Source organism: Halomonas sp. LMYGS-3, from assembly GCF_059509875.1.
In genome coordinates this window covers 1-55338 of sequence record NZ_JCAKFQ010000023.1, presented here as the reverse complement: position 1 = coordinate 55338, position 55338 = coordinate 1, and the positions used below count along the sequence as shown (strand labels likewise).

51 protein-coding genes and 7 tRNA genes (1 of these 58 only partly in view) are annotated in these 55338 nt (G+C 66.3%); 23 read left to right on the top strand and 35 right to left on the bottom strand.

All coding sequences use genetic code 11. The features are described from left to right. Nucleotides 1-2590, top strand: partial view of an efflux RND transporter permease subunit gene (locus AC5W54_RS17690; RefSeq protein ID WP_495963411.1) — the 3' portion only. Its footprint begins 524 nt before the window's first position; the window shows 2590 of its 3114 coding nt (coding positions 525-3114); its start codon lies off the left edge, out of view; the stop codon is at nucleotides 2588-2590. Nucleotides 2591-2687: 97 nt separating this feature from the next. Then, complete coding sequence (locus tag AC5W54_RS17685) at nucleotides 2688-3155, top strand: group I truncated hemoglobin (protein ID WP_495963410.1); 468 nt, start codon at nucleotides 2688-2690, stop codon at nucleotides 3153-3155. A 73-nt stretch (nucleotides 3156-3228) separates the two neighbouring features. Here AC5W54_RS17685 and AC5W54_RS17680 read toward each other — a convergent pair whose 3' ends face one another. The 4 genes from AC5W54_RS17680 to AC5W54_RS17665 all read right to left on the bottom strand — a co-directional run bounded on the left by AC5W54_RS17680 (nucleotide 3229) and on the right by AC5W54_RS17665 (nucleotide 5886). Continuing rightward, a complete protein-coding gene (locus AC5W54_RS17680; protein WP_495963409.1) occupies nucleotides 3229-3654 on the bottom strand; it encodes a DUF3617 domain-containing protein in 426 nt (141 codons plus the stop codon). Nucleotides 3655-3767: 113 nt separating this feature from the next. Further along, the gene (locus tag AC5W54_RS17675; RefSeq protein WP_495963408.1) at nucleotides 3768-4493 is read right to left on the bottom strand and encodes a hypothetical protein; all 726 of its coding nucleotides are present in this window, start codon (nucleotides 4491-4493) and stop codon (nucleotides 3768-3770) included. A gap of 162 nt (nucleotides 4494-4655) precedes the next feature. Further along, a complete protein-coding gene (locus tag AC5W54_RS17670; protein WP_495963407.1) occupies nucleotides 4656-5405 on the bottom strand; it encodes a YiiX/YebB-like N1pC/P60 family cysteine hydrolase in 750 nt (249 codons plus the stop codon). A gap of 67 nt (nucleotides 5406-5472) precedes the next feature. Beyond that, nucleotides 5473-5886: a hypothetical protein gene (locus tag AC5W54_RS17665; protein ID WP_495963406.1), complete on the bottom strand. Its 414-nt coding sequence runs from the start codon at nucleotides 5884-5886 to the stop codon at nucleotides 5473-5475. Between the two features lie 459 nt (nucleotides 5887-6345). Between AC5W54_RS17665 and AC5W54_RS17660 the strand changes: the two genes are divergently transcribed. The 3 genes from AC5W54_RS17660 to AC5W54_RS17650 all read left to right on the top strand — a co-directional run bounded on the left by AC5W54_RS17660 (nucleotide 6346) and on the right by AC5W54_RS17650 (nucleotide 7557). After that, nucleotides 6346-6957 (top strand): sigma-70 family RNA polymerase sigma factor, encoded by a 612-nt coding sequence (locus AC5W54_RS17660; RefSeq protein WP_495963405.1) that lies wholly within the window; start codon nucleotides 6346-6348, stop codon nucleotides 6955-6957. Beyond that, on the top strand, nucleotides 6933-7214 hold the full coding sequence (locus AC5W54_RS17655) for a zf-HC2 domain-containing protein (RefSeq protein WP_495963404.1): 282 nt from the start codon (nucleotides 6933-6935) through the stop codon (nucleotides 7212-7214). Before AC5W54_RS17660 ends, AC5W54_RS17655 begins: the two co-directional genes overlap by 25 nt. Before the next feature lie 112 nt (nucleotides 7215-7326). Further along, complete coding sequence (locus AC5W54_RS17650; protein WP_495963403.1) at nucleotides 7327-7557, top strand: zf-HC2 domain-containing protein; 231 nt, start codon at nucleotides 7327-7329, stop codon at nucleotides 7555-7557. 91 nt (nucleotides 7558-7648) lie between these two features. Here AC5W54_RS17650 and AC5W54_RS17645 read toward each other — a convergent pair whose 3' ends face one another. The 7 genes from AC5W54_RS17645 to AC5W54_RS17615 form a co-directional block, all read right to left on the bottom strand. After that, entirely contained in the window at nucleotides 7649-8980 is a 1332-nt protein-coding gene (locus tag AC5W54_RS17645) for a DcaP family trimeric outer membrane transporter (RefSeq protein WP_495963402.1), read from the bottom strand. 447 nt (nucleotides 8981-9427) lie between these two features. Beyond that, a complete protein-coding gene (locus AC5W54_RS17640) occupies nucleotides 9428-9916 on the bottom strand; it encodes a DUF302 domain-containing protein (RefSeq protein ID WP_495963401.1) in 489 nt (162 codons plus the stop codon). Further along, the gene (locus tag AC5W54_RS17635) at nucleotides 9913-10470 is read right to left on the bottom strand and encodes a DinB family protein (protein WP_495963400.1); all 558 of its coding nucleotides are present in this window, start codon (nucleotides 10468-10470) and stop codon (nucleotides 9913-9915) included. The genes AC5W54_RS17640 and AC5W54_RS17635 overlap by 4 nt, the downstream gene beginning before the upstream one ends. A 104-nt stretch (nucleotides 10471-10574) precedes the next feature. Next, nucleotides 10575-10886, bottom strand: a complete 312-nt coding sequence (locus AC5W54_RS17630) for a hypothetical protein (RefSeq protein ID WP_495963399.1) — start codon at nucleotides 10884-10886, stop codon at nucleotides 10575-10577. Between the two features lie 132 nt (nucleotides 10887-11018). Then, entirely contained in the window at nucleotides 11019-13412 is a 2394-nt protein-coding gene (locus AC5W54_RS17625; protein WP_495963398.1) for a PqqD family peptide modification chaperone, read from the bottom strand. A 76-nt stretch (nucleotides 13413-13488) separates the two neighbouring features. After that, on the bottom strand, nucleotides 13489-13893 hold the full coding sequence (locus AC5W54_RS17620) for a hypothetical protein (RefSeq protein ID WP_495963397.1): 405 nt from the start codon (nucleotides 13891-13893) through the stop codon (nucleotides 13489-13491). A 131-nt stretch (nucleotides 13894-14024) separates the two neighbouring features. Further along, nucleotides 14025-15071, bottom strand: coding sequence for a DUF3179 domain-containing protein (locus tag AC5W54_RS17615; protein WP_495963396.1), 1047 nt, complete (start codon nucleotides 15069-15071; stop codon nucleotides 14025-14027). 165 nt (nucleotides 15072-15236) lie between these two features. Here AC5W54_RS17615 and AC5W54_RS17610 point away from each other — a divergent pair, with 165 nt between their 5' ends. Together AC5W54_RS17610 and AC5W54_RS17605 are read left to right on the top strand one after the other, a co-directional pair. After that, a complete protein-coding gene (locus AC5W54_RS17610) occupies nucleotides 15237-15935 on the top strand; it encodes a MerR family transcriptional regulator (RefSeq protein WP_495963395.1) in 699 nt (232 codons plus the stop codon). Nucleotides 15936-15957: 22 nt separating this feature from the next. Continuing rightward, entirely contained in the window at nucleotides 15958-18429 is a 2472-nt protein-coding gene (locus AC5W54_RS17605) for a heavy metal translocating P-type ATPase (protein WP_495963394.1), read from the top strand. A gap of 104 nt (nucleotides 18430-18533) precedes the next feature. On the opposite strand, the gene AC5W54_RS17600 is transcribed toward AC5W54_RS17605, so the two are convergent. The 3 genes from AC5W54_RS17600 to merR all read right to left on the bottom strand — a co-directional run bounded on the left by AC5W54_RS17600 (nucleotide 18534) and on the right by merR (nucleotide 20266). Beyond that, nucleotides 18534-19103 (bottom strand): carboxymuconolactone decarboxylase family protein, encoded by a 570-nt coding sequence (locus AC5W54_RS17600; RefSeq protein WP_495963393.1) that lies wholly within the window; start codon nucleotides 19101-19103, stop codon nucleotides 18534-18536. A gap of 103 nt (nucleotides 19104-19206) precedes the next feature. Continuing rightward, nucleotides 19207-19740, bottom strand: a complete 534-nt coding sequence (locus tag AC5W54_RS17595; protein ID WP_495963392.1) for a TetR/AcrR family transcriptional regulator — start codon at nucleotides 19738-19740, stop codon at nucleotides 19207-19209. 97 nt (nucleotides 19741-19837) lie between these two features. Then, nucleotides 19838-20266, bottom strand: a complete 429-nt coding sequence (gene merR, locus AC5W54_RS17590) for a mercury resistance transcriptional regulator MerR (protein WP_495963391.1) — start codon at nucleotides 20264-20266, stop codon at nucleotides 19838-19840. Between the two features lie 127 nt (nucleotides 20267-20393). On the opposite strand from merR, the gene merF reads away from it, so the two are divergent. The 6 genes from merF (at nucleotide 20394) to istB (ending at nucleotide 26875) form a co-directional block, all read left to right on the top strand. Continuing rightward, nucleotides 20394-20633, top strand: a complete 240-nt coding sequence (gene merF / locus AC5W54_RS17585) for a mercury resistance system transport protein MerF (protein ID WP_495963390.1) — start codon at nucleotides 20394-20396, stop codon at nucleotides 20631-20633. Between the two features lie 5 nt (nucleotides 20634-20638). Continuing rightward, nucleotides 20639-22045 (top strand): mercury(II) reductase, encoded by a 1407-nt coding sequence (merA, locus tag AC5W54_RS17580; RefSeq protein WP_495963389.1) that lies wholly within the window; start codon nucleotides 20639-20641, stop codon nucleotides 22043-22045. Nucleotides 22046-22313: 268 nt separating this feature from the next. Further along, nucleotides 22314-22589, top strand: a complete 276-nt coding sequence (locus AC5W54_RS17575) for a metal-sensing transcriptional repressor (protein WP_495963388.1) — start codon at nucleotides 22314-22316, stop codon at nucleotides 22587-22589. Nucleotides 22590-22625: 36 nt separating this feature from the next. After that, nucleotides 22626-23996 carry an MFS transporter gene (locus AC5W54_RS17570; RefSeq protein WP_495963387.1) on the top strand — a complete coding sequence of 457 codons (1371 nt, stop codon included), beginning with the start codon at nucleotides 22626-22628 and terminating at the stop codon, nucleotides 23994-23996. A 568-nt stretch (nucleotides 23997-24564) separates the two neighbouring features. Beyond that, entirely contained in the window at nucleotides 24565-26103 is a 1539-nt protein-coding gene (gene istA / locus AC5W54_RS17565; RefSeq protein ID WP_495963386.1) for an IS21 family transposase, read from the top strand. A gap of 16 nt (nucleotides 26104-26119) precedes the next feature. Next, nucleotides 26120-26875, top strand: a complete 756-nt coding sequence (gene istB, locus AC5W54_RS17560) for an IS21-like element helper ATPase IstB (RefSeq protein ID WP_495963385.1) — start codon at nucleotides 26120-26122, stop codon at nucleotides 26873-26875. Between the two features lie 158 nt (nucleotides 26876-27033). Here istB and AC5W54_RS17555 read toward each other — a convergent pair. The 7 genes from AC5W54_RS17555 to AC5W54_RS17525 all read right to left on the bottom strand — a co-directional run bounded on the left by AC5W54_RS17555 (nucleotide 27034) and on the right by AC5W54_RS17525 (nucleotide 31484). After that, nucleotides 27034-27121 (bottom strand) — tRNA-Ser (locus AC5W54_RS17555). Nucleotides 27122-27250: 129 nt separating this feature from the next. After that, on the bottom strand, nucleotides 27251-27754 hold the full coding sequence (locus tag AC5W54_RS17550) for a YiiD C-terminal domain-containing protein (protein ID WP_495963384.1): 504 nt from the start codon (nucleotides 27752-27754) through the stop codon (nucleotides 27251-27253). Between the two features lie 14 nt (nucleotides 27755-27768). Further along, the gene (locus tag AC5W54_RS17545) at nucleotides 27769-28329 is read right to left on the bottom strand and encodes a nitroreductase family protein (RefSeq protein WP_495963383.1); all 561 of its coding nucleotides are present in this window, start codon (nucleotides 28327-28329) and stop codon (nucleotides 27769-27771) included. A gap of 73 nt (nucleotides 28330-28402) precedes the next feature. Continuing rightward, the gene (queF, locus tag AC5W54_RS17540) at nucleotides 28403-29239 is read right to left on the bottom strand and encodes an NADPH-dependent 7-cyano-7-deazaguanine reductase QueF (protein ID WP_495963382.1); all 837 of its coding nucleotides are present in this window, start codon (nucleotides 29237-29239) and stop codon (nucleotides 28403-28405) included. 13 nt (nucleotides 29240-29252) lie between these two features. Beyond that, nucleotides 29253-30026 (bottom strand): ABC transporter permease, encoded by a 774-nt coding sequence (locus AC5W54_RS17535; protein WP_495963381.1) that lies wholly within the window; start codon nucleotides 30024-30026, stop codon nucleotides 29253-29255. Beyond that, entirely contained in the window at nucleotides 30023-30985 is a 963-nt protein-coding gene (locus tag AC5W54_RS17530) for an ABC transporter ATP-binding protein (protein WP_495963380.1), read from the bottom strand. Before AC5W54_RS17530 ends, AC5W54_RS17535 begins: the two co-directional genes overlap by 4 nt. A 67-nt stretch (nucleotides 30986-31052) precedes the next feature. Continuing rightward, on the bottom strand, nucleotides 31053-31484 hold the full coding sequence (locus tag AC5W54_RS17525) for a MarR family winged helix-turn-helix transcriptional regulator (RefSeq protein WP_495963379.1): 432 nt from the start codon (nucleotides 31482-31484) through the stop codon (nucleotides 31053-31055). A gap of 90 nt (nucleotides 31485-31574) precedes the next feature. On the opposite strand from AC5W54_RS17525, the gene AC5W54_RS17520 reads away from it, so the two are divergent. Then, complete coding sequence (locus AC5W54_RS17520; RefSeq protein ID WP_495963378.1) at nucleotides 31575-32141, top strand: YIP1 family protein; 567 nt, start codon at nucleotides 31575-31577, stop codon at nucleotides 32139-32141. A gap of 184 nt (nucleotides 32142-32325) precedes the next feature. Here AC5W54_RS17520 and AC5W54_RS17515 read toward each other — a convergent pair. The 6 genes from AC5W54_RS17515 to AC5W54_RS17490 form a co-directional block, all read right to left on the bottom strand. Next, nucleotides 32326-32400 (bottom strand) — tRNA-Gly (locus AC5W54_RS17515). Nucleotides 32401-32427: 27 nt separating this feature from the next. Beyond that, nucleotides 32428-32503, bottom strand: a tRNA-Glu gene (locus AC5W54_RS17510). A gap of 4 nt (nucleotides 32504-32507) precedes the next feature. Next, nucleotides 32508-32582: transfer RNA gene (locus AC5W54_RS17505), tRNA-Gly, on the bottom strand. Between the two features lie 40 nt (nucleotides 32583-32622). After that, a tRNA-Glu gene (locus tag AC5W54_RS17500) sits at nucleotides 32623-32698 on the bottom strand. Nucleotides 32699-32791: 93 nt separating this feature from the next. Next, nucleotides 32792-32866 (bottom strand) — tRNA-Gly (locus AC5W54_RS17495). 23 nt (nucleotides 32867-32889) lie between these two features. Then, a tRNA-Glu gene (locus tag AC5W54_RS17490) sits at nucleotides 32890-32965 on the bottom strand. A 201-nt stretch (nucleotides 32966-33166) separates the two neighbouring features. On the opposite strand from AC5W54_RS17490, the gene msrB reads away from it, so the two are divergent. The 6 genes from msrB (at nucleotide 33167) to AC5W54_RS17460 (ending at nucleotide 39804) form a co-directional block, all read left to right on the top strand. Next, entirely contained in the window at nucleotides 33167-33568 is a 402-nt protein-coding gene (gene msrB / locus AC5W54_RS17485) for a peptide-methionine (R)-S-oxide reductase MsrB (protein WP_495963377.1), read from the top strand. An 81-nt stretch (nucleotides 33569-33649) separates the two neighbouring features. Next, on the top strand, nucleotides 33650-34615 hold the full coding sequence (ylqF, locus tag AC5W54_RS17480) for a ribosome biogenesis GTPase YlqF (RefSeq protein WP_495963376.1): 966 nt from the start codon (nucleotides 33650-33652) through the stop codon (nucleotides 34613-34615). Between the two features lie 44 nt (nucleotides 34616-34659). Then, nucleotides 34660-35889: a pyridoxal phosphate-dependent aminotransferase gene (locus AC5W54_RS17475; protein ID WP_495963375.1), complete on the top strand. Its 1230-nt coding sequence runs from the start codon at nucleotides 34660-34662 to the stop codon at nucleotides 35887-35889. A gap of 117 nt (nucleotides 35890-36006) precedes the next feature. After that, entirely contained in the window at nucleotides 36007-36909 is a 903-nt protein-coding gene (gene htpX, locus AC5W54_RS17470; protein WP_495963374.1) for a protease HtpX, read from the top strand. A 141-nt stretch (nucleotides 36910-37050) separates the two neighbouring features. Beyond that, nucleotides 37051-37554 carry a putative pterin-binding protein gene (locus tag AC5W54_RS17465; protein ID WP_495963373.1) on the top strand — a complete coding sequence of 168 codons (504 nt, stop codon included), beginning with the start codon at nucleotides 37051-37053 and terminating at the stop codon, nucleotides 37552-37554. A gap of 3 nt (nucleotides 37555-37557) precedes the next feature. Further along, nucleotides 37558-39804, top strand: a complete 2247-nt coding sequence (locus tag AC5W54_RS17460) for an ATP-binding protein (RefSeq protein ID WP_495963372.1) — start codon at nucleotides 37558-37560, stop codon at nucleotides 39802-39804. 21 nt (nucleotides 39805-39825) lie between these two features. On the opposite strand, the gene pdxB is transcribed toward AC5W54_RS17460, so the two are convergent. Continuing rightward, nucleotides 39826-40989, bottom strand: a complete 1164-nt coding sequence (gene pdxB, locus AC5W54_RS17455) for a 4-phosphoerythronate dehydrogenase PdxB (protein ID WP_495963371.1) — start codon at nucleotides 40987-40989, stop codon at nucleotides 39826-39828. A 127-nt stretch (nucleotides 40990-41116) separates the two neighbouring features. On the opposite strand from pdxB, the gene AC5W54_RS17450 reads away from it, so the two are divergent. Beyond that, the gene (locus tag AC5W54_RS17450; RefSeq protein ID WP_495963370.1) at nucleotides 41117-41398 is read left to right on the top strand and encodes a hypothetical protein; all 282 of its coding nucleotides are present in this window, start codon (nucleotides 41117-41119) and stop codon (nucleotides 41396-41398) included. 203 nt (nucleotides 41399-41601) lie between these two features. Here AC5W54_RS17450 and AC5W54_RS17445 read toward each other — a convergent pair whose 3' ends face one another. After that, the gene (locus AC5W54_RS17445; RefSeq protein WP_495963369.1) at nucleotides 41602-41946 is read right to left on the bottom strand and encodes a glutaredoxin family protein; all 345 of its coding nucleotides are present in this window, start codon (nucleotides 41944-41946) and stop codon (nucleotides 41602-41604) included. Then, the gene (gene rlmKL, locus AC5W54_RS17440; RefSeq protein ID WP_495963368.1) at nucleotides 41943-44138 is read right to left on the bottom strand and encodes a bifunctional 23S rRNA (guanine(2069)-N(7))-methyltransferase RlmK/23S rRNA (guanine(2445)-N(2))-methyltransferase RlmL; all 2196 of its coding nucleotides are present in this window, start codon (nucleotides 44136-44138) and stop codon (nucleotides 41943-41945) included. The genes AC5W54_RS17445 and rlmKL overlap by 4 nt, the downstream gene beginning before the upstream one ends. A gap of 278 nt (nucleotides 44139-44416) precedes the next feature. Here rlmKL and rmf point away from each other — a divergent pair, with 278 nt between their 5' ends. Next, nucleotides 44417-44623, top strand: a complete 207-nt coding sequence (gene rmf / locus AC5W54_RS17435; protein WP_110283657.1) for a ribosome modulation factor — start codon at nucleotides 44417-44419, stop codon at nucleotides 44621-44623. Between the two features lie 102 nt (nucleotides 44624-44725). Here the strand turns inward: rmf and AC5W54_RS17430 are convergent, their stop codons facing one another. From AC5W54_RS17430 to AC5W54_RS17410, 5 genes are all read right to left on the bottom strand, one after another. Continuing rightward, on the bottom strand, nucleotides 44726-45745 hold the full coding sequence (locus tag AC5W54_RS17430) for a quinone-dependent dihydroorotate dehydrogenase (RefSeq protein ID WP_495963367.1): 1020 nt from the start codon (nucleotides 45743-45745) through the stop codon (nucleotides 44726-44728). A gap of 112 nt (nucleotides 45746-45857) precedes the next feature. Next, complete coding sequence (locus AC5W54_RS17425) at nucleotides 45858-50699, bottom strand: NAD-glutamate dehydrogenase (protein WP_495963366.1); 4842 nt, start codon at nucleotides 50697-50699, stop codon at nucleotides 45858-45860. A gap of 179 nt (nucleotides 50700-50878) precedes the next feature. Beyond that, the gene (gene trmA, locus AC5W54_RS17420; protein ID WP_495963365.1) at nucleotides 50879-51985 is read right to left on the bottom strand and encodes a tRNA (uridine(54)-C5)-methyltransferase TrmA; all 1107 of its coding nucleotides are present in this window, start codon (nucleotides 51983-51985) and stop codon (nucleotides 50879-50881) included. A 71-nt stretch (nucleotides 51986-52056) separates the two neighbouring features. Then, entirely contained in the window at nucleotides 52057-52833 is a 777-nt protein-coding gene (murI, locus tag AC5W54_RS17415; RefSeq protein ID WP_495963364.1) for a glutamate racemase, read from the bottom strand. Between the two features lie 212 nt (nucleotides 52834-53045). Then, on the bottom strand, nucleotides 53046-53591 hold the full coding sequence (locus tag AC5W54_RS17410) for a hemerythrin domain-containing protein (protein WP_495963426.1): 546 nt from the start codon (nucleotides 53589-53591) through the stop codon (nucleotides 53046-53048). A 218-nt stretch (nucleotides 53592-53809) separates the two neighbouring features. On the opposite strand from AC5W54_RS17410, the gene AC5W54_RS17405 reads away from it, so the two are divergent. Next, nucleotides 53810-55159: a replication-associated recombination protein A gene (locus AC5W54_RS17405; RefSeq protein WP_495963363.1), complete on the top strand. Its 1350-nt coding sequence runs from the start codon at nucleotides 53810-53812 to the stop codon at nucleotides 55157-55159. The last annotated feature ends 179 nt before the right edge of the window (nucleotides 55160-55338 follow it).

The window sequence follows — 55338 nt, the reverse complement described above, 5'->3', positions numbered from 1 at the left end:
GGTGGGGGGCGGCAGCGACTACGCCATGCGCGTGTGGCTCGACCGCAACGCCCTGGCGGCGCGCAACCTCACCGTGAGCGACGTGGAGAACGCCCTGCGCGCCGAGAACGTCGAGCTGCCTGGCGGCGCCATCGAATCCCGCGACCGCCAGTTCATCGTGCGCCTCCCGCGCGGCTTCAACGAGCCCGACGACTTCGCGCGCCTGGCGCTGGCCCGGGGCGGCGACGGCTACCTGGTGCGCCTCGGCGACGTCGCCCGGGTCGAGATCGGCTCGGTGGAGGACCGCACCGTGTTCCGCGCCAACGGCACGCCGCTGGTCGGGCTCGGCATGATGAAGCAGTCCACCGCCAACGTGCTGGAACTCTCCCGGGGCGTGCAGGCCGAGATGGAGCGCCTGCAGGACACCCTGCCCGACGGCATGGCGCTGAGCATGAACTTCGACGCCTCGGTGTTCGTCTCCGGTGCCATCCGGCAGGTCGTGATCACGCTGTTCATCGCCATGGGCCTGGTGGTGGTGGTGATCTTCATGTTCCTCGGCAACGTGCGCACCACCCTGGTGCCGGCGGTGACGGTGCCGATCGCGGTGATCGGTGCCTTCATCCCCCTGGCTGCCCTGGGCTTCTCGATCAACCTGCTGACCCTGCTGGCGCTGGTGCTCGCCATCGGCCTGATCGTCGACGATGCCATCGTGGTGCTGGAGAACATCAACCGCCGCATGCACGACTACGGCGAGACGCCACTGGTCGCCGCCTTCCGCGGCACCCGCCAGATCGCCTTCGCGGTGATCGCCACCACCCTGGTGCTGATCGCCGTGTTCGTGCCGCTGAGTTTCCTGCAGGGCAACGTGGGCCGGCTGTTCTCGGAGTTCGCCCTGACCATGGCTGCCGCCGTGGCCATCTCCAGCCTGCTGGCGCTGACGCTGACCCCGATGATGGCGTCGAAGATCCTCAAGCCGGCGATCTACGACAGCGTCGTCGCCCGCGCCGTGCAGTGGCTGCTCGTGCTCTCCCAGCGCCTCTATCGCGCCCTGCTGGGCTGGGTGCTCAAGGCGCGCCTGGTGGTACTGGCGGCGTTCGTGGCGCTGATCGCCGCCACCGTCTGGATGGCCGACCTGCTCCCCAACGAGTACACGCCCCAGGAGGACCGCGGCAACTTCTTCATCCTGGTCAACGGCCCGGAGGGCGCCACCTTCGACTACATGATGGACTACATGGACGAGATCGAGACACGGCTGATGCCGCTGGTCGAGTCCGGCGACGCCGAGCGCGTGGTGGTGCGCGCGCCGCGGGGCTTCGGCAACATCGAGACCTTCAACGGCGGCTTCGTCATCGTGGGCCTGACCGACTGGGGCAGCCGCCGCAGCGCCTGGGAGATCATGGCCGACGTGCGCGGCCGCCTCGCCGACCTGCCCGGCGTACAGGCCTTCCCGGTGATGCGCTCGGGCTTCGGCCAGCGCACCGTGAAGCCGGTGCAGTTCGTGCTCGGCGGCGGCACCTACGAGCAGCTCGCCGACTGGCGCGACCAGATGTTCGCGCATATCCGCGAGCACAACCCGCGGCTGATCGGCCTGGAGAGTGACTACCGCGAGACCCAGCCGCAGTTGCGGGTCGACATCGACCACGAGCGCGCCGCGGACCTGGGGGTCACGGTGACCGAGATCGGCCGCACCCTGGAGGTGCTGCTCGGCGGGCGCAACGTGACCCGCTACGTGGACAACGGCGAGGAGTACGACGTCATCGTCGAGGGCGACCGCGCCAGCCAGAACAGCCCACGCGCGCTGGACAACATCCAGGTGCGCTCGGCGCGCTCGGGCGAGCTGATCCCCCTGGCCAGCCTGGTACGGCTCACCGACTTCGCCGGCCCCGGCACGCTGAACCGCTTCAACCGTATCCGCGCCATCACCCTGGAGGCCAATCTGGCCGACGGTTACCCGCTGGGCGAGGCGCTGGCGTACCTGGAGCAGACCGCCGCCGAGATCCTGCCGCCGGAGGCCTACACCGACGTGGCCGGCCCCTCGCGGGACTACCGCGAGGCCAGCGGCGCCACCACCTTCCTGCTGGTGCTCGGCGCCCTGGTGGTGTTCCTGGTGCTGGCCGCCCAGTTCGAGAGCTTCGTGCACCCCTTCGTGATCATGCTCACCGTGCCGCTGGCCATGAGCGGCGCCCTGCTCGGGCTGCTGGTCACCGGCCAGTCGCTCAACATCTACAGCCAGGTGGGGCTGGTGATGCTGATCGGCCTGGCGACCAAGAACGGCATCCTGATCGTGGAGTTCGCCAACCAGTTGCGCGACCAGGGCATGGAATTCCGCGACGCCCTGGTCGATGCCGCGGTGACCCGCCTGCGGCCGATCCTGATGACCGCGGTGACCACCATGGCCGGCGCCGTACCGCTGATCGTCTCCGGCGGCGCCGGTTCCGAGGCGCGCATGGTGATCGGCACCGTGATCATCGCCGGGGTGGCCGCCGCCACCTTCTTCACCCTCTTCGTGGTGCCGGTGGCCTACGACCTGCTGGCACGGCACACCGGCTCGCCCGGCGACGTCAGGCGCCGGCTGGAGGTGGAACTCGAGGAGCCGCCCACCTTTCGCTGAGGCTGCTTGCGGCGATCCGGCGTCCGGCCCCACGCCGGACGCCCGGGGCGAGTCTATCCTGAAAGGTGGGTTCACCACCGCAGGGAGGAGGCTCCCGATGACAACGACGACACCCCGCTGCCCGCTGCTGGGCGGCACCCTGGCCTTGCTGCTGCTCGCCACCCCCGGCACCGTTGCTGCCGACGATACCCTCTACGAACGCCTGGGCGGCCTGCCCGCCATCTCGCTGGCCGTCAGCCAATTCGTCGACGACTTCGTCCAGGATCCCATGATCATGGCCAACCCCGCCGTGGCCGAGCGCAAGTCGCCCGAAGCCGCCCCCTACATCAAGTTCCAGGTCACCAGCCTGGTCTGCGAGATGAGCGGCGGCCCCTGCCAGTACACCGGCCTCGGCATGCAGGAAGCCCATGAGGGGCTCGAGGTCACCGCCCAGGAGTGGGACCGCATGGCCGAGATCTTCGTGGCCACCCTCGAGCGGCTGGAGGTCCCCGAAGCCGAGCAGAACGAACTGCTCGAGATGCTGGGCGGCACCCGGGACGACATCGTGGTGGCCGGCACGCCCTGACCACCCTCCTGAGCCGTCCAACGCACAGCGCCCACCGGCAGGCCGGTGGGCGCTGTCACGAGGGAAAGCCGATTCAGCAGTCGCCGAGGCGCTCGCCGTCGATGGCGGTATGCATCTCCAGCTCACCCATGGGCGACTCGGTCAGGATGTCCACGCCGCCCTCGACCCGCTCGCCGAGGAACGCCATGTGGCCGTCGATGTTGGCCTCGCCACCCTCGGCGCGGCACACCATGCGGTAGTCGACACCGTCGGCGGAGACGTTGTGCTCGAGCAGCTCGCAGCCCTCCTCTTCCTCGATGAGGTGGAACTCGGCGTCATCCAGGTCACCCTGGACGATGCACTCCTGGTGGGTCTCGGTCTGGTCGGGAATCGGCATGTCGCCCTTCACCGAGGTGGTGCTGGTGAACTGCCACTGGCCCGGCACGATATTGGGGGTATCGGCCATGGCGGCCAGCGGCAGGGCCAGCACGGCGGCGGCCAGCAGGGAACGAAACGGCATGGGGGAGTCTCCCGATCGGTGAATGGTATGCCTCTCCTTCGGCATGCCGGACAGCTTACCCCAATCGGTGATTCACCCCAATTGCCGACGTAGCACCGTCACTCAGCCTACGCCTAGAGATCGTGCGGTTGACCGGCAAAGCGCCGCTGCACCTCGACCATGTAGGCGGACAGCGACATCAGCGGCTCCTCTCCCCACTCCAGCGGGTCTGCCTCCATCGGCGTGATCATGCAGACCTGGACCATCTCGTCGGCATGTACCTGGGGCATGCCGTAGATATCGCTGGCCATGGCCACCTCATGGGGATAGGGCTGCTCGAAGGTCGCCAGATATCCCTGGTCATTGCCATCGCTGCCATGACAGCTCGCGCAGGAGAGCCCGTTGGTGCTCAGCGAGGTGTCGTAATAGAGCTCCTCCCCCCGCTCCAGCAGCTCTGCCGGGTTGCTGCCCGTTTCGCTGTAGCCAGGCTCATACCCCTCGGGACGCGTCACGAGATCCGGGGACCCTGCCTCGGCCTCCGCTTCGCCTTCGGCTTCTCCCTCCGCTTCGCCTTCGGCCTCTCCCTCTGCCTCGCCTTCGGCCTCTCCCTCTGCTTCGCCTTCGGCTTCTGCCTCTGCCTCTGCTTCACCTTCGGCTTCGGCACTGCCCTCGGCCTGCGCGCTGGCAAGCAGTAACGTCTGCTCGGATAGCTCGGCGAGTCCAGGGTCCGGCGCGGCTCCCCCCGCCGAGACCTGCAAGGCAGCGCCTCCGGCGACCAGCGCCAGCACGGGGGCCGTGTAGGCCACTCCCCGGCTCAGGCGGCTCAGTAGCCGATGACGGCTTTCGTCAATCTGAGACATGATGCTTCCCTCCGTGATGATGACTCGAGCCGACGCAGTCGTCTCTTCTTGTATCGATTCACTGAGTCATGGTGCCGCTGACGGCACCGTCCTCCCGTACCGCGACGTGTCGCAGTCAGGTTCTGTCGGAGAAGCACCCACCGCCTTACAGAGGTCGCCCCATCACGCCATGGTGAGCGAGGGAGCCTGCCAACGCAGTGCATGGGGATCGAAGCCACGCACCAGCTTCGGCTTGACGATGGCGAAGTAGGGCGAGATATCGAAATCCCTCGGCATGAACACCGAGTAGTGACGCTTGCGCCAGAGGGTACCGGTCGACGTCTTCGCCGCAGCCAGGGGAAGAATGGGATAGCCCACCGACTGGAACGCCTGAGCGATCAGGGTCGAACAGATGGCCCGCGTGGGATCACCGCTGCCGAGGGTGAGCATGTGCCGACGCCATGCCGCCGGCAGGGGCGGCAAAGGCAGCAGGTAACGCGCCAGGTCGAAGAGGTTGCGTAGATCGTAACGATGGCCGACCCGCTGACAGACATGATCGATCAGCCGTTCGAGTTCGTCAGGATCGAGTCCCACGGGACGGCAGATGCGTACCGGCTCATTGGCGTACTCCTCGATACCCACGATCCTGACCCCCTCGGCGAGGTCCGCCTCGACGAAGCACTCCCTGCCGGTGGCGCCGAGCCGCTCACGACAGGCGCGCTCTCCCACATAGAGGGCCGCATGGGACCACGTGGATTGAGTGAGATACTTGATCACCGTGCTGATCCGCGAGGACCCCTCCACCAGCAGCACGTCACCCGGTTGCAGGCAGCCCCGGATATCGCTCGTTTCCGGTGGCATGACGCGATGCCACGGCCTCGGACAGGAGAGCCAGCAACTCAACAGGTAACCGCAACCCCTCAAGACGTTCATGACACCTCCTCCCGGGGCCCATGAGGCCCACCCCCAATGAGTGGATCCGCTAGCTCGCCGTAACGGCTCAGCGTTCCCAGTGCGGCCTGAGTCGATAGCGACCAGGGGATTCGGGACGCCCGAGCTGCCGTCCGCTCACCACCAGGAGGTAGCGGCCAGGTTCAAGACGACTCTCCAGATGGAAGAGACCACCCCGGGACTTGCTCTCCGCCACCGTCTTGCCCGACTCATCGACAAGAGATGCTCTCAGTGCAATGGAATTCGGGCTGGTCCCGGCCCAGACCTGAGGTCGAACGATCAGGCGAGTCGGTTCGTCGACCTCGACGGCGAAACGCTCGACATCTTGCACGCGAAGATAGGAGGACGCTCCGGCCTCCAGAGGCCTGATGCTCGTTCCCTCCATCGCCATGGTAGGCAAGACGGTCCCACCCATGAGTACAGCCAATGCCAGGCGAGATATGATGCGACCATTGATGTTCATGATAGCCACCCTCTCGAAGCTGAATGACAGGGCATCGCCGATGTCCCTACCATTTTGTCCACTCCCCCAGCCTTCCCCTTACGCAATCCGCCAGCAATCTTTTCCATCAAGATGTGTAAGGTTTTTCCAACTGGCGCGACACAACGGAACACTCAGCAAGATCGATTGGCAACCGATAGGCAACAGACCACCGGCTTTTCACTCCGCCTCGAGATCAAAACATCACGAAGCAATGATTCCCATCTTCTTTCTCCTCTCATTGCCTTTGACAGCATGACCACAGATTGCGAATCCTTTCTCATTGGTAGAGAAGAGCCTGTATTTTCTTACATAACCTTTATTTATTACGATATATTTCAAGCTAGATTTTCAAAATAAATCTTATTTATCCTGTAAGAACATCATGACCATGACGACAAACAAGAGTGGCTGCTTCATCGCCTCTCAGGAGACGACAGCATGACCTACGACGCAACCTTGGAGACAGGCGATACCCCCGATCCAGCGACACGCATGGATCGCTTGGCCGCCATCAGGCCTCGCCTCCTGTCCTTTGCCAGATTGCACCTTCGAGACAATGCAATGGCGGAGGACGCCGTACAGGAGGCGCAGATGGCAGCCATCGAAAAGGACGCCAATTTTGCCGGTCGTTCGAGTTATGAAACCTGGGTATTCGGCATCTTGAAGTACAAGATCCTGGATGCCCTGAGAGAGCAGAAGCGTCGTGGTATCTGGCAGCCACTGGTAGACGAAGGCGATGACGACGCCGTCGACAGGATGTTTCAACAGAATGGACGCTGGCAGGATGAGAGCCGACCGGCTGCCTGGGGAGAACCGGATGCCATACTCGAGAATGAAGTCTTCTGGCAGGTATTCGATGCCTGCATGATCACCCTGCCGGACAATGCCGCGCGCGTCTTCTCGATGCGAGAGCTGATGGGCCTGTCGACGGAAAAGATCTGTGATGTAGTCGGCATCAAGGAAAACAACTGCTGGGTCATCCTGCATCGCGCCCGGCTCCGTCTGCGCTCCTGTCTGGAGAAAGGATGGCTGAAGGAGAATCGCTCATGATGATGTGCCGGGAAGCTACCCGCTTGATGTCGCTGAAACAGGATCGTCGCCTCACCTTCCAGGAGAGATTGTCACTGCGTCTTCACTTGATGATGTGTGATGCCTGTCGCCGGTGCGACCAGCAATTCACACTGATGCATCGGTTTGGCAAGCGATTCGAAGCGGACCTTGACCGCGCGCGTCCGTCTGCTCATGGCAACGATGAAGGCAGTGACACATCTAATCATTCGCAATCCGATCACCGACATCACGATTGAAGGTGCCAATAGGTAAGGTCTTCCCCCCTGGCCTCGACAGAATGGGAAGACCGTATCGTTCGTCGCTACTGTCTTCGGCTCCACTGTCTTCAGCTCTTCAGAAAGGATCGACATGCTCAAACGCCTAAGCTGCAGAGAAGCCAGCCGCTTGATCTCTCTGCAGTACGACAGGGAATTGACCTTTCATGAGGCAATCTCCCTCAGCCTGCATCTAACGGTGTGCCGCGACTGCTCGAAGTGCCATCAACAGTTTGCCATTCTTGGCCAGTACCGCCGGAGATTCGAGGCAAAGAAGGGGTCAAGCGAGTCATACACAAGAAATCGCGGGCCCCGAAAACCCTAGGCGGTTCTCGAGACAACAGGGCAAAAAAAGCCCACCGATATTTCCAGTGGGCTACAATGGACGCCAGCCTCAACCACACCATCGCCCGGCTTCAGAAATTATATTGAGCCGATAATTGCAAGCGGGTGTTGTCGGCATCCTCACCATTCTGTCGTTCCTTTCTTGCATGCGACACTTCAAACCCGAGAGTCACGGGCTCGGACACTTGATAAAAATGACTGAAGTGTATGCTCTCGAGCTTGCGGGTCGACTCGGGGAAGAGGTCGCCGGGGCGGTCACCCCTCACTTGCCCGTAAGAGAGCCCCGATGTGAACTTATCGGTCCAGTCGTGAGAAACCGCCGCATTGAAACCATAGGCCTCGATGGTTTCAAGGGTTCCATTGTCGACAAAAGCCTCTCCAATCCCCTCATCACCTGCACTTGAGCCACTGGCCGTATAGAGATAACGGCCTAAGCCATCACCGTAGATAGCGCCGGCCATCAGCGTCGTCGACGGCCCCACCCCGATGTTGCCGGCCAGCATCAGGCCGTATCCCGTAGCGGAATCATTGGTGTCGCCATCGTCCACTTTCAGGCGTCTGACCAGGCCAGCGGCCTCCAAGCCAGCCGAATCGCCCGTCCATTGGTAACGCGCCGTGAAATCGGGTGCCGTATCACGTGAACCCTCGAAGCCGGTGGCTTCCGGATTCTCGGCAGAGAACGACAACGCTGCGTCGTCCCCCAGCGGCAGGGTATAACGCAGCTGAGCCTGCCGGATGAAGCTGACACCCACTGGCCCGTCGAAATCGACGGTGCTCGGGTAGGCGGTGAAGTGCATGAAGTTGCTCCAGGTCTGGCCTGCCAGAATACCGTTCCACTCCCCGTAGGCATGGCGCAGCCGGAAGCCACGCGAGTTGGAGAACACTTCATTTCCCCCGCCGCCGAAGAAATCCCCTTCCAGGTGCGTGGTGGCAGGCCCCATGGCGGTAGGCGTAGAGGTCTTGACGAACAGGCGAGACTGCCGCGCATGCGCACGGAAAGAGGCCTTGCTCGACTGTTCCCCGGTGTCGAGTCCCTCCACGAACAGACTGTCGCCCAGGTCTTGATCCAGGTCGTAAATGGCATCGAGCTTTATATAGCCACCTATCTGAACCGACGTATCACTTCCGGGCAGCTTGAAGCTGCCCTGCGTATCCCCTGCCGTCACCACACTGGCAGCAAGTGACTCTCTGGCCTCGGCGGCTTGCTGTCGCTCTTCGGCCTGTTGGCTCTCGAGCCGCTCGATCTGGCGCTGCATCTCCTGCATCTGGGCACGTAACTGCTCAATGGAAGCCTCTTGAGCCATGACAGGCCCCCCACTATAGAGTGCCATCATGGCACCGCCCCCCGCCAACGCCAGCACGACACGCGAGCGCTTTGCATGCTTAGCATTTTTCATGATCATTCCCCTCTCTTGGCGACTTCGTTATTTTCATCCCCTCGTCAAACTCACTAACATGGGGACACCACTGAGTCGGGAAAATGACATGAACGCTTACACTTACGAACGAAGAGACCTTATCGTATTTTCACACATAATAATGACATAACAAGCTGTATGGCACTGTAAGGTTTCTCCTTACAGGACGACGCAACGGCGCATGACCAGTTCCCAGCAACACCCCGGTAACCAGAGACGGGACAGGCAAAATGCGTCGTCAAGTGGATTTCCTTACCGTGAATCTTTCCGAACCAGTCGATCAATGAAACAACAGGTCCCCATGGCTCCAGACCAGGGTACCGATCACAATGGCCAGGAGCCTGTCGGATTTGACCGATCGTCGCGAGAGACACGGATTTCGAGACAAGTTCATCGATCTGATGAGGCGAATAGCGGGCGAAGGAAAGCCCCCTATTCAGACGCCACCACCGCCCGCCGGGCAATGGCGGCAAAGATGTCGTCCAGCTCCCGAGCCAGCTCGACGATGGCCTCGTCTCCCTGCTCGGCATAGGGTGTCAGGAGGTGGCTGGGCGTTTTCCAGGAGAGGGTGGCGCTGCCATCATCGTTCGCGGTGACATAGAAGCGCATGGGCGCCTCGATCATGGCCGGTACGCTCAGTCGCAGCAGACGCACGGCATAGTCGTTGCGAAAGACCCCGACCACCCGATTGCCGGGAATCGTCACCCCTCGTCGAGCAGCCGCTTCCGTCGGCCCGGCCTCGGTAACGATGAACATGCCCTCGGCCTCTATGGCCTCGCCGAGGGAAGCCAACAAGGTGTCATAAGCCAGGGGGGTCGATCTGACCTCCCAGCCCTCGTCCGGCCAGCGGGTATCCGCTGATAGAGAGTGCGTCAGCAACAGCGAAAGACACAGCGCCATCACACCGTATTTCCAGTTCATGCGGATTCCCTCCGGCGAGTCTCTTGCTCCCAATGGCGAAGTGTCGAGGGGTGGACACCGAAGGTCCGGGGGAGTCCCACCCCCATCGACTCGGCCAGCAGCCCCAGAAGCGCCATGTGATGGATGGTATGGCTGGTCAGGAAGGCGAGCTCACGGGCCTGGCTGGTCGTCAGCCGCAACGGTGAGGCACCATTCAGCGGATAGTCGAGTGTCAGCTCGTCTCGTATCGATGCCTCACCGAGGCGACTCATGACCGCCTCGATGTCCCTCAGATGAGACGCCGCTTCGGCCGGCCAGAGCTCCAGTCGTGTGTCGCGGCGGCGGTGCTCATAGTCGATCTCGCCGCCCTCCAGACCGGCCAGCAGTGCGTCGTAGTGGTCGATGATATGACGCACGTGCCGCCCCAGGCTGTGCCGGCCATCGTTCCCGAACGACTGGCGATAGGCCGCCGGTGTCAGGCCATCGACGAAGTCGTGAAGCTGCGACAGCGCCTGGAGATTCTCCTCGATCAGCCGCGCCGGGGCGGCGGCAGGAACCTCGATGTCATGCATCATGATGGATATACCCTGTGATAGTCGGATGACGGCGGTACGCTTAGTGGTGGCGACGAGACCGGTGCCGGCACGCACCGGCCCCGGCTCGCCGTCTTGCCGGGCCGCTAGCCTTCCGATTCTGCTTCGGCTTCGCCTTCCGCTTCGCCCTCGGCCTCACCTTCGGCTTCTCCTTCGGCCTCGCCTTCCGCTTCCGCTTCCGCTTCCGCCTCGGCCTCGGCGTCACCTTCGGCATGGGCCTCGGCGAGCATCAGGGGGGCTTCCTGGCCGCTGGTATAGGCCGGCTCGCCGGTTGCCTCGCCGGCCACGGCCTGGACCGCCGCACCACTGGCCACCAGCAACAGCGCCGGTGCCGTGTAGCCCAGCTGCCGACTGAGTCGATGCAGCAGGCTGTGCCGCTTCTCGTCTTGTCGTGTCATGGTTCTCTCCTTCTGGTGAACATGGATGGCATGCCTCGCATGCCGGGTTGTCGTCATACCAACCCGAGGGTTGGCGACTATCAGGACGGATCGCCGGTGCGACCCGTCCGCTGCACGGTGCCTGCCCCGACCTCACTCCCTGGCCAGGGCGGGGGTGGTCGCAGCCGTGTCGTGCGCGTCGGCCGGCGATGCCAACCAGCCGGCCAGGCGCTCGGGAGAGGGTGCCCTCTCCCCCACCGCCACGCGATGGCACGGGACGCCGGCCAACCAGGCGGCGAGTTCCTGCACCTTCGCCCCACCCGGCGGCCTGCCATCGGCGGTGACGACGCGGGGCAACAGGGCCGCCAGGGCATCCAGGCCCGACAGCGTGGTCAGGGGCTCGCCATCGGGCGCATCGCTTGCCACCAGAACGCCCCGGACCTCCACGCCGGCGGGCCAGGCGGCCCCGGCTGGGATAGACACCCCCGGCATCGGCAACGCCAGTGTCTCGACCCGCCCCGGGAGCGTGGCGGGCAGGCGAACGCCACGGCCGGCCACGCCCTTCGCGACCGCCTGCAGCCCGTCCAGCCATTCCCGCCCGGCCCGATCGTCGGGAAGCAGGCAGAGCACTCCCTCGCCTTCCCCGGTGAGCAGTACACCGGCGTCGAGCACCGGCCGCTCCGGCGCGGCGGCCTGGCGCAGCAGATGGGTGGCCAAGGCCGGGACCAGCTGGGTCAGCGTCAGCCGCGAGGCCACCAGGGTCGCGTCGGCGGCCAGGGCATAGCCCCCCTGCGGCTCGCACAGCACCGCCAGGCGCGGCAACGGGCTCGGCCCGGTGTCGTCGAGCGGCGCCAACCGTTCGCCGAAGGCCGCCGAGAGCCGCGTCAAGGCAGGCATGCTGCCCACTTCCAGGGCCCAGTGCCGCCCATCGACCTCGAGCCTCATGACAGGGGGCGGCGGCCTTGACGCGTCACTCGAAGGCGCCGCCTCCTCGGCGGAGGCCGCTGAGGCCGGCTCCCCCACCTGGCAGAGCAGGCCGGCACGACACCACTCACCCACCGTTTCCCATACCTCCCGTCGCAGCGCTTCACCGTCGAGGGCGGCGTCTCCCTTGGCGGCCTGCGCCAGGGCGTCGGCGATGGCATCCGGGTCGAGGCCGTCGGTGGCCAGCAGCCAGATCAGCGCCGCCGTGTCGTTGGGTCGGTAGTAGGCGCCCGTCTCGGTGGCATAGAGGGCCAGGTGTTCCCCCTCCAGCAGCTCCGCCACCTGGCGCCGCTGCAGCCGCGGACGGGCGAGGTCACCCGCCGCCATGGCTTCGGCCAACTGCTGGTCGGCGGGGGTCGGCAGGGAAAAGAAGGGCAGGTAGCGCTCCGGCTGCGTCGAGGGCAGCAGGGGCTGGAAGCCACCGGCCCGGGAGCGCTCCGCCTGGGCCTCGTCCAGCAGTCGAGTCGAAGTGCTCCCAGCGTCGCGAGCCTGCTCGGGCGTGCCCCGCTCACCGGCGATATCGAGCAGCGTCACCAGGTCGCGGACCAGGCCGCCCTTGACGGCCTCCTCGATCCGGCCACCGCTTTCCGGACCGGCGCAGATCCCCAGGGACGGGCTGAGATTGCATTCCAGGATCCAGGGCTTGAGGGTGTCGTCCACCAGACAGTCGAGCCCCAGCAGCTCATAGCAGCCGCGGGGATCGGCCCCAGCCTCGGCGGTGCGCCGGCGCATGGCATCCACGGCGGAGATCGCGGTCAGCGCCACCAGGTCCTCGATGCGGGCGAAGAGCGCCGCCTCGTCGTGGCCCTGGTCGCGCAACCAGGTCCGGTAGCGGTCCAGGTCGATGAACTCCACCGGTACCTCGGCCCGCTCGTTGAGGGCGTTGATGTCGGGGTTGGTGAGCTGGCTGTAGGGGTTGTCGGCATCCTCGGGATCCCAGCGCTCCGATGCCAGCTTGGCGAACCCCTGGCGGTAGAGGTAGACACGCAGCGGCTCGAGGGAGCTGATCAAGACGTAGAGCCTCAGCACGTACTTGTGGCCCCGGATGGTATGGGGATTGGCCAGGTACTCCTGGACCAGCCAGTCCCGCGCCAGCGGCGCCTCGGCTACGTCCCGCAGCACCCTCACCCCCTTGCCCTTCGAGGCATTGGTGGGCTTGAGGATCCAGCGCCGCTCGGGGTTGGCCAGCGCCGTCTCCTGCAGCAGGTGGTAGTCACGGGGCATCAGGTAGGCGCGGGGGAAGAAGTCCAGCCGCGCCGCCGCCTCGCTGTCGGCACCATGCCCCGCGTGAATGCGTTCACGCAGGGCCGCAAGGCTGTCATGCAGCCGGCTCTTGACGGTGAGGGCCGCATTGCCCGGAAAGTGGTTCAGCTTGCACTGGGGCGAGACCTTGCGAAACTGCGCTGCGTCGGGCATTCCGGTCACCCAGCCGGCGTCCCAGTGGTGCTCGTCGCCCTGCTCCCAGCCCAGTGGCTCGAGGGCCTCGCGGAAGAAACGGTCCTGTTCGGCGGCGCGCTTGCCTCCGAGCCAGAAGCGCCGGATCGAAGAAGTCTGCTGCGTCATCCTGGCAATCCATTTGTGGAAGTTGTCGTTGTCAGATACAGCGCGTACCGGTTCAGTCGACCGATGCCGCGCTTCCTTACACACGTCGCGTGCTTGCCTGCCCCCACAGCCCCAGCAGCAGCAACCCCATGGCGGCAGGCACCAGCACCGGTGCGACCCCGGCGACGGCCCCGGCAATCGGCAGCCCCAGCCAGATCAGCACCAGCGGGGCGCAGCAGGCGCCACCGGCGAGCAGGGCCGGAATCGCCGCGAAGAGGCCGACGTTCGCCCCGCGCCGCCGGCAAACGCGCGGTGCCCGCCAGGCCAGCCAAGCGGCCGCCAGGTTCAGGCCCACCAGGATCCCCATGCTCAGTGCCAGGAGGAGATTGATCGGGCTGAAGGTCCACACCAGCGGCCCCATGGCGATCAGGCCGACCGGTTCGAACTGGAACGGTGCGCGCCACTCGAACACGCGCTCCCAGGCCGGAAAACCGGCATGCACGCCACCGCCGCCCCCGGCGATATCGCCGGTCAGTCACAGATACAGCAGTGCATAGCCGGCCGCGGCCAGGCCGACGACGGCCCGCGAGCCAGGGCGCCGCAGCAGGCTGGTCGACAGCGCCAGCATGGCCTTCATGGTGCCTCCCGCCCCTCGTATACCCGGGTCTCCGGATAGAAGGCCGCCCAGGCGAACCACATGGCCTCGAAGGCGTTGACGGCGTCGAGAGTCTCGAGCCCGGCACCGCTGACGCCCTCGGCATCGAAGGTCAGGTTCGCTGCCTCGATGTCGATGGCGTCGGGGTTGTGGAACACCCAGCCGGTATCCAGGTCCGGGTCGTGCACCACGGTGTACCGGCTGCCATTCAGGGACACGTCGACCACGGCCTCCTCGCGCAGGGCATCCTTGTCGATGGCGATCGCCCCTTCCGCGGTCCGTACCCCCAGGACCATCGCCTTGGGCGGATAGCGCTCGTCGTCGCTCATGACCGGAAACAGGCGGCGGCTGTCGGGGCGGTAATAGCCACCCAGCGGGCGGTAACTGCCGTAGGGGTCGCGCCGATAATTGCGCACATAGCCGGTCTGGTCGGTGAGCACCTGGGTATCGGGATGACGCGCCTTCCACTGCCCCCAAGTGGTCCAGAACACACGGAATTCCTGGAGCCCTTGTCCGCGCAGGGGACCGTCGATGGCCACCCCAAGGATCTGCGGCCACTCGCTGTCGGTGGCGCGGTCGTACATCACCAGGTTGCTGTTGACCAGCTTGCCCGACACCCCCAGTTCGGTGTCGCCACGCGCGAAGCCCAGCGCCGTGCCGGTCAACGGGCAATAGGTGATGCTGACCGGCTCGCCGCCGAACTCGTCGTTGACGATCTCGTGCCAGACCAGGATGCGCTGCGGATAGGCACGCGCCTCGCCATGGCGATGGACGCCGATCACGATATCCTCGTCATCGAGGAAACCCTCGGCCTGGGCGGCGGACTGGAAGCGCGGACTGTCGATGGAGGGAATCCCGTCCTTGCCGGGGCCCCCGGAGCGCACCGCCGAGCGGAATTCCTCCAGGGAATACGCCACGGGCACCGCGGGCGGGTCGACGACTGGCGGGCCGGCCAGTGCCGCGGACAGGGGCAGCAGCGATACCGCCAGGGGCAAGGAAAGCTTGAAAACATTCAGGGGCAGCATAAAGCACCTCCCGACTCACCTTCGGCCACCTTCCTTCATTCGTCGCCTGGCCGTTGCTCTCCTTACACACCGCAAGGGTCGCGGCCGCTGCCCGCCGGCCCGCTTGACTCCGTACTACGGTACGGCCCCTACCTTGATCAGAGCAGGCATCGGGAGGCGACGTCCATGAACACCACGACCATCAGCAAGGCCGCCAAGGCCGCCGGTGTCGGGGTCGAGACCATCCGCTTCTATGAACGCAAGGGGTTGATCGAGCAACCGCCCAAGCCTCCCGACGGTGGCTACCGGGTCTATCCCGACGACACGGTGCGGCGGGTGCGTTTCATTCGCCGTGCCCAGGAGCTCGGCTTCTCGCTGCGCGAAGTCGCCGACTTGCTGTCGCTGCGCCTGGCATCGCACGCCGATGCCAGCGACGTGCAGCGCCGCGCCCTGGCCAAGCTGCGGGATGTGGAGGCGAAGATCGCGCACCTGCAGCGTATCCGTGGGGGGCTGGCCGAATTGCTCGCGCACTGCCCCGGCGAGGGGGAGCTGCGGTGCTGCTCCATCCTCGGTGCGCTGGAGCGGGAGGATATCCCGCTGCAGCCTGCCTCATCCCACGAGGTGACGGGCGATCCGTCACTTCGCCATGACACGCGGGAGAACGCCATGCAAACGATCCGACTGCGCATCGACGGCATGCATTGCGACGGCTGCGCGGACATCGTCCGCCATGTCCTGGAACGACAGTCCGGTGTCCTGGGGTGCTCGGTGTCGCATGAAAACGGCGAGGCCCGGGTGGCCATCGACACTGCGCAGGTCAGCGGCGAACGCCTGGTCGAAGCGATCATCGAGGCCGGCTATCGAGCTCGCGTAGAGGAAGCGTAGTGCCTTTCCCTGGGATACGGCCATGACTACGGCATCCACCACGACACCGGAAGACGCGCTCCAGCCATGGAGCCTGGAGCCGACCGAGGAGCCGGGGATCCAGCGGGTGCGCGCCCATATCGGCGGGCTGCACTGCTCGCTGTGCACCGGCACCATCGAGCGCGCGCTGGGGCAGAAGCCCGGTGTGCGCCGGGTGGCGGTCAGCCTCACCCACGAGCAGGCGCTGGTCGAATACGATGCGCGCCAGACGTCCGCCGAAGCGCTGATGGGCACCCTGCAGAGCATCGGCTATACCCTCAGCGACCCCCGCAAGGTGGCGCCCTACGAGCGCCAGGAGCGCGAGCTGGTCCGCGAGCGCAACCGCTTCCTGGTGGCACTGACGGCCAGCCTGGCGGCGATCGGCCTGATCGTGGATCCCGGTTCGATCTGGACACTGGGGCTCTCCACCCTGGTCTATGTCAGCCTGGTGCTGTTCGGCTACGCCGTGCTCCGCGGTCAGGGCGTGGCCGCCGCCCTGGGCGGTAGCACCCTGCTGGCCGTGGGGGGCCTGGGCCTGTTCGCGTTGCGTGCCGGGGGCGTGGTGGCGGGGCATGAAGCGGAGCTGGTCGCGCTGCTGGCGGTCGCGATGGTGTTCGCCGTCGCCCGGCAGATGCTGGTCATGGCCTATCAGGCCCTGCGCCGGGGCATTCTCAACCAGCACGTGCTGGTGGAGGTCGGTGCCTTCGCGGGGCTGATCGGTGGCGGCATCGGCCTGACACTGCGCCCCGACGGCTACCCCACCGCCGCCTTCTTCGCCGTCTCGGTCATGGTGCTGACCTACCACCTGTTCTCCGAATGGCTCTCGTTGATCGTCAAGACCCGCAGCTCCCAATCGGTGCGCCGCCTGCTGGACCTGCAGCCGGACACGGCACACGTCGTCACCGCGCATGGCGAACGGGACCTGCCGGTGGCACGGGTGGAGAGCGGCATGCGGGTGCGTATCCGGCCCGGCGAGCGGATCCCGGTCGACGGCGAGGTCGTCGACGGCGAGGTCGTCGACGGTGACTCGGCCGTGGACCAGTCGCTGGTCACCGGCGAGCCGCTGCCGATCGACAAGACGCCGGGCGACACGGTGGTCGGGGGCGCCATCAATGGCAGCGGCACGCTGCTGGTGCGGGTGACGGCGACGGGCGAGGCGAGCTTCCTGCAACAGGTGGTGCGCAGCCTGGAGGATGCCCGGGCGCTCAAGCCCGGCCTGCTGCATCTGGTCGACCGGGTCCTGCGGGTCTATACCCCCACGGTGCTGATCGTCTCCGTGCTGGCCCTGGGGTTCTGGATGAGTGCGCCGCCGTTGTGGGGGGCCGCCCCCGACCTGGAGCGCGCCGTGTTCGCCGCCCTGACCGTGCTGGTGATGGGCTATCCCTGTGCCGTGGGCATCTCCGCGCCGCTGTCGATCGTGCGCGGTGCCGGCGAGGCAGCCGATCACGGCGTATTGATGCGTACCGGTGAATCCTTCCAGGCCTTGCGACGCATCACCACCGTGGTGTTCGACAAGACCGGCACCCTGACCGAAGGCCGCCCGGCGGTACGCAACATCACCCCTGTCGACGGCGATAGCAACACCCTGCTGGCGCTGGCGGCCGCGGTCGAGGCCGCCTCCGAGCATCCGCTGGGGCGCGCCGTGGTCGAAGCGGCCCTGGCGCGCGACCTGACGATGCCCGACGTCAGCGAGTTCCGGGCACACTCGGGGCGTGGCGTCACCGCCCGGCTCGACGGCGAGCCGGTACGGGTCGGCAGCCCGGCCTTCGTTGCCGACCATGGCATCGACCTGGCGCCGGTGAGCGCGGGCATCGAGAGTGCCGAGCGCCAGGGCCAGACGGTCATCGTCGCCGCCCGCGGCGAGCGGCTACTGGGCGCCCTCGCCCTGGGCGACGGCCTGCGTGCCGACGCCGTAGAGACCGTGCAACGCCTGCATGAACTGGGCATCCACACCGCGCTGCTGACCGGCGACAACGAACGCACCGCCCGCCATATCGCCAGGCAGGCCGGCATCGAGGAGGTGCACGCCGGGGTGCTGCCGGAGCAGAAGGCCGACTTGCTGCGGAAGATGCAGCTGGGGGGGCGGGTCGCCATGGTCGGCGACGGGATCAACGATGCGCCGGCGCTGATGCAGGCCGACGTGGGCATCGCCATGGGTAGCGGTACCGACATCGCCATCGACGCCGCCGACATCATCATCCTCAACTCACGCCTGGCCAGCGTGGTGACCGCCTGGCGGATCAGCCGCTGGGGATATCGCAAGATGCTGCAGAACGTCTCGCTGGCGTTCCTGTTCAACGGCATCGGCATCCCCCTGGCCTCCACCGGCCTGATCTACCCGGTGTGGGCCATGGTGGCCATGGCCGCCAGCGTGACGACCATCTTCGTCAACTCGCTATGGCAGCGGCCGGCGCTGCTGTTCGATGCCGTGGCCAGCGTGCGCTCGAACGAGCGCCGCGAGTCCCCTGCCGCCTGACCGACGACGCTTCACGGTCATGTCGGCAACCTGCCGCATGCGGCCCCGCAAGCCGCGCTGGATGGCGACCTGCGGGGCCGGTAGCGGAGTGAATCGGTGACGGCTCATCCCTGCCAGGCGTGATCGGCGAACACCTCGTCCAGTTCGGGATGATTGATGTGGTTGGAGTAATTGCTCAACGTCTTCACGGCCAGTGCCAGCACGATCTGCAGCACGTGCTGCTCCTCGAAGCCGGCCGCCAGGAAGGCGTCGACATCACGCTGGGTGGGCAGGCCCCGCGTCTCGAACATCACCCTGGTGAACGCGCTCAGGGCCGCCAGGCGCTCGTCGGGGATGGGCCGGTCGTGGCGGATGGCCTCGATCACATCGGCGGGCACCTGCGACATCTTTTCCCCCAGCATGCTGTGGGCCGACATGCAGTAGCTGCAGCCGTTGAGTCGACTGATGGTGAGGAACACCACCTCCTGCTCGGGCGGCGCAAAGCCGGACTCCTCGCGGAACAGGGTATAGCCGTGCAGGTAGGTGTCCAGCACCCCGGGAGCCTTGGCCATGCCCTCGTACATCCTGGGCACGAACCCCAGCTTGGCGTGGGCCTTCTCGAGCAACGGCTTGGCCTTGGCATCGGCATTGTCGAGGGTCTGGGGGGCGAGCTTCATTTGATAGTCGGCTGTCATGGGTACCTCCTTGCATGGTGGACACCGGCTGGTGTCGGGTTATATGGATCGATCGGTCCATATATGGCGAAAGAAGACGCGCGTTCTCGTCACCGCACGTGATTCAGCGCAAGGCAGCGAGGATCAATTCTACGGCGCGTGTGGCTTCGTCGGCATCGGCCCCGCTCTTGAGCAGCGTGCGCAGCCCCGCCATCCCCACGGTCAGGTAGGTGGCCAATGCCTGGGCATCGCGGTGCGGATCGATGTCGCCCTCGCTCTGGGCGCGCCCCACCGCCTGGCGGAAAAGCTCGGTGATGGCCGCGACACTCACGCTGGCCTCGCGAGACGGCAAGTCGCCACGCTGACCAAGCTCGCTGGCGGAATTGAAGATCAAACAGCCGATCGCCGCACGCTCGCTGCCGGCATCCCGGGCCGTATCGCGGAATAGGGTTTCCACGAAGGCCAGCGCCGAGGGCGAGGCCTCGAGCTGGCGGTGCAGCCGGCCGATCAGATTGCCCCGATAGCGGCGCAGGGCCTCGAGGAACAGGCGTTCCTTGTTGCCGAATGCCTGATACAGGCTGCTGCGCGAGAGCTGCATGGCCTCCAACAGGTCCCGGGTCGAAGCCGAATCGTAACCTCTGGCCCAGAAGACCTGCATGGCGGCACTCACGGCCTGATCGGGATTGAATGCAATGGGGCGTCCGCGTGTCATGCGGTAAATTTAGAATCGATCGTTCCAGAAATCAAGCCTCGCGTCACGCGTCGCTCGCTCCCCCCAGGCCGTCATGCAAGGCCGCGATCAGTGGACAGGTCACATTGCCCTTCCGGGTGTGACAGGTATGTACCAACGCGGCGAGTACCCGCTCGATACGCCGCAAATCCGCCAGCTTCTCGCGCACCTTCCCCAGCTTGTGCTCGGCCAGGGCGCTGGCCTCATCGCAGTGGGTGCCATCCTCCAGGCGCAACAGGTCGGCGATCTCGCCCAGGCTGAATCCCAGCCGCTGGGCGGTCTTGATGAACCCCAGGCGCTCGGCGTCCGCGTTGCCGTAGCGACGAATGCCGCCGTAGGGTCGCTCCGGCTCGGGCATCAACCCCTTGCGCTGATAGTAACGGATGGTCTCGACATTGACGCCGGCGGCCCTGGCCAAGCCGCCGATGGTCATGTTCCGCGTGTCGTTGTGCATGGCGCTTGCTTCCGTAGCCGAGTACGGAAGTAACCTTACTCTTGTCGACCCGCTCGCGAAAACGGGAGCCGCGATGCCAGACGCAGCGCCAGGTCCTGCGCCCCTGGCCGGCAGTGAGGAAATCGTCATGAAAAACCCCAGGAGACTACTGCGTATCGGCGTGATCGGCACGCTGGTGGCGGCCGTGTGCTGCTTCACCCCGCTCCTCGTCATCCTGCTCGGCACGCTGGGACTGGCCGCGCTGACGGGCTATCTCGACGTCGTGCTGCTGCCCACCCTGGCCGCCTTCATCGGCCTGACCGGCTATGCCCTGTACCGCATACATAAGCGGGAGGCCTGCAGCACCGATGCATCCCACAAGGAGTGATACCCATGAGCAGAGGCGAGACCCTGCATATCGCCGTGATCGGCAGTGGCGGTGCCGCCATGGCGGCCGCCCTGAAAGCCGCCGAGCGCGGCGCTCGAGTCACCCTGATCGAACGCGTCACCCTCGGTGGCACCTGCGTCAATGTCGGCTGCGTGCCCTCGAAGATCATGATTCGTGCCGCGCATATTGCCCACCTGCGCAAGGGAAGTCCCTTTGACGCGGGCCTGAGCGTCCAGACACCGGTGGTGAATCGTCCGGCGCTGCTGGCTCAGCAGCAGGGGCGAGTCGAGGCACTGCGCCAGACCAAGTACGCCGGGATACTGGCCGACCACCCCACCATCACCGTCGTGCAGGGTGAAGCCCGCTTTGTCGATCACTACACCCTGAGTGTGCGCCTCAGGGAGGGGGGCGAGCGGACCATCCGCTTCGACCGGGCCTTCATCGGCACCGGCGCCCGCCCCGCCATCCCGCCGGTGCCGGGGCTCGCCGAGACGCCCTACTGGACCTCTACCACTGCGCTGGCCAGCGACATCATCCCCGCACGACTGGCGGTGATCGGCGCCTCGGCGGTGGCCGTGGAGCTGGCCCAGGCCTTTGCCCGGCTGGGCAGCCAGGTCACGCTCCTCGCCCGTCGCCGCCTGCTGTCCCGGGAGGATCCTGCGGTGGGTGACGCCCTCGAGGCCGCCTTCCGCGCCGAAGGGATCGAGGTGCTCAACGAGACCCAGGCCCGTCGCGTCGACTACTGGCACGGCGACTTCGTGCTCGACACCGACGCCGGGAGCCTTCGCGCCGACCGCTTGCTGGTCGCCACCGGCCGCACTCCCGATGTCGGGAGGCTGAACCTGGACACCATCGGGGTGAAAACGGTGCAGGGAGCCATCGTCGTCGACGATCGCCTGCAGACGAACGCTCCCGATATCTATGCCGCGGGCGACTGCACCCACCTGCCACAGTACGTCTACGTCGCCGCCGCCGGCGGTAGCCGAGCGGCGATCAACATGACCGGCGGTGACGCAAGATTCGACCTCAGTGCCATGCCGGCGGTGATCTTCAGCGACCCGCAAGTGGCAACGGTGGGGTTGACGGAGGCCGAGGCCAGCGCCCGTGGCCTCGACGCCGAGAGCCGCACCCTGCCCCTGGACAACGTGCCGCGCGCACTGGTCAACTTCGCTACCACCGGCTTCATCAAGATCGTCGCCGAACGCGGCAGCGGGCGCCTGCTCGGCGTGCAGGCGGTCGCCGGTGAGGCCGGCGAGCTCATTCAAACAGCGGTCATGGCGCTGCGCGCGCAGATGACCGTAGAGGACATCGCCGATGAGCTGTTTCCCTACCTGACCATGGTCGAAGGACTCAAGCTGTGTGCCCAGGCCTTCACCAGGGACATCACGCAGCTGTCCTGCTGCGCGGCATGACACCTCGTCAACGGGCAGCGGCGCGCTCCCCGAAAATGCCATTCTCGTAATAAGGACATCGGCTATCGCCGTTCCTTGTGGTCATTGCCGGCCGGGCCGTTATGAGGCTTATTGGGGTGTCCGCTCCAATTGGGCCACCTCGGTACTGCCTTGACGGGGTGTCCACTGCGCCTGGGCGAGATCGGTGCTGACCGGGGTCATTGGCAAGGCGCCGGCAGGCGTCTAATATCCTCTCCAGGGGGATAGGAATCAACACAGGAAGCCGAGCATGACATCACCTACCCACCAGACGCACCCCGACATCATCAAGCGCCTGAGCCGCGCCCGTGGGCACCTGCAGAGCGTGACCCGGATGATCGAGGATGGGCGTCCCTGCCTGGACATCGCCCAGCAGCTTCACGCCGTGGAGAAGGCCATCCAGCAGGCCAAGAGGACCCTGGTGCAGGACCATATCGACCACTGCCTGGAGGAAGCCCTTGGCCCCTTGAGCCTGACGCAGCGCGACCGAGTCGAGGAGTTCAAGACGATCGCCCGCTACCTGTAAGCCTTATGGGGCGCCACTGCCCCTCGAGGAGCTCCCATGTTCGACGTGCTCGCCCACCGCATCTACCGCCATCTGTTCCTGGCCCAGGTCATCGCGCTGCTCGGCACCGGATTGACCACGGTCGCCCTCGCGTTGTTGGCCCATGAGTTGGCCGCGGGGCAGGCGGGGGTTGTCTTGGGCACGGCCCTGGCGATCAAGATGGTGGCCTACGTGGGCATTGCTCCGCTGGTGGGTGCCTATGCGGCGCGCCTGCCCCGCCGCTGGCTGCTGGTCAGCCTGGACCTGCTGCGCGCGGCCGTGGTCTGCGCGCTACCCTTCGTCACCGAGGTGTGGCAGATCTATGTGCTGATCTTCCTGCTCAACGCTTGCTCGGCGGGCTTCACGCCGGTCTTCCAGGCGACGATCCCCGACATCCTGGAAGACGAGGGGCAGTATACGCGGGCGTTGTCGCTGTCGCGCCTCGCCTATGACCTGGAGAACCTGCTCAGCCCCCTGGCCGCGGCGGCACTGCTGTTGGTGATGGGTTTCGATGTGCTGTTCGTGCTCAACGCCCTGGCGTTCCTGCTCTCGGCAGCCCTGGTGGTGTCGGTGACGCTGCCGTCGCCTCGCCCCGTGGCGGAAGCACCCGGTGTCTGGCGGCGCGTCTCCCACGGCATGCGGATCTACCTGAAGACGCCCCGACTGCGCGGGCTGCTGGCGTTGAACCTGGCGGTCGCGGCCGCCGGGGCCATGCAGATCGTCAACACCGTGGTGGTCGTGCGCTCCGCCCTGGGCCTGGGCGAGCGCGAGGTGGCCTTGGCCTTCGCGGCGGCCGGTGGGGGCTCCATGCTGGTGGCCTTGCTGCTGCCCAAGGTCCTGGATCGGGTGCGCGAGCGTCCGCTGATGCTGCTGGGTGGCGCCCTGATGACGCTGAGCCTCTTTCTGGGCGTGCTCGGTCCCGGGTTCGCCGGGCTGCTCGGGCTGTGGCTACTGCTGGGTGCCGGCGCCTCGCTGGTCATGACCCCCACCGGACGCCTGCTCAAGGGGTCATGCCAGCCGGAGGACCGGCCGGCGCTGTTTGCTGCGCAGTTCTCGCTGTCACACGCCTGCTGGCTGGCCGCCTACCCGCTGGCGGGCTGGATGGGGACGCACCTGGGGCTGGCCGGTACCTTTGCCCTGTTGGGAACGTCAGCACTGGCGGCGACGGGGCTCGCGGCCCTTGTCTGGCGCTCCCATGACCCGATGGTCCTCGAGCACGAGCACGCCCCGATGGCCCACACCCACCTGCACTACCACGATGAGCACCATCAGCACGAGCACGAGGGATGGGAGGGGCCGGAACCCCACAGCCATCCCCACCTTCATCCGGGAGGCCGGCATCGGCATGCCTTCGTGATCGATGGCCATCATCCGAGATGGCCGGCGTGACATGACACAGGGGACGCAGGGAAGCCCTGCTCCACCTCCACCTCCACCTCCACCTTCCCGAGAAACTCGTTACTCGCGGCCGTCCATCACCGGGAAGCGGGTGACAGGCGAACGGCCCAACTCCATGTAAATTCGTCTACCAACATGCCGTCGAGTTATGCGGGCCAATTTTTCATGTCGCCTGACATCCCCTGTCAGGGGTTACCCGTTGGGGTCGAGTGAATGCTTGTGATCCGTGGGAGGGGGTGCGGGCCCCGGTCCTGGTGACGTGGATCTCTCGGTATCCTTCCCGGATCACGCCTGCGATTTGCCTCTATGAGGCAAATCAGAGTGAGGTGCGTATTCCGCGCCATCGTGACCGACCATTCCGATCTATCGTGACCGATCATTCCGGGCCAACGTGACCGGCCATTCCGTTTCATCGTGACCGATTTCGGCCTCCTTTCCGGAATCCGCGGTCACGATGCCGGAATCACCGGTCACGTTCCCGGAATCTCACCTAACTCGCTGGAATGATTCGGACTTTTACGGCATACCCCTCCTTTTGTCTTTGCCCCTGGAGGGGGACATGCCAGCACCGAGGATTCCCATGCGAACCATCACCGAGGTGTTGCGCCTCAAGTACGACGCCGGCCTCAGCCACGAGAAGATTGCGCGGGCCTGTGGCCTTTCCAAGGGCGTGGTCAGCAAGTACGTCAGCCTGGCGCAGGTCGCCGGCATCACCTGGCCGCTGCCGGACGGCACCGACGAGGCGGCGCTGGAGGCGCGGCTGTTCCCGGCCAAGACGCCGCCGGTGCGCTTCACGGCACCGGACTACTTCCAGGTCCACCAGGCGCTCAAGCGCAAGGGCGTGACCCTGCAGCTGCTCTGGGCGGAGTACGTGGAGGTCCACGGCGACAAGGCGCACCGCTACAGCCAGTTCTGCCATCACTACCGGGCCTGGCGTGACCGTCAGCGGCGCAGCATGCGCCAGGTTCACCGCGCCGGCGAGAAGCTCTTCATCGACTACTGCGGCCCGACCGTACCCATCATCAACCAGGCCACCGGCGAGGTGCGTAACGCCCAGGTGTTCGTGGCGGTGCTAGGGGCGTCCAACTACACCTACGCCGAGGCGACCTGGAGCCAGGCGCTGCCCAACTGGATCGGCTCCCACCAGCGTGCCTTCCAGTTCCTGGGCGGGGTCCCCGAGCTGCTTATCCCGGATAACCTGAAGAGCGCCGTGACGCGGGCCTGCCGCTACGAGAGCCAGCTCAACACGACCTACGCCGAGATGGCGCAGCACTACCAAGTCGCGGTGCTGCCGGCGCGGCCCTACAAGCCCAAGGACAAGGCCAAGGCGGAGGCCGCCGTGCTGCTGGTGGAGCGCTGGATCCTGGCCCGCCTACGCCACCACGCCTTCTTCACGCTGGCCATGCTGAACCAGGCCATCCGCGAGCTGCTCGACGACCTCAACCGACGGCCCTTCCAGGGCCGCGAGGAGAGCCGGCGCGACCTGTTCGCGGCCATCGACCGGCCGGTGTTGCGCCCCCTGCCGGAGACGCCCTACGAGTACGCGGAGTGGCGCAAGGCCAGGCCCGGCATCGACTACCACCTCGACATCGACAAGCGCCTCTACAGCGTCCCCCACAGCCTGGTGGGCCAGGTGCTGGAGGTGCGTCTGACCCACGCCGTGGTCGAGGTATTCCACAAGGGGCAGCGGGTGGCGGCGCACCCCCGCCATGCGCCGGGGCGTTTCTCGACGCTGGCCGAGCACATGCCCAAGCGGCATCGGGCCCATCGCGACTGGTCGCCGGGGCGCTTCCTGGAATGGGCCAAAGGCATCGGCGTCGCCACGCTGGAAATGACCCAGCGACAGCTGCAGGACCGCCCCCATCCCGAGCATGGCTACCGCGCCTGCCTGGGCTTGTTGCAGCTCAGCCGGCGCTACGGCAAGGACCGCCTGGAGCAGGCCTGTGCCCATGCCCTGGCGATCCCCACCACCCGCTACGCCAGCGTGGCCTCGATCCTCAAGCAGGGGCTGGATCGGCAGCCGATGCTGCGACTGCCCGAGACCCCTGACGACCTGCCGCCCCACCCCAACGTGCGCGGTGCCGAGTACTACCACTGACCCGAGGAAACGACCGATGATGACTCAGCCCCTGCTCGACACCCTGCGCCACCTCAAGCTGACCGGCATGCATGACGCCCTGGCCCACCAGCTCACCCAGCCGGACACCTACGACCTGCCGTTCGAGGACCGCCTGGGCATGCTGCTCGACCGCGAGGTCCTGCACCGCGACAACCGCCGCCTCGATCGGCTGCTGAAGGCCGCCAAGCTGCGCGTGACGGCCTGCGTCGAGGACATCGACTACCGCCACCCCCGCGGCCTGGAACGCGGTCGCATGGCCCCGCTGGCGACCGGCGAGTGGATCGGCCAGGCGCTCAACCTGTGTATCACCGGCCCCACCGGGTGCGGCAAGACCTGGCTGGCCTGCGCCCTGGGCAACCAGGCCTGCCGGCAAGGGTACTCGGTGCGCTACCTGCGGGTGCCACGCCTGTTCGAGCAACTGCGCATCGCCCAGGGTGACGGCTCCTACGCCCGGCTGATGGGCCAGCTGCAGAAGACCGAGCTGCTGATCCTCGACGACTGGGGGATGCAGAAAATGACCGCCCCGCAGCGGCAGGACCTGATGGAGGTGATCGAGGATCGGCACGGCCGGGGCTCGACGCTGATCGCCAGCCAGCTGCCCATCGAGCACTGGCACGACTACATCGGCGCCGCGACGGTGGCCGATGCCATCCTGGACCGGCTGCTACACAGCGCCCACCGCCTGGCACTCAGAGGAGAATCGATGCGCAAGAACACCGCCCCGCCGGCGGAAGCAGTTGACCCATCGTGACCGGTCAGCTTACAAAACCAGAGCCAGCGAGAGAGCGGTGAGCAGATCGGTCACGATCGCCGGAATGACCGGTCACGTTCGCCGGAATACGCATGAGGGGACTGCTTTTGTTGAGGCAAAGAAAAAGCCGCCATAATCAGCGGCTTTTCACTATTCTGTGGCGGAGGGGGAGGGATTCGAACCCTCGAAGCCTTTCGACTTACACACTTTCCAGGCGTGCTCCTTCGACCACTCGGACACCCCTCCGCATTGTGATTCTCAAGTCGAAACGCTGAAAACCGCCGTATCGCAACGGCGCGCCATCTCCTTCAGAACGGCGCATATGCTAACGGCTTAAGTGCGCGATTGCAAGCCGCTTTTTCTGCAACCGGCCGGTCAACCAGCGGGCAGCACGGCAAAGTCGCCGCGGGCCTCGAGGCACAGGGTGTCGCCGCACCAGAGCTTCTGGACCAGGGCGATGCGCCCCCGGCCACGGCCGGCGAGCCCTTCGGCCAGCTTGACGGGGCCGTCGTCATTCTCGGGCATGCACACCAGCCGGTAGTCGCCGGTGACCGGCGCCAGGAAGCGCTGGCTGGCCTCGGCCACCACCACGTCCCGGGCCAGGCTGTGACGACGCAGCCAGAGCGTGGTCCAGCACCAGCCGAGGAGCGCGGTCTGGGCGGCCAGGGCGCCGCCGAAGCCGGTGCCCTTGTCGTTGAGGCTGGGGGCCAGATCGAGCTCCCAGATCAACTGCTCCTCGTCGCGCCACATGGAGCGGATGCCCAGGTGCTCGACCATGGGGATCGCCTCGGCGAGCCAGTCCAGGAAGCGGGCCGGGTCGTCCTCCCGGCCGGGAGCCGGCAACGGCAGGCGTGGATGGGGAATTCCGGTCTGACGCATGGTGCTCCTCCCGGCTAGTTCCAGTGCTCGACGAAGTCATCGATCCGATGCTCGGCCAGCGGCTTGTGGCGGCCGGCGAGTTGGCCCAGGTAGAGAAAGGCGACGATCTCGTCCTCGTCTCCCAGGCCGAGCCCCTTGCGCACGGTGGGATCGAAGGCGTACTTGCCGCTGCGCCACATGGCGCCGAGCCCCAGGGCATGGGCAGCGAGCATGATGCCGTGCGCCGCGCAGCCGGCCGAGATCACCTGCTCGATCTTGGGCACCTTGGGCACGTCCGGGGTGACGCGGGCGATCACGGCGATGATCAGGGGCGCCCGGAGCGGCTTCTTGCGCGCGGCGTCCAGGGTCGCGTCCTCGCTGTGCGGATCCTCACGGAACTCGGCCTCGGCGAACAGCTCGCCCAGCCGCGTGAGGCCCTCGCCGGAGAACTCGATGAAGCGCCAGGGGCGCAGCTCCTTGTGGTCGGGGGCGCGCAGCGCCGCCCGGTAGATCGCCTCTAGCTGCTCGGGGCTCGGCGGCGGGCCTGTCAGCTTGCCCATGGAGCTGCGCTCGTGCAGCAGAGTCATCGCGTCCATGTCGCTCTCCTTGTCGGCGGCGCTTCGCCGCCCTCGGTTACCGTTTTCGCTGTCAGGCACTTTACCCAAGGCGTTACTGGCGTGCCAGCCGCAGCGGCTCGGGTGGACGCTCGCCGGGGGTACCGCGCCAGGGGCTGATGTCGAGCCCGCCACGGCGCACGTAGCGCGCCAGCACCAGCAGCCGCTCGGGCCGCGCCCTGGCCATCAGATCGGTGAAGATATGCTCGACGCAGTGCTCGTGGAAGTCCTGGTGCTGGCGGTAGCCGATCAGGTAGCGCAGTAGTCCCTCGCGATCGAGCTTCGGCCCGCGGTAGCGGATCAGCACGCTGCCCCAGTCGGGCTGACCGGTGACCGGGCAGTTGGACTTCAGCAGGTGCGAGTAGAGCGTCTCCTCGACGATCTCGTCGCCGACCCGCAGATGCCCGGCATCGGGCGTGTAGGCATCGATCTCGAGGTCCAGGTCGTCCAGGCACTCGCCGGGCAGACGCCGCACGGCCAGAACCTCGTCGTCGACATCGAGCAGTTCGACGGCAACGGGCGCCCCCGCGGCGGCGGAAAGATCCGCCACCAGGGTGTCGACCACCCGCTCGCGGCGCTCGAAGCGGGTCTGGTTGAAGCTATTGAGATACAGCTTCCACGACTTGGACTCGATCAGGTTCGGCGACTCGGCCGGCAGGCGGAAGCGCGCCACGGCGACGATGGGCTTGCCGCGGGCGTTGAGCCAGGAGACCTCGAAGGCGTGCCACTCGTCCTCGCCGACGAAGGGCAGCGCGCCCTCCTCGAGGCCCAACGGCGCGCGGTTGGCGGCGCGGGCGATGGGATAGAGCAGCCCGGCATCATAGTGTTCGGGGTAGGCGGACTCGCGCCCCAGGGGCGCATGGGCCAGCGTAGCGGGACGTTCAGCGTTCATGAGAATCCTGGAATCAGCTCCGTATGCCCTTTCCATTCTCCAGCATCCACAGGGCGATGGTGAAGAGCAGCGTGATGAAAGCGACGATCGCGGCCAGTGCCCAGCCCACCGGGATGTCGGAGACCCCGAGGAAACCGTAGCGGAAGACATTGACCATGTAGAGGATCGGATTGAGCATCGACACGCCCTGCCAGAAGGTCGGCAGCAGCGAGATCGAGTAGAAGACCCCGCCCAGGTAGGTCAGCGGGGTGAGAATGAAGGTCGGGACGATGGAGATGTCGTCGAACTTCTTGCCCAGCAGGGCGTTGATGAAGCCGCCGATGGAGAACAGCGCCGCGGTGAGCACCACCACGCCGACGGTCAGCAGCGGATGCGCCACGCTGATGCGGGTGAAGAACAGCGAGACGAGGGTGACGATCACCCCCACGCCCAGGCCGCGGGCCATGCCGCCCAGCACGAAGCCGGAGAGGATCACCCAGTTGGGCATCGGCGAGACCATCATCTCCTCGACGGAGCGCTGGAACTTGTTGGAGAAGAAGCTCGAGGCCACGTTGGAGTAGCTGTTGGTGATCACCGCCATCATGATCAGCCCGGGGACGATGAAGTCCATGTAGGTGAAGCCGTCCATCTCGCCGATGCGCGAGCCGATCAGGCTGCCGAAGATGATGAAATACATGGTCATGGTGATCGAGGGCGGCAGCAGGGTCTGCGGCCAGATCCGGGTGAAGCGCTTGATCTCCTTGTGCACCAGGGTCCAGAGGGCGATGGCGATCTGGGTCGGGCTCATGCACTGGCCTCCCTGGCCCTGGCGGCGGCAACCGCCGCGTTGCCCTGCTCCACCATGGAGACAAACATCTCCTCGAGACGATTGGCGCGGTTGCGCATGGACACCACCTCGATGCCCTGCTCGCCCAGGGCGGTGAAGATATCGTTCATGCGCTGGCCGCGGTGCACCACCACCGCCAGTTGGGCGCTGTCCACCTTGCTGACCTCGAACCCCTCGATCGCCGGCACCGCCTCCAGCGGACGCGCGAGGTCGAGCAGGAAGGTCTCGGTATCGAGCTCGGTGAGCAGGTCGCGCACGCTGGTGTTGCGGATGATCTCGCCGTGGTTGATGATCGCCACGTTGCGGCAGAGGCTCTCGGCCTCCTCGAGGTAGTGGGTGGTCAGGATGATGGTGGTGCCCTCCTCGCGGTTGATGCGGCGCATGTACTCCCACATGCTGCGACGCAGCTCGATATCCACGCCGGCGGTGGGCTCGTCGAGGATCAGCAACCTGGGACGGTGCATCAGCGCGCGGGCGATCATGAGGCGGCGCTTCATGCCGCCGGAGAGCATGCGCGCACTGCCGTTGCGCTTGTCCCACAGGCCGAGATCGCGCAGCAGCCGCTCGGCACGGGGCAGGGCCTCGCGGCGCGGCATGCCATAGTAGCCCGCCTGCGCCAGCACGATATCGAGCACCTTCTCGAACTGGTTGAAGTTGAACTCCTGGGGCACCACGCCCAGGTGGTACTTGGCACGGGCGAAGTCGCGGTCGATATCGATGCCGAAGATCGAGACCCGGCCGTCGGTCTTCTGCACCAGGGAACAGACCACCCCCAGGGTGGTGGACTTGCCGGCGCCGTTGGGGCCCAGCAGGGCAAAGAAGTCGCCCTCGGCGACATCGAGGTCGATCCCCTTGAGGGCCTGGAAACCATTGCCGTAGACCTTGGTCAGGCCGCGGATGGACAGTGCCGGTTCGGCCATGAGCGATCCTGTCGGTTGAGCGATATCATCGAAAGAGCCTCAGGACATTGGGGTACGAGCAGAAACTTCAAGGCTCGCCCTGCCAGCCGGGCAGGTGAAACTCCTGCTGCAGGTGACGCAGCTCGGGCTGATGCTGTGCGGCGATGCGCGCCACCAGCTCGCTTCCCTTCGCGAGCAGGTGTACCTCCATGCACCGCCTGTCGGTGCGGCCGGGGCGGCGCTCGACCAGCCCGACGTCCTCACAGCGCCCGACCAGTGCCACGGTGCCATGGTGCTTGGCCTGCAGCCGCTCGGCCAGTTCCCCCACGGTCGCCCATTCCCGCCCTTCGAATCCCTTGAGGTGCAGCAGGAGTTGATACTGCAGCGGAGTGAGGCCATGCTCGCGACAGATGTCCTCGCTATGGCGCTGGAAGCAGCGCAGCCGATAGCGGAAATGGGAGAGTCGCTCGAAATCCTGCTTGGTCAGGAGATCGGGGCGGGATTCGCCCGGGCTGGTCATGGTGACCTCCTCGCTTGACACCCCGTAGCATGACAACTGGCCAATATCATAACATGATATAAATCGACGGCGCGTCTCCGGAGGAGCCTCATGAATGTTTCGACCATTCTCTTTCTGCCCTTCTCCCGCACCGCGGGCTGGAAGGAGCTCCAGCAGCGAGACGTCTCGATCCCCGCCCTGGTGTGGCTGGTCGTGGTGCCGCTGTCGCTGCTGCCGCCGATCATGCTCTACTACGCCGGCACCCACTATGGCGACGACTTCGTCCCCGGTTTCGGCGACCGTCCCTGGCGCCATATCGCCACCATCCTGTTCCTCGCGGAGCTGCTGACCTTCTTCACCATGGGCTGGCTCATCCATACGGTCGTCAACAGCCAGGAGATGTCGATCAGCTACCACGATGCCTATCTGCTGGCCGCCCTGGCCCCGCTGCCGTTGTGGGCGTCCGCCGTGGTGCTGGCAGTGCCCAGCCTGCTGCTCAATGCGTTGGCGGTGGTGATGGCACTATGCATCTCGTGCAGCCTGATCTATCACGGGCTGCAGGGGCTGTGCCAGCATCCGGATGACGAGGATGTAGCGGCGATGACGACGACCTATACCGTCATGGCCGCCGGCGGCCTCGCCTGGGGGCTGCTGATGGCGATCGTCTGGATGTACTGATACCGAAAGGGAGTGACTGGAGCGGGAAACGAGATCGACGGGGCTGCCGTCAGCCGGACCGGCGCACCGGCTCGTGACCCGAGCCTTGGCCTGGCGGTGTTGGCGACATGGAGCGGGAAACGAGATCGATCGGACCGGCGCACCGGCTCGTGACCCGAGCCTTGGCCTGGCGGTGTTGGCGACATGGAGCGGGAAACGAGATTCGAACTCGCGACCCTCGCCTTGGCAAGGCGATGCTCTACCACTGAGCTATTCCCGCTTGTCGGATGCCGCGATGCGTGCGAAGTGGCGTCCCATAGGGGGTTCGAACCCCTGTTCCCGCCGTGAAAGGGCGGTGTCCTGGGCCACTAGACGAATGGGACGAACTGGAGCGGGAAACGAGATTCGAACTCGCGACCCTCGCCTTGGCAAGGCGATGCTCTACCACTGAGCTATTCCCGCAGGTCTCGCAACGCTTGATCGCCTGGGCGATCACCGGAAGTGGCGTCCCATAGGGGGTTCGAACCCCTGTTCCCGCCGTGAAAGGGCGGTGTCCTGGACCACTAGACGAATGGGACGCATTGGAGCGGGAAACGAGATTCGATCGGACCGGCGCACCGGCTCGCGACCCTCGTTCTCCTACCCCTCCACCGTAGTGGAAGTACCGAAACTGGAGCGGGAAACGAGATTCGAACTCGCGACCCTCGCCTTGGCAAGGCGATGCTCTACCACTGAGCTATTCCCGCGCTCCGGCACCTGATGAGTCGAGTGGCGTCCCATAGGGGGTTCGAACCCCTGTTCCCGCCGTGAAAGGGCGGTGTCCTGGACCACTAGACGAATGGGACGCAATGCTCGGCTCGTCGAGGTGGCGCGTATGTTACTGAGCGCCCTGAAAGCTGTCAAGCACGGGCCAGGCCGTCGTTGAACTGGCGTGACCGATGAGCGAAATCCCCTGGCATGGGGGTGGGGAGATGATGCCACAATGATGAAGACATCGACTCGGTGGCCGATGCCGCCCCTGACCAGGCCAGACCAGGAGAGACGCCATGCGAAGGAAGATCGAGAAGAGTGATGCCGAGTGGCGCGCACAGCTGACCCCGGAGCAGTACCGCGTGACCCGCGAGAAAGGCACCGAGCGCCCGTTCAGCGGCGACCACCGGGTCAGCGACGAGCACGGCATCTACCACTGCGTCTGCTGCCACGCTCCGCTGTTCGAGAACGAGCACAAGTTCGACGCCGGCTGCGGCTGGCCCAGCTTCGACCGCCCCCTGGTATCGGGCTGCGTCGAGGAACAGCCGGATACCTCCCACGGCATGCAGCGCACCGAGGTGATCTGCGCCCGGTGCAACGCCCATCTGGGGCATGTCTTCCCCGATGGCCCGGCCGAGACCACCGGACTGCGCTATTGCATCAACTCGGTGGCGATCCAGTTCCATGCCGGCGAGTAGGCGACTGGCCTGACCTGAAACGGGCGACCGTCTGGTATGATGGTCGCCCGTTTCATTTTCAGGCTCGCAGGAGTGGCTCCGATGCTCGGCTGGTACCCGGGACACATGAACAAGGCGCGCCGGCAGATCACCGAGGCGCTGCCGGAGATCGACGTGGTGATCGAGGTACTCGACGCCCGACTCCCCTACTCCAGCGCCAACCCCATGCTCGCCGAGCTGACCCGCCACAAGCCGGTGCTGAAGATCTTGTCGCGTGCCGACCTGGCCGACCCCGAGCGCACCCGGGAGTGGGCCGCCCACTTCGACGCCCAGGCCGACACCCGCGCGCTGCCGGTGACCACCACCAACGCCCGCGACCTCAAGCGCATCCCCCGGCTGTGCCATGAGCTGGCGGGCCAGGTGCGCGCCGATCGCGATGTGAGAGTCATGGTCATGGGCATCCCCAACGTCGGCAAGTCGACCCTGATCAACGGCCTGGCCGGGCGCAGCATCGCCAAGACCGGTAACGAGCCGGCGGTGACCAAGCGCCAGCAGAAGGTGCGCATCGCCGGCCGTGTGGCCCTGATCGACACCCCCGGGGTGCTGTGGCCGAAGATCGAGGACCAGGCCAGCGCCTACCGCCTGGCCGCCAGCGGTGCCATCCGCGACACTGCCATCGACTACGTGGATGTGGCCGTGGTCACCGCCGCCGAGTTGGCCAGGCGTTATCCCGAGGCGCTCCGCGCACGCTACAAGCTCAAGGCGCTGCCCGCCTATGCCGCCCACCCCGAAGCCGAGCGTGTCGAGGCCGACGGCCCGCGGCGGATCGACCTGCTGGCACTGGCCGGCTTCGACGGCCACGCCATTCTCACCGAGATCGCCGGCAAGCGCGGTGGCCTGCGTCCCGGCGGCGAGGTCGACCTGCACCGCGGTGCCGAGGTACTGCTGCATGAACTTCGCGACGGCAAGCTCGGCCGGCTGACGCTCGAGACCCCGGCGGACATCCTCGAGCCCGAACCGGCCGCTGACGCCGAGGAAGATGGCCCCCGGCCCCGCGACCCCGCATAATCACACCTTCGTACCCGCCATTTCCTGCCTGGACACTGGAACACATGGACACCACCCCGATCCGGAAATCGCACAAGCTCCACAACGTCTGTTATGACATCCGCGGCCCGGTGCTCGACCACGCCAAGCGCCTGGAAGAGGAAGGCCAGCGCATCCTCAAGTTGAACATCGGCAACCCCGCCCCGTTCGGCTTCGAGGCCCCGGAGGAGATCCTCCAGGACGTGATGCGCAACCTGCCTACCGCCCAGGGCTACTGCGATTCCAAGGGGCTCTACTCGGCGCGCAAGGCGATCATGCAGGAGTGTCAGCGCAAGAACATACCCAACGTGGGCATCGAGGACATCTACATCGGCAACGGCGTCTCGGAGCTGATCGTGATGGCCATGCAGGCGCTGCTCAACGACGGCGACGAGGTGCTGATCCCGGCCCCCGACTATCCGTTGTGGACCGCCGCGGCCAACCTCTCGGGTGGCCATCCAGTGCATTATCTCTGCGACGAACAGGCCGACTGGGCACCCGACCTCGACGATGTCCGCGCCAAGGTGACCGGCCATACCCGCGCCATCGTCATCATCAACCCCAACAACCCCACCGGCGCCCTCTACCCGCCGGAGGTGGTGCGCGGGCTGCTCGACATCGCCCGGGAGCACGACCTGGTGGTGTTCTCCGACGAGATCTACGACAAGATCCTCTACGACGACGCTGAGCATATCTCCACCGGGGCGCTGGCCTCCGAGGACCAGTTGGTGGTGACCATGAACGGGCTCTCCAAGAGCTACCGTTGCGCCGGCTTCCGCTCCGGCTGGATGATCCTCTCGGGCCACCTGGCCAAGCAACGCGCCGACGACTTCATCCAGGGCCTGACCATGCTGGCCTCGATGCGCCTGTGCGCCAACGTGCCGGCCCAGCACGCCATCCAGACCGCACTGGGTGGCTACCAGTCGATCAATGACCTGATCCTGCCCGGGGGACGCCTGCTGGCCCAGCGCGATATCACCTTCGACAAGCTCAACGCCATCCCCGGGGTCTCCTGCGTCAAGCCAAAGGGCGCGCTCTATGCCTTCCCGCGGCTCGACCCCGAGGTGTTCAACATCCGGGACGACCAGCAACTGGTACTCGACCTGTTGCTGCAGGAGAAGATCCTGCTGGTCCAGGGCACCGCCTTCAACTGGCCGGACCCCGACCACGTGCGCATCGTCACCCTGCCCTGGGCCGACCAGCTCGAGGATGCCCTGGACCGCTTCGCCCGCTTCCTGTCGCGCTACCGTCAATGAGCGCCGTGATCACCATGCTTGAAACCCAGCGGGCGAGACCGTATCTAAGCAACAGCTTCTGGACGCCGCGACCGTCGCGGCACCTCCCCTTGCGCTGATAACTGGAGAACCGGCAACATGATGAGAATCCTGCTCTTCCTGGGCACCAACCTGGCGGTGATCATCGTCGCCAGCATCACCCTGCGCCTGCTGGGAGTCGAGGGCTACCTGCGTGGCCAGGGCATGAACTTCAACGCCCTGTTGATCTTCTGCTTCATCGTCGGCATGGCCGGCTCGATGATCTCGCTGTTCATCTCCAAGTGGATGGCCAAGCGCAGCACCGGCACCGTGGTGATCGAGACACCCTCCAATGCCACCGAGAAGTGGCTGCTCGACACCGTGGCGGAGCTCGCCCGCGACGCCGGCATCAAGACCCCGGAGGTGGGCATCTTCCCCGCCCAGCAGTCCAACGCCTTCGCTACCGGCTGGAACAAGGACGACGCCCTGGTGGCGGTCTCGGCCGGCCTGCTCAACCGCATGCGCCCGGAAGAGGTGCGTGCGGTCCTGGCCCACGAGATCGGCCACGTGGCCAACGGCGACATGGTCACCCTGGCCCTGATCCAGGGCGTGGTGAATACCTTCGTGATGTTCTTCGCCCGCGTCGTGGCCCACCTGGTCGACCAGTTCCTGCGCAGCCGCAGCGAGGGGGCAGGGCTCGGCTTCATGGGCTACTTCGCGGTGGTGATCGTCGCCGAGATCGTCTTCGGCATCATCGCCTCGGCCATCGTCGCCTGGTTCTCGCGCTTCCGCGAATACCGCGCCGACGCCGCGGGAGCCAAGCTCGCCGGCTCCGGTGCCATGATCAACGCCCTGGCACGGCTCAAGGCCGAAACCGAGATGCCCGACCAGATGCCGGACACCCTGACGGCCTTCGCCATCACCACCGGCCAGACCCGCAAGATCATGGAGCGGCTGTTCGCCAGCCACCCGCCCCTGGATGACCGCATCCGGGCGCTGAAGGAAGCGGCCTATCGGCAGTGAAACCGCCTCCCCCATGACATCGGGCCCGCGACTCTGGCGGGCCCGATAGGTCTCGGCCCCTCGCCCGGCGAGCGTTGACGGCCCGAGTGCAGGGGCCGTCTTATACTAGGGAGCTCAGCCTTCCCTGCCATGGACGACACAATGCGCCATCTCTTCTGGATCGTCTCGCTACTCCCCGGCTTCGCGGTCGCCTCGGCAGCGGCACTGGAAGTCCCGCAGGGACCAGTCCTGCTGACGGTGACCGGTCACATCGAGCACACCAACGTCGGCGATGAGGCCCACTTCGACCGCGAGATGCTGCTGGCCCTGCCCCAGCGCGACACCACCACCCGGACCCCCTGGCACGACGACATCGCCACCTTCTCCGGTCCCCTCGGCCGCGCCCTGCTGGAAGCGGTGGGCGCCGCGGGCGAGATGCTGCGCATCACGGCGCTGAATGACTATGCCGCCAGCGTGCCGGTGCAGGACCTGATGGAGTATGACGTCATCCTGGCCCTGTCCATGAACGGCGAGCCGCTCAGGGTCAGGAACCAGGGGCCGCTGTTCGTCATCTACCCCTTCGACGAACACCCCCACCTGCTCAATGAACAGGTCATGACCCGCTCGGTATGGCAGGTCAAGCGCATCGACGTACGACTCGACTGACCCATGAGCCGGACGCCGCCCACCAGCACGCTCCGATACAGGATCGCCTTCTTCGCCGCCATCCTGCTGTTTCTGTCCGCCCTGGTCACGGCCGGCGCGGTCTACCAGCGGCAACAGCAGCTCGAGAACCGGATGCTCGAGAACTTGACCTGGGCGACCTACCAGTTCGATCGGGAGGTGCGCGAGCTGAGGATGACCCTGAGTGACCTTCCCGCCGAAGGGGACGAGGACCTGCTGCTTCGCTACGAGATCCTCGTCAGCCGCGTCAATCTCTTCGGCCAGGGCGAGCTCAGGCAGGCGGTGGCCGGCACCCCCTTGACCGATGCCCTGCGGGAGGCCATCGAGCGCGTCCACGCCCTGGCCCCCCTCCTCACGACGGTCGCCTCGGGCGAACACCCACTGGACAACCAGCGACGCCACCGGATCGATGCCCGACTCGGCGAGCTCCAGCAGCTCACCTCGTCCCTGCTGCTCGATATCAATGCCCACGTCGGCAGGCTGCGGACCTCCGAACGCGACGACCTGGTGAAGCTCTACGCCGTGATGCTCATGCTGATCGTGCTGCTGATGCTCTCGGGTATCGTGCTGGTGGTCGCGTTGATCCGGGAGGGGCGCGAGCACGCCCGCAAGACGCGCATGCTGGAGAATCAGGCTCGCGAACTCGACGACGCCGCAAGCCGGGCCGAGCAGGCCAGCCAGGCGAAATCGGAATTCATGGCGGTCATGAGCCACGAAATCCGGACGCCGCTCAACGGCGTGGCGGGTGTCGCCGACCTGCTGACCGATGAGCCGCAGAGCGAACGCGGGCGGGCGCTCGTCGCGTCGCTCAATGACAGCGCCCTGAGCCTGCAGGCCGTCATCAACGACGTGATCGACTACACGAAATTCGAAGCCGGTTCCCTCGATCTGGAGACCGAGCCCTTCGATATTCGTGCCTTCATCGAGCAGCTCTGCCGTGGCTACCGGCTGCGGAGCGAAAAGCGCTCCATCCATTTCCACTGCCGGGTGGAGGACGACGTCCCCGCCTGCCTCGAAGGCGACATCAACCGCCTGCGCCAGATCTTGATGAACCTGCTGAACAACGCCTTCAAGTTCACCGATGCGGGTACCGTCGGCCTGACGGTGGCACTCGCCGATGGCGATGGCATACGCTTCTCGGTGAAAGACTCCGGCTGCGGCATCCCCGCAGACCGCCACGAAGCACTGTTCAAGCCCTTCTCTCAGGTCGACAGCTCCATCGCACGCCGTCATGGGGGCTCCGGCCTGGGGCTGGCCATCTGTGACCGGCTGGTGACGGCCATGAAGGGTCGCATCGGTGTCGAGAGCCACCCGCATCTGGGCAGCCACTTCTGGTTCACCGTCCCCCTCCCCACGGCCGATACCATGCCCCTTGTCTCCAGCCTTTCCACCTGTGCCATCGGTGAACTGCCCCCCCTGCCCCGGGGACGAGTGCTCGTGGTCGAGGATCAGGCCCTCAATCGCGACATCGTCTGCGCCATGCTCGAAAGCCTGGGGCAGACCGTCCTGCTGGCGGAGAATGGCGAACAGGCCCTGGCCATGCTGTCGTGTCAGGACGTCGACCTGGTCTTCATGGACATGCAGATGCCGGTCATGGACGGTGTGACCACCACCCGGCACTGGCGCGAGAAGGAAAGCCGCCTCTCGACGACCCGGCTGCCCATCGTGGCCATGACGGCGAACGTGATGCCCGCCGACAGGCAGCGCTGCATGGACGCCGGCATGGACGAGATGATCTGCAAGCCCTTTACCCGCCGCGACCTCTACAAGGTACTGGCCCACACCCTGAACGCCACACCCGGTGCCGATGCCTCGCCCGCGCCGCCACCGGGCAGCGCGGAACTCGGTAGCCAGGCCGGCGACACGGTGGATGGTGAAGCGCTGCTGGACGAGCGGGTAGTCGCGGAACTGACGGACTCCCTCGGCCGTCACGGCCTCGGGGAACTCAACGCCCGGTTCCTGGCCCTGTTACCCGAGCAGCAGCAACGCATGGCCGTGGGAATCGCCGAACGAGACCGCCGCACCCTTTTCGAAGCGGCCCACGCCCTCAAGGGTGCCGCCGCCTCGATGGGCTGCCACGCCCTCGCCCGGGCAGCGGCCCGGCTCGAACGGGACGCCGGGCAGGCCGACTTCGCCTCCCTCGGCGACGCCGTTGCCCACCTCGAACGCCTCGGGCAGGCCAGCGTCGACGCCCTCGGGTGCCGGGACCCGGCCAGCAGCGACGATGCCTGATCCGTCTCGGCCCCCTGCCTTTCAGGCCGGCGCGCCATCGTGTTCACGAACCGCGAAGCCGGCACCTGCCAGCAGAGCGGCCAATCCCCGGGCTTCCCCGCCCAGCTCGATCCCCAGGGTCGAGAACTCGCGGCGCAGCGGATAGCGGGCCCGGCAGGCATCGAATCCCCTGGCCATGCCTTGACGGCGCGACTCGCGCAGCAGGCTGTCGTGATCGCGGCGTACGTCGTGGACCGCACGGGCACAGAGGCGCAACGCCTCCTCGGCTTCGAGCCCACCCCGCAGCACCAGGCGCGACACCGGCGGTGGCGGCAGCAGGTCGGCGAGGCCCACCCGCGCCGGCAGGCCGAGGTGCCGGGCCAGTTCCCGGTAGACCCGATGGGTGCCACGCAGCTTGCCATCGAGGCTGTGGCCGGCGATGTGCGGCGTGGCGATCGCCGCCAGGTCGTGCAGGGCGGCGTCGATGGCGGGCTCGCCCTCCCAGACATCGAGCACGGCAGTGATGTCACCCTGCCCTGCCAGGCGCTGGCGCAGTGCCTGGCCATCGATGCAGTCGCCACGGCCGGCGTTGAGCACCACCGTCCCCGGCGCCAGCTCGGCGATCCGCTCGGCATCCAGCAAGTGATGGGTGGCGTGGGGCCCGTCGGCGACCAGCGGAGTATGCAGGCAGACCACGTCGCAAGCGTCGATCAACGCCGCCAGGTCGACGAAGCCCTGTGGCCCTTCCCGTTCCGCCCGGGGGGGGTCACAGGCCAGGCAGTCGATGCCCAGGCGCTCGAGACGCCCGAGCAGCCGCCCGCCGACGTTGCCGGCCCCGACGACGCCGACACGGCGTTCGGCCAGTCGCCAGCCCTGACGCTCGGCCAGGGTCAGCAGGCTACCGAGGACGTAGTCGACCACCGCCTCGGCATTGCAGCCTGGGGCACTGGCGAAGGCGATGCCGTGGCGTGCCAGCGCGGCCCGATCGACATGATCGGTGCCGATGGTACAGGTGCCGACGAAGCGCAGCCGCGAACCGGCCGCGATCATCGCTTCGTCGACCCGGGTGATGGAGCGCACCACCAGGGCATCGGCGTCGCCCACGGCCGCGGCATCGATCTCGCGGCCCGGCAGGCGGATCACCTCGCCCAGCCCACCGAAACAGGCGTCTGTGGCGGGCACATTGGCATCGACGACGATTCTCATGGCTGGCTCCCGGTTCCCTGGATGGCACGACTTGTTCAGATCGCACGAGGCCTTACAATACCTCCCCAGCCACTACATGACACTTCGCTGCTGCCTACGGCAGCACCTCGCGCTTTCGGGAGTCGCCGTGATCGTCCGCTGGGAAACCGACCATGACTATGTGCTGATACATGTCCATCAGGACATGTTCGGCGACTGGATCTTCAGCCGCGCCTGGGGGCAGATCGGCACCCAGTTCGGCGGGCTCAAGCACCGCCTGGCCGACGACCACGCCCAGGCCCTGATGTGGCTCGGCGACGAGGCTACCATCCAGGCCTCGCGAGGCTTCCGCAAGGTGCTGGAGGTGGAGGCCGAGACCGCCGAGGGGCGCGACGCCATCCGCCAGCTGTCGCTGCTGGATACGCTATAAGCTGGAAGCTGGAAGCTGGAAGCTGGAAGCTGGAAGCTGGAAGCTGGAAGCTGGAAGCTGGAAGCTGGAAGCTGGAAGCTGGAAGCTGGAAGCTGGAAGGCAGCCTGTTGCCACCAATCCCTGTATCAAGGTCTTTCTTCTAGCTTCCAGGCGCGAAGCGCCGCTCTTCCAGCTTATGGCTTCAGGCTCCCGGCGAAGCCGGGTCACCCGAGGTAACGCCGACCGTCGCGCATCACCGCACCCCGGGCCGTGCGCGGCGGTTCACCCGCCAGTTCCCGCTGCAGCTGCTGCCAGGCAGCCTCGTCCAGCCAGCCCCGCGCGGCCAGCCAGGTTGCCAGGCGCTGTGGATCGAAGCCGCGGTCGAGCTCCTCTCCGGCCTCGTCCACCAACACCGGGATACGCACCCCGTAGCGCTCCAGCAGGGCATCGTCGTCGGCGATCTCGACCCGGTCGAGCACCGGCGCTTCGTTGGCCAGGTGGACCAACAGCGCCTCGAGCTGCTCGCAGAGATGGCACCCCAGGGTGGTATAGAGTCGCAGCCGGATCATGACACCTCCCGATGGCGAATCAGAAAGACGTGATGCAGACCGGGACGGCGTTGAAAGTCCGGGTCGAAGGTCTGCCTCGAGATGTCGTCCACCGCATAGTGGTCGACGAGGTCGGCATCCAGCTGGAAGCGGCGCTGGTTGTTGGAGAACACCAGGGTGCCGCCCGGCGCCAGGCGGGCCATGGCCAGACGCACCAGGCGGCCATGGTCGCGCTGCACGTCCAGGGTGGCCTCCATCTTCTTGGAGTTGGAGAAGGTCGGCGGATCCAGGAAGATCAGGTCGAACTGCGCCCCCGCCGTCTCCAGCCAGCGCAGGCAATCATCGCGCACCACCCGGTGGCGGCTCGGATCGAGGCCATTGAGGGCGAAGTTGTCGCGCGCCCACGCCAGGTAGGTGTTGGAGAGATCGACGCTGACGCTGTCACTGGCTCCGCCCGCGGCCTCGGTCGCCCCCAGTGCGGCCTGCACCGTGGCGGTGCCGGTATAGCAGAACAGGTTGAGGAAGCGCTTGCCGGCGGCCATTTCACCCAGCATCCGCCGCACCGGGCGGTGGTCGAGGAACAGGCCGGTATCGAGGTAATCGCGCAGGTTGACCCACAGCCGCGCCCGCCCCTCGCGAACCTCGAAGCGCTCGCCGCTGGTGGCCTGCTGCTGGTACTGGCCCTTGCCGCTCTGGCGCTCGCGACGCTTGACCACGATATCCGTCGGGTCCACGCCCAGCACCTCGGGCAGCACCGTGAGGGCATCGAAGAGGCGCTTCTGGGCCTGGTCGGCGTCGATGGACTTCGGCGGCGCGTACTCCTGAACATGCACCCGCGTACCATAGATATCGATAACCAGGGCGTATTCGGGCATATCGGCGTCATAGAGCCGGTAGCAGCTCTCGCCGGACTGCTTGAGCCACTTGCGCAGGCGCTTGCGGTTCTTCTCCAGGCGGTTGGCGAACATCTGCGCCCCCCTGGAGTGCCGCGGAACCGTCGACGCCTCGGCACCGCCCGGCTCGGCCTCGGGAATCGCCAGCAGCAGCAGCCGGGCATCCAGGGGACCGTTCTTCAACGCGTAGTGCTTGTGGGCGCGCAGGCCGATGCGATGTCCCAGGTCGGGATTGGCGGTGAACACCGCCAGTTGCCAGCCGGGAAAGGCCCCCCGCGCCCGCTCGCCGAGCTGGCCATAGAGGGCCACCAGTTCGGGCAGCTCGCCCAGGCGCTCGCCGTAGGGCGGGTTGGTGATCAGCAATCCCCGAGGTTCGGCCGGCAGTCCCCCGGGGCGTTCGAGTCGGCTCAGTGAGGTGCCACGGAACTCGATCAGCGCGGGAATGCCGGCGCGCATGGCATTGGCCCTGGCCGCGGCCAGCGCCGGTGGGCTCTCGTCGAAGCCGAACAGCCGTGAGCGACAGCGTTTGCGCCCGATGCTGGCCCGGGCCTCGGCCTCGCGGTGGAGTTCCCGCCACAGCCGCTCGTCATGGCCGGCCCAGCCATGGAAGCCGAACCGCTCCCGCGCCAGGTTGGGGGCGACGTCGGCGGCGATCAGCGCCGCCTCGATCAACAGGGTGCCGGCACCACAGAGCGGATCGACCAGCGGCGCCCCACGCCGTGCCTGTTCCGGCCAGCCGGCGCGTACCAGCAGCGCCGCGGCCAGGTTCTCCTTGAGCGGCGCATGGCCGACGTCGCGACGATAGCCACGACGGTGCAGACTGTCGCCGGAGAAATCCACGCCCAGTGTCAACTGGCCGCGATGCAGGTTGGCATAGAGGCGCAGGTCGGGGTGACGCAGGTCGACGTCGGGCCGCGGGCGACCCGTGGCGAACAGGCTTTCTACCACGCCATCCTTGACGGTCTGGGCACCGAAGCGAGTGTGGCGGATGGCCTCGGAGCGACCGTGAAAGTCCACCGCCAGGGTCTCGCCGGGTCGCAGATGATCCCGCCAGTCGACCGCCGCGACGGCATGGCGCAGCTGATCCGGGGTCTCGATGTCACGCTCCTGTACAAGGCAGAGCACCACGCGGTTGGCCAGGCGCGACCAGAGGCAGACGCGGTAGCCGGCCTCGAGGCCGGCTCGGAAGTGCACTCCCGCCACGGTGGTCTTGCCCGGCTCGGCGCCCAGCTGGGCGAGTTCGTCGGCCAACAGGAGTTCGAGGCCCTTCGGGCAGGTGGCGATGAATGCCAGTGAATCAGTGGGTTGTGTCTCAGTCATGGAAGATCCATCGGCCCCTCGGGTGGGCGAATCGCGGCCATGTCGACCGGGTGAACGGGATGTTACAAATCAACGGTCGACAACGTCGACCCCGTTGCGCTATCAATTAGTCAGTAGCTACTGAATAACGCATGCGTTTGCTGTCAACGGGCCCCATCCGTCGCACAGCCGGTATTTTGCGGCCGGCAGGCGGGGGTTGCCCGGGGATCAAGAACGGGCGGGTTCGCTCCTTTCCTACAGGACGAACCCAATCCGGTACCTTTTCAAGAGGTAGTCCAATGAAACGACAGAAACGTGATCGCTTCCAGCGCGCCTATATCCATGGCTACAAGGCAGGTATCTCAGGTCGTTCCCGTGATGATTGTCCGAGTCAGGATATCAATCTTCGCGAATACTGGATGAGCGGTTGGCGTGAAGGTCGTGGGGATCATTGGTCCGGCATGACAGGTGTCTCCGGCATACACAAGAACCCCATGGTGATGTGAACCCACCACCCTCCTTACGAGGTTCCTCACCGGCCGTCGTCGACGGCCAACCGATCGAGCCCGTGGCCATGCCACGGGCTTTCTGGTTCATGACGTCCCGTATCACGCGGCGTGGGCCTTCAGCGCCCGCGCGCACTCCCCCACCAGCCGCGGCCCGCGGTAGATGAAGCCCGAATAGAGCTGCACCAGATCCGCGCCCGCCTCGCACTTGGCCACGGCGGCCGCGCCGCTGTCGATGCCCCCCACGCCGATGATCGGCATCGCCGGCAGGTGGCGGCGCAGCTCGCGAATCACCGCATTCGACGGCTCGAATACCGGGCGGCCGGAGAGCCCCCCCTGCTGATCGGCGTACTCGAGACCCATCACCGCCTCCCGCGATACCGTGGTGTTGGTGGCGATCACCGCGTCGATGGCGTTGGTCTCGAGCGCCCGGGCCACCAGCGCCACCTCCTCGGCACTCATGTCGGGGGCGATCTTCACCGCCAGCGGCACACGGCGGCCGGCCTCGCGATCGAGGTCATGGCCCGCCTCGCGCAGCGCCCCCAGCAGCTGGTCGAGGTGCTCGCCGAACTGCAGGTTGCGCAACCCCGGCGTATTGGGCGAGGAGATGTTCACCGTCACGTAGTGGGCGCAGGCGTGGACCTTGCGCAGGCAGGTCAGGTAGTCGTCCACCGCCCGCTCCACAGGCGTGGTCAGGTTCTTGCCGATGTTGATGCCGATGATACCGTCATAGCGGCTCTTCCTGACCCGCTCGACCAGGTGGTCCACTCCGGCGTTGTTGAACCCCATGCGGTTGATGATGGCCCCCTCCTCCCGCAGGCGGAACAGCCGGGGCCTCGGGTTGCCCGCCTGGGGCTTGGGCGTCACCGTGCCCACCTCGACGAAGCCGAAGCCCAGCGCCCCCAGGGCATCCAGGTGGTCGGCATTCTTGTCGAGCCCCGCCGCCAGACCCACCCGATTGGGAAAGCGCAGCCCCATCAGCTCCAGCGGGTCGTCGACCCGGGGGCCGGCCAGGCACCCGGCGAGCCTCAGCCGATCGGCCAGATCCAGCCCCGACAGCGCCACCCCGTGGGCGGTCTCGGCATCGAGGCGGAACAGGATCGAGCGGGCAAACGCATACATGGGCATCTCCAGGGAGGGGGGCGAGCGGGCGCGATTATAGCAGTCCGGCCGCCGGGAAACGACGAACCCCGCCAAGGGCGGGGTTCGTGCTTCACTGCGTGCCCGTCGCGCGTCAGACCTCGCGGCTGCTCTCGGCCAGGTCGACCAGCTCGCGTACCGCGACCGCAAAGAGCGGGAAGCCACCCTGGCTGCCGCTGCCCACCTGCTCGAGCAGGCGACACCAGCGCTGATGCATGGCCTCGTGAAGCTGCAACCACCGGTCGACCCGCTCGACCGGAGCCTTGGGCCCTCCCTCCATGCCGAGCACGCTCACCGTCAACGCCAGCTGCTGGCGATCGATGTCGTCGCGGAAGGTCTCGCGGGCCTGTGCCTGCCAGCTGTCACGCACCTTGAGGTCGGTGATCTTCTGGATCATCCACGGCAGCTCCAGGCGATCGCCGATCTCGTAGAACGCCTCGGCCACCCGCTGGGGCTTCTCGCCGGCCTGCCGCGCCGCCTGGATGATACCGAGCGCGGTATAGAGGCTGCCCGTGGCGGCCACGGTCGCAGCCAGCGCCTCGGGCACGCCCGCCTCCACCAGCTCCGTGCGCCGCGTCTCCCAGGCCTCGCGCTCCTCGCCACGCAGCCGCTTGCCGATATTCTCCTGCAACTGGGCCAGGCGCGGGGCGAAGTAGGTGATCGCGTCGCGGGTGGTCATGCCGAGACGCTGACGCAGGAACCAGCGGGTCGCCCGGCGCAGCGTGCGCATCAGGTCGAGCATCATGCCGTACTGCACCTGGCTCGGCACCTGATTGTCCAGCGCCTCGATCTGTTCCCACAACCCACTCAACTGGAAGCTCTCGCGGGCGATGACGTAGGCCCGGGCGATGTCGGCGCGCCCGGCGCCGGTGGAGTCGATCAGCCGGCGCACGAAGACGATGCCCATGTGGTCGACCAGGTCGTTGGCCACCTGGGTGGCGACGATCTCGCGTTTCAGCCGATGCTCGTACATCTCGTCACGGAAACGCTCGACCAGCACCTTCGGGAAGATGTGTTCGACGTACTGCGAAATGGTCGGATCGTCCGGCACCTCGGAAGCGATCAGGTCGCCCTTGAGCACGCTCTTGGCATAGGAGATCAGCACCGAGAGCTCGGGCAACAGCATGCCCTGCTCATTCGCGGCCCGCTCCTGGAGCTCTTCGTCGGTGGGCAGGAACTCCAGTTCCCGGTCGATCTGGCCGACGGCCTCGAGCTCACTGATGAAGCGCCGGAAGGGACCGATGCCGTGGCGCGAGAGGAGTTCGGAGAGATCCAACGCCTGGGTCTGGCGATAGTTGTCGAGGATCACCAGGTCGGCGACCTCATCGGTCATGTCGGCGAGCAGCTGGTTGCGCTGCTTGTCGGTCATGTCGCCGCGCTTGACCACCTCGTCGATGAGGATCTTGATATTGACCTCGTGGTCGGAACAGTTCACCCCGCCGGCGTTGTCGATGAAGTCGGTGTTGACCCGCACGCCCTTGGCCGCGGCCTCCATGCGACCACGCTGGGTGAGCCCCAGGTTGCCGCCCTCGCCGACCACGCGGCAGTTGAGCTCCCGGCCGTCGATGCGCAGGGCGTCGTTGGCCTTGTCCCCCACCTCGGCATCGGTCTCGCCGCTGGCCTTGACGTAGGTGCCGATGCCGCCGTTCCAGAGCAGGTCGACCTCGGCCCTGAGCATCGCACGGATCAACTCGTTGGGGGACAGCTTGTCTTCCCGGATGCCGAATACCGTCTTCATCTGCTTCGATATCGGGATCGACTTGGCGCTGCGCCGGAACACCCCACCGCCCTCGGAGATCAGGCCGGCATCGAAGTCTTCCCAGCTCGAGCGCGGCCGGTCGAACAGTCGCTTGCGCTCGACGAAGGTGGCGGCGGCGTCCGGATTCGGATCGACGAAGATATGCAGGTGGTTGAAGGCACCCACCAGCCGGATCGTCTCGGAGAGCAGCATGCCGTTGCCGAAGACATCGCCGCCCATGTCGCCGATCCCCACCACGGTGAACGCCTCGCGCTGGGTGTCCAGGCCCAGGCCGCGGAAGTGGCGCTTGGTCGATTCCCAGGCCCCCTTGGCGGTGATGCCCATCTTCTTGTGGTCGTAGCCGTTGGCCCCCCCCGAGGCGAAGGCGTCGCCCAGCCAGTGGCCATACTCGGCCGAGATCTCGTTGGCGATGTCGGAGAAGGTCGCCGTGCCCTTGTCGGCGGCTACCACCAGGTAGGCATCATCGTCGTCGTGGCGCACCACGTCACGGGGCGGCACCACCTCGCTGCCGACCAGGTTGTCGGTGACGTCGAGCAGGGCGCGGATGAAGGTCTTGTAGCAGGTGATGCCCTCCTGCTGGATGGCATCGCGATCGCCCCCCTCGGGCAGCCGCTTGCAGATGAAGCCTCCCTTGGCGCCCACCGGCACGATCACCGCGTTCTTCACCTGCTGCGCCTTGACCAGGCCGAGAACCTCGGTGCGGAAGTCCTCCTGGCGGTCAGACCAACGCAGCCCGCCGCGGGCCACCTTGCCACCACGCAGGTGAACCCCCTCGACCCGCGGCGAGCAGACGAAGATCTCGTAGACCGGGAGCGGCTTGGGCATGCCGGTGACCTGGGACGGATTCATCTTGTAGGCGATGTAATCCTTGACGCGGCCGTCGGCGCCCCGCTGGTAGTAGTTGGTGCGCAGGGTCGCCATCATCAGTTCCATGTAGCGGCGCAGCAACTGGTCGTCGTTGAGGCTGGCCACGTCGTCGAGCAGCCGCACGATGCGCTGCTGGCAGGCCTCGACCTCGCTGTCGTCGGGGCGATCCTCGGGATCGAAACGCAGCTCGAACAGCGTCACCAGCTCACGGGTGATCTCCGGATGGTTGGCCAGGGTGGTGGCCATGTAGTCCTGGGAGACGCCGAAGCGGATCTGCTTCAGGTAGCGGGCATAGCCACGCAGCATCGCGACCTCCCGCCAGTCCAGGTTGGCCCCGATGATCAGGCGGTTGAAGGCATCGTTGTCCGCCTCCCCCACCCAGATGCGCTGGAAGGCCTCGATGAAGGGACCGCGCATCTCCTGCAGATTGACCTCGGTGCTGGTGTGATGCTCCAGGTCGAAGTCGTGGATCCAGTAGCTGGCGTCGGTGGCACGGATCTCGTAGGGACGCTCGCCGATCACCCGCAGCCCCAGGTTCTCCATCATCGGCAGCACGTCGGAGAGCGGAATGGGGCGGTCGCGGTGGAAGAGCTTGAGGTTGACCCCGCTGCCCTCCTCCTCGACCAGGCGGTAGAGGGAGAGCGCCAGGGGGATGCCGTCGTCGAGCTCGCTGATGTGATGCAGGTCATAGACCGCGGTACGGGCGCTGAAATCGTCGCGATAGCCGGCGGGGAAGGCATCGCGGAAGCGATCAAAGAGCTTGTTGGCCTGCTCCTCGCCGAACCCCTCGATGCTGGCGGCCTGGAGATCGTCACGCCAGTTGCGGGCGAGTTGGGCGACCTTGCCCTCCAGGCGCTTGAGATCATACGCAACGGGGTGGTCGCCCTCGAAGCGAAGAATGAATTGGATACGCGCCAGCACCGACTCCGAGAGGTAGGTATTGAAGTCGCCGAAAGTGGCACCCAGCTCCTCGCAGAGGAGTTTCTGGATGCGCAGCCTGAGCTCGGTGGAGAAGACGTCCCGCGGCACGAACACCAGGCAGGAGTAGAACTTGCCGAAGCGATCCTCGCGCACGAACAGCCGCACCCGGCGTCGCTCGCGAATGTCGAGGATACCCAGCGCCGTCTGGACCAGCTCGTCGGTGTCGATCTGGAAGAAGTCGTCGCGGGGATAGACCTCGAGAATCTGCAACAGCTGCTTGCCGTTGTGTCCCTTGGGGTTGAAGCCCGCGATATCCATCACCGACTTGAGCTTGCGCCGCAGGATCGGCACGTTGCGCGGCGACTCGTTGTAGACCGTGGCGGTGAACAGGCCCAGGAAGCGATGTTCGCCGATCACCCGGCCCTCCTCGTCGTAGCGGTCGATGGAGATATAGTCGGGATAGGTCGGCCGATGCACCCGGGCATGGTGGGCGCTCTTGGCGAACGACAGCAGTTGGGGTACCAGTACGTAGTGGTCGCCGTCGACACCGAGCGTGGTGCGGATGCGCTCACGATATCGCGGCTGGTCGAGGCGAAAGACCCCCAGCTCGCTCCCCTCGACCTTCTCGAGCCACTCCCGGCCATCCCGCTCGACGATCTCGTAGGCGTCATAGCCGAGGAAGGTGAAGTTGTCCTGGCGCAACCACTCGAGAAAGGCGATCGCCTCGCTGTGGTCCTCGGGGTCGATCGACGCCGGGCGGATCGCGCGGATCTCCTCGAGCGCCTTCTCGACCTGCTCGACCATCGGTTCGAAGTCGGCCACCGCGGTACGCACATCGACCAGCACCTCGTGCAGGCTGGCCTGGATGTCGGCGAGGAAGGCGGGGTCGGTATGGCGGTCGATCTCGATGGCGATCAGCGACTCGCGCGCCTCGGGAGCCCCTGCTTCCCGGGGCGAGGCGACCCGCTCGAGATGGTCCTTGTCGTCACGCGCCACCGCCAGTACGGCGTTATGGATCGCGTGCACGGTGATACCCCGCCGGTTCAGCTCGATGCGCACCGAATCGACCAGAAACGGCATGTCCTCGTGCAGCACCGCCACGAAGGTGTGGGTCGACTGCCAGCCGTGCTCCTCGAAATCGGGGTTGAAGACCCGCACCTTGGGCGAATCGGGATCGAACTGCTGAATGAAGTGCCACACCGACAGGGTCGCACCATAGATGTCGTCCAGGCGGCGGTCGGCGAGGTCATCGAGGGGCACCGTAGCGTAGAAGTAGCGAGCGAAGGACTCCACCTCGCGGGCCTTGTCCTTGTCCAGTCGATTGGTCAGTCGCTCGGCGAGCTGCTTGAGAAAATCCTGTCTGACTTCGTCGTGCGCAACATACTGCATCCGTCACCTCGGCTGCCGACGACCGCCGAATGGCGGCCGGGATAAAGTTCAGGGCGACCCCTGGCCGCCATGCGCTCGATCTTACGCCACTCCCCGAACCGCCCCCACCGACTTGTCACCTTGCTCATGGTACATGTCGGTTGCGCATCACCGCTTGACTTCCTGGACCAAGGTCGCAGTCATGGACGCCTCTCGAGCAGTACCCCGCACTCGCAGTGATGCGTCCAGGGAAACTGGTCGAACAGGGCGAAACGCCGGATGTCGTGCGTTCGGGTCAGGGTCTCGAGGTTGTCCGCCAGTGTCTCCGGGTTGCATGAAATATAGACGATACGCGAGTAGTCGCTGAGCTGCCGGCAGCTCTCGGCGTCGAGCCCGGCGCGGGGCGGGTCGACCAGCACCGTGGTGAAGTCGTAGTCGTCCAGCGCCCACTCGGCCACGCGCCGCCCGCCTTTCTCACCCTTCAACGCCGCGGAGAACTCCGCGGCGGACATGCGGCCGATCACGGCATTGGCGATGCCATTGGCCGCGAGGTTGAACCGTGCGCTGGTCACCGAGGTGCGCGATATCTCGGTCGCCAGCACCCGGCGGAAGTTCTCGGCCAGTGCCACGGTGAAGTTGCCATTGCCACAGTAGAGTTCCACCAGGTCGCCGTCCCGGCTGTCGCGGGTCACCTCACGGGTCCAGGCCAGCATCGAGCGGCAGATCTCGGCATTGGGCTGGGTGAAGCTGTTCTCCACCTGTTGGTAGACGAACTCGCGCCCGTCTACCTCGAGTCGCTCCATGACATGGTCCTGCTCCAGCACCCGCCGCTGCTTGCGCGAACGACCGATGATCATCACGCCGAGCCGTTCCTGAAGCTGGCGAGCCGCGTCTTCCCAGGCCTCGTCCAGCGGGCGGTGGTAGATCAGGGTGACCAGCGCCTCACCCGACAGGGTGGTGAGGAACTCCACCTGGAAGAGCTTGCGTCGCAGCAGGGGGACATCGCGCACGGCATCGAGCAACTGCGGCATCAACGCATTGATCCGCCGGCTGGCCACCGGATAGTCATCCAGGCGAATCACGGTCTTGTGCCGGGGGTTCTCGGGATCCACCTCGAACATGGCATAGAACAGATCGTCGCCCTCGTGCCAGACACGAAACTCGCAGCGCTGCCGGTAGTGGCTCGGTGGCGAGGGAAACACCTCCAATGCCGGCGGCGAAAAGCGGGCGAAGTCGCGGGTGATGCGCTGGCGCTTGGCTTCGAGCTGCTGATCGTAGCGGGCGGGATCGACGACGGGAACGGCCACGGGGCCTCCTGTAGTGGTGAAATCAAGGTGATGACGGCCGTGCACGAAGGAATGACGCGGGACCGACACGCTCAGCCGAGGTGGAGCAGGCGCGGCTCGGCGAAGCCGAATGTCGCCAGCCCCTCCCTCAGGCGAGGATCCGGGGCGGTGATGAAGCTCTCGCCCGGCCCGCGGTACGGGGCGGGGGCGGCGACCACCTGGGCGACCCGGCGGGCAATGGCGTCGCCGGAATCGATCCAGGCGACCTCGCGCGGCGCCGCCTCGACGAGGAAATCATGCAGCAGCGGGAAGTGGGTACAGCCCAGCACCACCGTATCGAGCTCGGGATCGGCCCACAGCGGTGCCAGCGCCTCGCGGATCGCGTCGCGATCGGGGGGCTCGCCGGCCACCCAGCGCTCGGCCTCGCCGACCAGCGCATCGGCAGCGACCCGGGTCACCCGGCAATCGGCAGCGAACTCGCGGATCAGTCCCAGGGTGTAGGGGCGGGCCACCGTGGCACTGGTGGCCAACAGGCCGAGATGGCGGGTGGTGCTCGACCGGGCCGCCGGCTTGATCGCCGGCACGGTACCGACCACCGGCACCGACAGGCGCGCCCGCAATGCATCGAGTGCCAGGGTGCTGGCGGTATTGCAGGCCACCACCAGGGCACAACAACCGCTGGCCGACACTGCCGCCTCGCAGACGGAAAGGATGCGCTGCACCAGCCAGCCATCCTCGCGAATGCCATAGGGCAGCATGGCATTGTCGCAGACATAGGCAAGCGCCGCCCCCGGCAGGCGATCGCGCAGGGCCGCCACCACCGAAAGCCCCCCCACACCGGAGTCGAACACCAGCACAGGGCCCGTCACCGGCACTCACCACGCAGCAACACCCCCGCCCGGACAGGCGGGGGGGAGAGGAGAGAGGACGGCATGACATGGTGATGGCTGACTGGCATCGCGCTAAGTCCCGGCGGCACATTCCTCGGCAGCGCGTTCATGGCTGAACGTACTGGACCGACCCTGGGAATGCATTCTACCTGAGCACGACGACGACCCGAAGCGACCGATGCACAGAAGGTTCAGATCACATGTTCCGGTGCTTCGCGCAGCTCGGCATAGAGCTCGGGATAGGCCTCCTGGAGGCGTTCCAGCTTGGCAGCGGCGCCCTCCGGCAGCGACTCGGCGAGACGTTGCAGGTCCTCCTCGTCGAAGTGTTCATGAATCAGCGGGAAGAGCAGCTCACGTTCGTCGCGCAGGTAGGCCCGATGGCTCTCCAGGTAGGCCTTGAGATCGTCGGAGAAGCGATCCATCGGCACGACCGCATCCATCAGGATCATGTCGATATCGCCGGACAGGCGCTTCAGGCGTGCACGCAGGCCCCGGTAGTCCTTGGCGAGCTGCTCGGTGACGTCACCGCTCTCGGGAGCCTTCTGTTGCAACTGTTCGGTGCAAATCCGCTCGAGGGGCAGCGTGAAGCCCTCCATGTAGTCCAGGATGTAGTCGACGACCTCCCGCACCAGCTGGAAATTCGGGCGCTCACCGGTCGACAGGGTCTTCTGCTTGAGCTGCAGAACGTGCAACATGCGCGCCATATTGGCATGATCCCGGCGCAACTGGGTCAGCATCGTCATGTCGTGGCCTCCTCTCCGTCCGCGATGTGTGGAAGGCATTCCTCGTTGGATTCGCCATCCTGGCCTGGGTTCAGCGAACCCACCCGATACCGGGGGTACGCCGAAGACGTTGTATCAACCTAGTGCCTGGCGGCGGGGCTGTCTATCGACCAAGGTCGCATTGTCGACGACGCCCACCCGGGCATCCTCTTGCCGTTCATCAGGAGACCGCCATGGACCTGTTCCAGCAGAACGCCAGCGATGACGCGGCGCCACTGGCCTTTCGCATGCGGCCGCGGCGGCTGGCCGACTATGTGGGCCAGCAGGCGCTGGTCGGCCCCGACAAGCCCCTGCGTCGCATGGCCGAAACCGGCGTGGTGCGCTCGATGATCCTCTGGGGCCCCCCCGGCACCGGCAAGACCACCCTGGCCGAGATCCTCGCCGCGGAGTCCGGCGCCCACCTCGAGCATCTGTCGGCGGTCATGGCCGGGGTCAAGGAGATCCGGGCCGCGGTGGACCGCGCCCGGGCCGCGCAGGGCCAGGGACGGCACACCCTGCTGTTCCTCGACGAGATCCACCGGCTCAACAAGAGCCAGCAGGACGCCCTACTGCCCCATGTGGAATCCGGCCTGCTGACGCTGATCGGCGCCACCACCGAGAATCCCTCCTTCGAGGTCAATTCGGCGTTGCTCTCCCGGGCGCGAGTCCATGTGCTCAAGGCGCTCTCCGAGGCGGAGCTGGTCACGGTGATGCGCCAGGCCCTCACCGATGCGGAGCGCGGCCTGGGAAGCCGCCAGATCGACGTCGATGACGAAGTGCTGGAGCTGCTGGCCCGTGCCGCGGCCGGCGATGCCCGCCGCGCCCTGGGGCTGCTGGAGACCGCCTGCGACTTTGCCGAACCCGGCGCGGACGGCGGGGAGATCCTGCGCCGCGAGGCACTGGAGGACGTGCTGGGTCACCAGGCCAGCGCCTTCGACAAGCAGGGCGACCACTTCTATGACCTGCTCTCGGCGATCCACAAGTCGGTGCGCTCCTCGCGCCCCGACGCTGCCCTGCTTTACATCGCTCGCTTCCTCCAGGGCGGTGGCGACCCGCTGGACGTGATCCGTCGTCTGGCCGCCATTGCCTCCGAGGACGTCGGCAACGCCGACCCACGCGCCCTGCCGCTGGTGATGGCCGCCTGGGATGCCTACCTGCGCCTGGGCGACTACGAGGGCCAGCGCGCCATCGCCCACGCCGCCATCCACCTCGCCGTGGCGCCCAAGAGCAACGCCATCGACCGAGCCTGGAAGGAGGCCAAGGCCTTCGTTGCCGCCCAGCCGAGCCTCGAGGTGCCTACCTACCTGCGCAACGCGCCGACGAAGCTGATGGAGTCGCTGGGCCACGGCCAGGGCTATCGCTATGCCCACCACGAGCCCCACGGCTACCCAGCGGGCAGCGCTCACGACTGCTGGCCCGACGAGATCCCGCACCAGCGTTTCTACCAACCGACGGAGTACGGCCAGGAGAAGCGCTACGGCCAGCTCATGGCCTGGCGAGAGGAGCTGGATGCCCGGGCGGACGGGGGAGAACCGGGAGAGTAACCGTAGAGTCCCGAACCCTGCCGATCACCCCGGATACCTTAACGATGACGGCACGTTCGCCGAAAACTGTTTAGGGTTGCACCCTCTTGTCGGCACAGAAACTCGGCGGCCGCCTATACTCAGCGCTGGTGCCAGAGGCGCAGCCGTCGTCTTTTTGGAGGTCCGTCCCCGTCCGAAAA

What these genes read in the sequence shown, in the direction of transcription:
- AC5W54_RS17410 (WP_495963426.1), bottom strand. Translation starts at nt 53,591, where the DNA reads ATGCTGACCCAGTTGCGCCGGGATCATGCCAATATGGCGCGCATGTTG.
- AC5W54_RS17430 (WP_495963367.1), bottom strand. Translation starts at nt 45,745, where the DNA reads ATGTATGCGTTTGCCCGCTCGATCCTGTTCCGCCTCGATGCCGAGACC.
- merF (WP_495963390.1), top strand. Translation starts at nt 20,394, where the DNA reads ATGAAAAACCCCAGGAGACTACTGCGTATCGGCGTGATCGGCACGCTG.
- rlmKL (WP_495963368.1), bottom strand. Translation starts at nt 44,138, where the DNA reads ATGACTGAGACACAACCCACTGATTCACTGGCATTCATCGCCACCTGC.
- htpX (WP_495963374.1), top strand. Translation starts at nt 36,007, where the DNA reads ATGATGAGAATCCTGCTCTTCCTGGGCACCAACCTGGCGGTGATCATC.
- AC5W54_RS17630 (WP_495963399.1), bottom strand. Translation starts at nt 10,886, where the DNA reads ATGACACGACAAGACGAGAAGCGGCACAGCCTGCTGCATCGACTCAGT.
- AC5W54_RS17545 (WP_495963383.1), bottom strand. Translation starts at nt 28,329, where the DNA reads ATGGACGCGATGACTCTGCTGCACGAGCGCAGCTCCATGGGCAAGCTG.
- AC5W54_RS17640 (WP_495963401.1), bottom strand. Translation starts at nt 9,916, where the DNA reads ATGAACTGGAAATACGGTGTGATGGCGCTGTGTCTTTCGCTGTTGCTG.
- AC5W54_RS17550 (WP_495963384.1), bottom strand. Translation starts at nt 27,754, where the DNA reads ATGCGTCAGACCGGAATTCCCCATCCACGCCTGCCGTTGCCGGCTCCC.
- AC5W54_RS17615 (WP_495963396.1), bottom strand. Translation starts at nt 15,071, where the DNA reads ATGCTGCCCCTGAATGTTTTCAAGCTTTCCTTGCCCCTGGCGGTATCG.
- AC5W54_RS17645 (WP_495963402.1), bottom strand. Translation starts at nt 8,980, where the DNA reads ATGATCATGAAAAATGCTAAGCATGCAAAGCGCTCGCGTGTCGTGCTG.
- AC5W54_RS17665 (WP_495963406.1), bottom strand. Translation starts at nt 5,886, where the DNA reads ATGAACATCAATGGTCGCATCATATCTCGCCTGGCATTGGCTGTACTC.
- AC5W54_RS17635 (WP_495963400.1), bottom strand. Translation starts at nt 10,470, where the DNA reads ATGATGCATGACATCGAGGTTCCTGCCGCCGCCCCGGCGCGGCTGATC.
- istA (WP_495963386.1), top strand. Translation starts at nt 24,565, where the DNA reads ATGCCAGCACCGAGGATTCCCATGCGAACCATCACCGAGGTGTTGCGC.
- merR (WP_495963391.1), bottom strand. Translation starts at nt 20,266, where the DNA reads ATGCACAACGACACGCGGAACATGACCATCGGCGGCTTGGCCAGGGCC.
- queF (WP_495963382.1), bottom strand. Translation starts at nt 29,239, where the DNA reads ATGAACGCTGAACGTCCCGCTACGCTGGCCCATGCGCCCCTGGGGCGC.
- AC5W54_RS17600 (WP_495963393.1), bottom strand. Translation starts at nt 19,103, where the DNA reads ATGACAGCCGACTATCAAATGAAGCTCGCCCCCCAGACCCTCGACAAT.
- AC5W54_RS17465 (WP_495963373.1), top strand. Translation starts at nt 37,051, where the DNA reads ATGCGCCATCTCTTCTGGATCGTCTCGCTACTCCCCGGCTTCGCGGTC.
- AC5W54_RS17520 (WP_495963378.1), top strand. Translation starts at nt 31,575, where the DNA reads ATGAATGTTTCGACCATTCTCTTTCTGCCCTTCTCCCGCACCGCGGGC.
- AC5W54_RS17650 (WP_495963403.1), top strand. Translation starts at nt 7,327, where the DNA reads ATGCTCAAACGCCTAAGCTGCAGAGAAGCCAGCCGCTTGATCTCTCTG.
- AC5W54_RS17655 (WP_495963404.1), top strand. Translation starts at nt 6,933, where the DNA reads ATGGCTGAAGGAGAATCGCTCATGATGATGTGCCGGGAAGCTACCCGC.
- AC5W54_RS17460 (WP_495963372.1), top strand. Translation starts at nt 37,558, where the DNA reads ATGAGCCGGACGCCGCCCACCAGCACGCTCCGATACAGGATCGCCTTC.
- ylqF (WP_495963376.1), top strand. Translation starts at nt 33,650, where the DNA reads ATGCTCGGCTGGTACCCGGGACACATGAACAAGGCGCGCCGGCAGATC.
- AC5W54_RS17670 (WP_495963407.1), bottom strand. Translation starts at nt 5,405, where the DNA reads ATGAACGTCTTGAGGGGTTGCGGTTACCTGTTGAGTTGCTGGCTCTCC.
- AC5W54_RS17525 (WP_495963379.1), bottom strand. Translation starts at nt 31,484, where the DNA reads ATGACCAGCCCGGGCGAATCCCGCCCCGATCTCCTGACCAAGCAGGAT.
- AC5W54_RS17625 (WP_495963398.1), bottom strand. Translation starts at nt 13,412, where the DNA reads ATGACGCAGCAGACTTCTTCGATCCGGCGCTTCTGGCTCGGAGGCAAG.
- AC5W54_RS17475 (WP_495963375.1), top strand. Translation starts at nt 34,660, where the DNA reads ATGGACACCACCCCGATCCGGAAATCGCACAAGCTCCACAACGTCTGT.
- AC5W54_RS17535 (WP_495963381.1), bottom strand. Translation starts at nt 30,026, where the DNA reads ATGAGCCCGACCCAGATCGCCATCGCCCTCTGGACCCTGGTGCACAAG.
- pdxB (WP_495963371.1), bottom strand. Translation starts at nt 40,989, where the DNA reads ATGAGAATCGTCGTCGATGCCAATGTGCCCGCCACAGACGCCTGTTTC.
- istB (WP_495963385.1), top strand. Translation starts at nt 26,120, where the DNA reads ATGATGACTCAGCCCCTGCTCGACACCCTGCGCCACCTCAAGCTGACC.
- AC5W54_RS17675 (WP_495963408.1), bottom strand. Translation starts at nt 4,493, where the DNA reads ATGTCTCAGATTGACGAAAGCCGTCATCGGCTACTGAGCCGCCTGAGC.
- merA (WP_495963389.1), top strand. Translation starts at nt 20,639, where the DNA reads ATGAGCAGAGGCGAGACCCTGCATATCGCCGTGATCGGCAGTGGCGGT.
- rmf (WP_110283657.1), top strand. Translation starts at nt 44,417, where the DNA reads ATGAAACGACAGAAACGTGATCGCTTCCAGCGCGCCTATATCCATGGC.
- AC5W54_RS17595 (WP_495963392.1), bottom strand. Translation starts at nt 19,740, where the DNA reads ATGCAGGTCTTCTGGGCCAGAGGTTACGATTCGGCTTCGACCCGGGAC.
- msrB (WP_495963377.1), top strand. Translation starts at nt 33,167, where the DNA reads ATGCGAAGGAAGATCGAGAAGAGTGATGCCGAGTGGCGCGCACAGCTG.
- AC5W54_RS17530 (WP_495963380.1), bottom strand. Translation starts at nt 30,985, where the DNA reads ATGGCCGAACCGGCACTGTCCATCCGCGGCCTGACCAAGGTCTACGGC.
- AC5W54_RS17405 (WP_495963363.1), top strand. Translation starts at nt 53,810, where the DNA reads ATGGACCTGTTCCAGCAGAACGCCAGCGATGACGCGGCGCCACTGGCC.
- AC5W54_RS17425 (WP_495963366.1), bottom strand. Translation starts at nt 50,699, where the DNA reads ATGCAGTATGTTGCGCACGACGAAGTCAGACAGGATTTTCTCAAGCAG.
- AC5W54_RS17685 (WP_495963410.1), top strand. Translation starts at nt 2,688, where the DNA reads ATGACAACGACGACACCCCGCTGCCCGCTGCTGGGCGGCACCCTGGCC.
- AC5W54_RS17575 (WP_495963388.1), top strand. Translation starts at nt 22,314, where the DNA reads ATGACATCACCTACCCACCAGACGCACCCCGACATCATCAAGCGCCTG.
- AC5W54_RS17680 (WP_495963409.1), bottom strand. Translation starts at nt 3,654, where the DNA reads ATGCCGTTTCGTTCCCTGCTGGCCGCCGCCGTGCTGGCCCTGCCGCTG.
- AC5W54_RS17660 (WP_495963405.1), top strand. Translation starts at nt 6,346, where the DNA reads ATGACCTACGACGCAACCTTGGAGACAGGCGATACCCCCGATCCAGCG.
- AC5W54_RS17445 (WP_495963369.1), bottom strand. Translation starts at nt 41,946, where the DNA reads ATGATCCGGCTGCGACTCTATACCACCCTGGGGTGCCATCTCTGCGAG.
- AC5W54_RS17605 (WP_495963394.1), top strand. Translation starts at nt 15,958, where the DNA reads ATGACTACGGCATCCACCACGACACCGGAAGACGCGCTCCAGCCATGG.
- AC5W54_RS17610 (WP_495963395.1), top strand. Translation starts at nt 15,237, where the DNA reads ATGAACACCACGACCATCAGCAAGGCCGCCAAGGCCGCCGGTGTCGGG.
- AC5W54_RS17570 (WP_495963387.1), top strand. Translation starts at nt 22,626, where the DNA reads ATGTTCGACGTGCTCGCCCACCGCATCTACCGCCATCTGTTCCTGGCC.